This window comes from Streptomyces sp. PA03-6a (assembly GCF_033792765.1).
Classification (GTDB): domain Bacteria; phylum Actinomycetota; class Actinomycetes; order Streptomycetales; family Streptomycetaceae; genus Actinacidiphila.
In genome coordinates this window covers 1-47,934 of the sequence record NZ_JARAVK010000041.1, presented here as the reverse complement: position 1 = coordinate 47,934, position 47,934 = coordinate 1, and the positions used below count along the sequence as shown (strand labels likewise).

Sequence of the window (47,934 nt, the reverse complement as noted above, 5' to 3'; positions counted from 1 at the left end):
CACCATCACCTGCGACGACCGGGGGACGGTCGTCGCAGGTGATGGTGTTGGGCAGCTCCCACGCGCCCAGCCAGGGACCCGTGGTGCCGCCGCCGTCGTTGCCGCCGAGGTCGGTCAGGGAGAACTCGGAGCCGGTGGCGGGGAAGTTGAAGGAGCCGCAGTTGTTGACGCCGACCGCGCCGACGTTGCGGGCGTCGACGTTCTCGAAGGACGCCGAGCCGGCGACCCGGGCGCTGACGACCGAGGTGCCGGTGCCGTCCACCCGGATGTCCTTGAAGTGCACGTTCGTGATCGAGTAGGTGTCCTTCACCGGCCAGTCGGCGACCAGCATGATCGCGTTGTAGGTGCTGTCGAGGAAGTGGTCGCCGGTCACGCGGATGTCGGCGTCGATGTTCCTCTCCAGGGCGTAGAACCAGATCGCGCCGAGGCCGATGTTCCAGTTCAGCTCGTACGTGCCGGCCCGCACCGTGGTGTTGTCGGTGATCCACAGGTGCCCGGTGAACGGCTGGGCGCCGAAGCGGGAGCCCACCTGGAGGGCGCTGCCCTCGCGGATGGGGTCGGCGATCAGGTTGCCGGAGACCGTGGTGTCGGTGCCGCCGTAGATCGCGATGCCGTTGGCGAGCACGGGCGTCTGCACGGTGTTGTGGTCGAAGGTGTTGCGGGCGTTGCCCGTCTTCTCCGACCACATCGCCAGCCCGTCGTCGCCGGAGTTGCGGACGAAGTTGTTGCGGACGACCGAATCCGTCACTCCGGTGTGGAAGTTGAGGCCGTCGGCGATCTGGTCGGTGATGACGTTGCCGGTGATCCGCAGGTTCGACATCGGGCCGTCGAACCACATGCCCACCTTGGTGTGGTGGATGTACAGGCCCTCGATGGTGGAGTCGCTCATCGCCCCGCCGACGCCGTTCACCTGGTCGGTGTCGATGCGTTCGCGGACGTCGCCCTCGATCGCGAAGCCCGACAGGTGGACGTCGCGGCTGCCGCCGTCCGCCGCGTCCTTGCCGTAGAAGCCGACGCCGGTGTGCACGGAGCTGTCCGGCGCCGGGGAGTCGAGCGCGACCTCCTTGCCCTTGATGACCGTGTACCAGCTGCCGGCGCCCTCGATCGTCACGTCGTCCACGACGATGTGCCGGTTGACCTGGTAGGTGCCCGGCGGGATGTAGACCTTCAGGTGGGCGCGGCGGGCGAAGGCGATCGCCTTGTCCAGGGCCTTGGCGGAGTCCCGTCGGCCTGTCGGGTCGGCTCCGAAGGCGAGGACGTTCGCCGCGAGGAGCGCGACGCGGGGCGGGGCGACCAGGTGGGAGTCGAGGAGGTCGACGGTCGTCGGGACGGCCCCGGAGCGTGCCGGGACGGTGAGCCGGATCCTGTCGCCCGCCTTGTACGTCCGGCCCAGCAGGAGGCGCTGCTCGTCGTAGAAGTGGTTCGGCCGGAAGGGCTTGGAGATCACCGGCGCCGGGGTGGTCGCGTTGGGCACGCAGCCGCACTCGGTGATCCACCAGTCGTCGTGGAGCAGCCCGGCCTGCGGGTCGTTGGAGAACGGGTACTGGTTGTAGAGCCAGGCGTACTGCGAGGTCAGGGTCATCGTCGTGCGGGCGCGGCCATTGACCGTCACGTCGAGCGGCGCGGTGATGCCGCCCCCGCCGGGCGCGTCCGGGACGCTGTACCGCACGGTGATCGCGTTGGCGGCGCTCGGCAGCGTGAACTCCACGTACTGGCCGCGCCGCAGGGTCACCGCCTTGCGCCCGGACGCCTCCGCGGGGAGCGTGTAGGCGGTCCGGTCCGGGCCGATGACCTCGCCGTCCGTGACGGCGTTCTCGGCCTCCTGCTCCATGAACCCGAGGTCCGCGCCACGGCCCTTGACCAGCGCCGGGTCCAGTGCCGCCCGCGTCACGACCGGCCGGGCCGCGTCCTTCGCCGTCGCGGTACCGGCCTGGGCCGTGGCGCCGACCGGGCCGATGCCGACGCCGAGGCCGGCCGCCACCGCGACCACCGCCACGGCTCTTCGCCAGGCACTCCTGCTGCTCCGTGTCATCCCCAGCTCTTCTCTCGTAAGGCGCGACCGCCCGGGACGTTCGAGGCGGAGCGGACGTCGTGAGGTGAGGCGACAGTAAGGACCCGTCAGGCCGCTCCACAAGGCTCATGCGTGATGTTTTCGGCCTGATGATGGTCAAGTGCGTTTGTCTGCTTGTTTTTTGCGCTGCTTGCGTCACTCGTTGCGAAAGCGGACAACGTGAAGCGCCCCCGGGCCGCGCGCGGTCAGGGGCTGGTGCGGGCGGCTCACCGGCCCGGCCAGGGCCGGGGCAGAGGGACCCACTCCGGTCCGCGGTGGTGCAGCCACCACTCGCCGATGGTGCGGAACTTCTCCTCGAAGGCGGCGTCCTGGCTCATGAAACCGGTGATGGGCGCCCGCAGGCGGGTGAGGCGGCCGTCCGCCTCGCAGATCACCACCCGCCGTACGCCCATGTTCGACTCGACCCAGATGCCCTGGACGTCCGCCCAGCGGACCGTCCTGCGCCGCAGGTTGTGCACCACCGCGGCCGACGGGGTGAGCGTGACGCCGAACCGCGCGGAACCGAGCAGACCCGCCGGCAGCGCGAGCCACACACCAGTCGGGAACGTGAAACCGGCGCCGGTAGAGACGGGGAAGAACAGCGGTTCGGCGATCGCGAGGGCCGTGACGAGGACGGCGGCGGGCACCATCGGCATCACCCTCTGGTACCAGGTCAGCCGGAAACGGACGTGCTCCATCGAACTCCCCACCCCTTGTCGGCGCATGATCGCCGACGCAGCCTGGCCGAGCGCGGCGCCGCTGTCCACCCCGGCGGGAGGGTCAGCCCGCCGGGGCGGCCGCGGGGGGCGGTCCGGGCGCGTGGCGCAGCCCGTAGGCGATGAGGGGTTCGAGGGCGGCGAGGAGTTCGGTGCCCCGGGCGGAGGGGTGGTAGAGGATCTGCACGGGGGTGCTCGGGATGACCTCGCGGCCGATGAGGCCGAGGTGCTCCATCTCCTTGAGGCGTTGTGAGAGCAGCCGGTCGGAGATGCCCGGCACCATGCGGCGGTAGTCGGTGAAGCGCCGGGCGCCGCGGGCGGCGGCCAGCAGGACGGCGCCGGTCCAGCGGCGGCCGACCTCTTCGAGGACGGCCTGGAAGGCGGTGCAGGCCTCGGCGTCGATGTCGGGCTCGGTGGTCTCGCGGGAAGTCACTTACCCAAGATTAGCGGCTAACCCTCGCTTTTGCCGAAGGTCCCGGCCCCCCGACGCTGAAGCCATGGACACCACCGACCGTGCACAGCGGCTCCGCTTCGGGCTGAGCCTCGACCCGGACGCCGGCCGTCTGCCGGAGACGCTGGAGCTGGCCGCCGCCGCCGACGCCGCGGGGCTGGACCTGCTCGCCCTGCAGGACCACCCGTACCAGCCCGGGCACCTCGACGCGCTCACGCTGTCCGCCCTGGTCGCGGCCCGCACCTCGCGCATCTCCGTCTTCACCGACGTCGCGGACCTGCGGCTGCGGCCCCCGGTCATGCTGGCCAAGACCGCCGCGAGCCTGTCCGCGGCGTCCGGCGGCCGCTTCCAGCTCGGCGTGGGCGGCGGCGGCATACCGGAGGCGATCGGCTCGATGGGGGCGGCGCCGATGCCGCCCCGCGAGGTCGTGGCGTACACGGAGGAGTCGCTGCGGATCATGCGGGCCGCGCTGGACGGCGGGCCCGTGCGGCACCGCGGCGACGTGCTCACGGTGCCCGGCTACCAGGCCGGCCCGGTGCCGCCGCGCCGGGTCGAGCTGTGGCTCGGCGGGCAGCGGCCGCGGATGCTGGCGGTCGCGGGCCGGGCGGCGGACGGCTGGATCTCGCCGCTGAACATCTACGTGCCGCCGCAGGAGGTGCCCGAGCGCCAGCGCGTCGTCGACGAGGCGGCCCGCGCCGCCGGGCGCGATCCCGCGCGCGTCCGCCGCATCTACAACGTGATCGGTGTCATCGGCGGCTCCGGTGCCCCCGGCCTCAACGGGGACGTCGGCCGGTGGGCCGACACCCTCGCCGAGTGGGCGACCGTGCTGCGCTTCGACACCTTCGTCTTCTGGCCCGTCACCGCGCACCGGCAGCAACTGGAGGTCTTCTCCGGCGAGGTCGTGCCGGCCGTCCGCGAGCGGGTGGCCCGATGACGCCCGGCCCCGGCCTCGGCCCTGCCCCGGCCGCCGCCTTCGCGGTGCCCGCCGCCCTGGCGGAGCGGACCGTGCTCCCCGGCGACCCCCGCTACCCGCTGCTGCGCTCCACCTACACCACCGTCGCCCGCCCCGCCGCCGTGGTCCTCGTCCGCGGGCCCGGCGACATCGCCGCCGCCCTCGCCGCGGCCCGTACGCAGGGACTGCCCGTCGCCGTGCGCTCCGGCGGCCACGGGCTGTCCGGCCGGTCGTCCAACGACGGCGGGGTCGTCATCGACCTCTCCGGGCTCGACGAGGTCCGGGTCCTGGACCGGGCGGCCCGTCTGGTGCGGGTCGGTGCGGGCGCCCGCTGGGGCCGGGTGGCGTCCACGCTCGCGGCGCACGGGCTGGCCGTCAGCTCGGGCGACCACGGCAACGTGGCGGCCGGTGGCCTGGCCACCGCGGGCGGCATCGGCTGGCTCGCCCGTACGTACGGGCTGACCGTCGACCGGGTCCGCGCCGTCGAGCTCGTCCTGGCCGACGGGACCGCGCTGCGCGCCGACGCCACACACCACCCGGACCTGTTCTGGGCGGTGCGCGGGGCGGGCGCGGGCGTGGGGATCGTGACCGCCTTCGAGATCGAGGCGATGGACCTGGGGGACATCGGCGTGGCCCAGCTGGTCTTCGAGGCCGACCGCGCGGGCGGCGCCCTCGCGCAGTGGGCGGCCGCGACGGCCGCCGCGCCGCGCACGCTCACCTCCGCCGCCCACCTGCTGTCCAACGGCCCGGCCCTGGCGCTCTCCGTCACCGTCGCCGTGGCCGACGACGACCCCGACCGCGTCCGTGAGGCACTCGGCCCCCTGGTGGCGGGGCGCTACCGCCCGCTCCAGGCCACCGCCCAGCTGGCCCCGTACACCGCGCTGGTCTCCGCCGCCCACCAGCACGCCAACACCGGTCAGCAGCCCGTGGTGAGCACCAACTCGCTGCTGCCCGCGATGACCCGGGACGCCGCACGCGCCGTCATGGCGACCGCGGGCGACCGGCGCCGGCCGGCCTTCGTCCAGCTGCGCTCGCTCGGGGGCGCGATCAACGACGTACCGGCCGACGCCACCGCCTACGCCCACCGCACCCAGCAGGTCCTGGCGCAGGGCAACCTCTTCCCGCCGCACGGGCCGGACGACCTGCACCGCCTGTGGACGCCGGTCCGTGAGCTCGGCACCGGCAGTTACGTGAACTTCGAGAGCGGCACCGGCCCCGGCGTCTTCGACCGGGCCTACCCGGGCGCCACCGGCGCGCGGGTGCGCGAGCTGTGGCGGCGCCACGACCCGGACGGCGTCCTGCGCCCGCTCACCCCCGGCTGACCGGGCCCGGGCCGGACCGGCGGCGCTCCGCGAAGGGCCCGCCCGGGCCGAAGGCCAGCGCCGCGAAGCGCCGGCCCATCCGCCGGTAGCCCGCGGCGTTGGGGTGCAGGTCGTCGGGCAGGTCGGCGACGTCGCCGGGCCCGAAGAGCCGGCGGCCGTCCAGGTAGTGCAGGTTGCGGTCGCCGGAGGCGGCCCGGGCGGCCACGATCCGGGCCAGCTCGGCCCGGATGACGGTGAGCGTGAGCGCGCCGCCGGGGACGTCCGCGGCAGAACCCATGGCCACCACCCGCGGGACGGGGGCCGACAGGTCGGGCGCGGTCGGGCCGGGGGTGGTCTCCACGACCGGGCAGCTGATGGGCGACACGACCAGCAGCGGGGTGTCCGGGTGCCCGTCGCGGACGGTGTCGAGGAAGCCGTGCACCGCCGGGCCGAAGGAGCGCAGCCGGAAGGCGTCCCGGTTCACGATGTTGATGCCCAGCTTGAGGCTGATCAGGTCGGCCGGCAGGTCCCGGATGGTCCGGGCGACGTACGGGTCGAGCATCGCGTTGCCGCCGAGCCCCAGGTTGAGCAGCTCGGCCCCGGCCAGGGCCGCGGCGAGCGCCGGCCAGGTGGCGGTCGGGGACTCCGCCGCGGCGCAGTGGCTGATGGAGCTGCCGTGGTGGATCCAGCGCCGCCGGCCGGTCGGGCGCGGCGGCAGCACCTCGGCGTCCGCCCACAGCCCGACCAGCTCGGTGCGGGTCTGCTGCGGCAGCCACAGCTCGACGTCCTTCTCGCCCCGGGGCAGGTCGTCGAACCGGACCCGCCCCGGCGCCCCCGGCTCGCGCCGGGAGGGCTCGGCGAACAGGTCCGGCTTGTGGAGGACGTCCCCGGGCGGCGCGGGGGCGCTGCCGGCGCGCCTGCCGTCGACGACCAGGTCGACGACCCCGGCGGGCAGCGGCTCCGAGGTCCCCGCCAGCTGCCAGACCGAGGTCAGCAGTTCCAGCTCGACCACCCGGGCGGCGGTCCGGAACGCCAGCCGTACGCCGGAGGGCAGGGCGGTCATCTCGTCCATCAGGACGTCCGGGTACTGCGCCCGCGTCCACGCCGGGAGACGCCGCGGCAGCAGCCCGGCCCTCGTCCGTTCCAGGTCGAGCGCGCCGCGGATCTCCACCGGGCCCCCGGTCAGCGGGACCGCGTGCAGGGCGTGCGTCGCTGTTGTCACGTTTTCTCCCTGCCCGGGACCGGCCGTCGGCACACGGCCGCGCCATCGGATCCGGCATCCGGTGCCGTGCCCGCGCCGATGGGCGCGGGACGTGCAGGGGGGCGCGAGTGGATCCCGGTCCCCGGCGGCCCCTACGGGACCAGGACGACCTTGCCCATCGTGCCGCGGCCTTCCAGGGCCGTGTGCGCCGCGGCGGCCTCGGCGAGCGGGAAGCGCTGCACGGCGGGGGTGAGCCCCCCGGCCACCCACTCGGCGAGGGCCTCCTCCTCCAGCGTCCGCAGGCCGAAGCGCAGCATCGCCGGACCGAGGACGACCTGGGAGGTGATGCCGCGCGCGGCCAGTTCGCCGGGCGCGAACTCCAGCGGGCCGCCGGACGCCCAGCCGTAGACCACGTGCCGTCCGCCCGGGCCCAGCAGGTCCACCGCCCCGCGGCCGAGGTCGCCGCCGACCGCGTCGAGCACGACCGTGCCCGGCCGGCCGCCGAGGGCGGCCAGGGCCGCGCCAGTCCAGCCCTCGGCGGAGTAGTCGACGGCGGCGTCCGCGCCCAGCTCCAGCACGCGCGCGGTCTTGGCCGGCCCGCCCGCGAGCCCGAGGACGACGGCCCCAGCGGTGCGCGCGGCCTGTACCAGCAGGCTGCCCAGCCCGCCCGCCGCCGCGGTGACCAGGACCGTGTCGGCGGGGCCGAGCGGTGTCTGGCGCAGGATGCCCAGGGCCGTGCGGCCGGTGCCGATCATGGCGACGGCCTCGGCGGCGTCCTTGCCGTCGGGCAGCACGTGGAGCTTCTCGACGGCGGTGACGGCGAGTTCGGCGTAGCCGCCCGGCGCCATGCCCAGATGGGCCACGACGCGCCGGCCGAGCCACTCGGGGCCGACGCCCTCCCCGGCGGCCTCCACGGTGCCGGCCACCTCGCGGCCCGGGACCGTGGGCAGTTCGGGCAGCGGGTAGGGGCCCTTGGGGTCGCCGGAGCGGATGGCGGTGTCGATCACGTGGACGCCGGCGGCGGCGACGGCGATGCGCACCTCGCCGGGGCCGGGCTCCGGGTCCACGGTCCTCTCGTAGCTCAGGTTCCCGGCCGGGCCGAACGCGTGGAGACGGATGGCGTGCACGGTGCTTTCCCCCTGGACACGACGACAGTGGGCGGTCGGATGATCCGCACCGCCCACTGTCCGACCTCAACCGCGGTTGAGGTCAAGCGAGGAGCTTCGCCTTCGCCTTGGTGTACTCCTCGTCGGTGATGTGGCCCTGGTTCTTGAGCTCGGCGAGCTTGGACAGCTGGTCGACGTTGCCGCCCGCCGTCCCGCCCTCGCCCGCGGCGGCCTGCCGCACGTACTGCTTGAAGGCCGCGTCCATTTCCTTCGCCTGCTTCTGGTCCCGCTCGGCCATGCCCTTGCCCCGGGCGATGACGTAGATCAGCACGCCGATGAAGGGCAGGAAGATCAGCAGGATGATCCAGCCGGCCTTGGCCCAGCCGCCGACCGTGTGGTCGCGGAAGAGGTCACCGATGATCCTGAAGAGCAGGAAGAACCACAGCACCCAGCAGAAGATCAGGAGCATCGTCCAGAAGAGGTTCAGCAGAGGGTAGTCGTCCATGCCCCAAGTGGACGGCGGCCGAACGGGTCCCGCACCTGGGATTGCGCCGTTCGGGCTACAGGCGCGGGAAACGCGCCGCCAGGTCCCAGATCACGGGGTTGGCGTCCAGGCCGTCGTGCATGTCCGTCAGGTCGGCGACCAGGTCGTGCAGGAAGTCGCGGGCCTCGCGGCGCAGCTCGGCGTGGGGGAAGGAGAGCGGCCGGTCGTCCGGCGCCCAGTCGGCGCCGACGTCGACGAAGCCGAAGCGGCGCTGGAAACGGAGCCGGTCGGTGGACTCGGTGAAGTCCAGCTCGGCGTACTGGGGGCGGGCCGCACGGCTGCCGAGCGGGTCGCGGTCCAGCTGCTCGACGATGTCGCACAGCGCCCACGCGAAGTCGAGGACCGGCACCCATCCCCAGGCTGTGGACAGTTCGCGGTCGGCCGTCACGTCCGCCAGGTAGACGTCCCCGCAGAACAGGTCGTGGCGCAGCGCCCGTGCGTCGGCGGTGCGGTAGTCGGTCTGCGGGGGGTCGGGGAAGCGGCGGGAGAGCGAGTAGCCGAGGTCGATCACCCGCCGATGGTACGCGGCGGCCCCGGCGGCAGGTCCTTGTGGAGGACGGAGCACGGGCGGCCCATCTGCCGGTCCTCGCGGTGGTCGATCACCCGGTAGCCGAGCGTCCGCCAGAACGCCAGCGCGCCGGGGTTGCTGTCGAGCACCGCAAGGCGCACGCCGTCCCGTCCCCGCGCGCGCAGCCGTTCCTCGACCAGCCCGGCGAGTTCGCGTCCCAGCCCCGAGCGGTGCCGGCCGCCGTGCACCATCAGCAGGCCGATCCAGGGGTAGGGGTCGAGAGGATCCGGGTGCTCGGCGAGGGTGACGGCGAGGCCTGCCAGGCTCCCGTCATCGTCGTCGTGGGCGAGCAGCACTTCCGTGGCCGGGTGGGCCAGTTCGGCGTTGACACTGCCCGCGACCTGCTCCGCCGTGACGGACCCGGGGTCGGGGAAGTCACCGGTGGCGCGGTGGAAGGCGGGGTTGGAGGCGTACAGCTCCGTCAGCCCGGCGAGGACGCCGGGCGGGAGGGAGCCGTCCACCGGTACGAGGGGTTCGAGCACCAGCATGCCCCGCACGCTAGTCGCGTGCGGGGCACCGGGCGCCGCATTAAGTGAGGCTCGTGGGACCCGACGGGTGTCAGAGGCCGACGCCGAAGTCGGTGGCGATGCCGGCGAGGCCGGAGGCGTAGCCCTGGCCGACCGCGCGGAACTTCCACTCGGCACCGTTGCGGTAGAGCTCGCCGAAGACCATGGCGGTCTCGGTGGCGGCGTCCTCGCTGAGGTCGTAGCGGGCGATCTCGGCGCCGCCGGCCTGGTTGACGATGCGGATGTAGGCGTTGCGGACCTGGCCGAAGTTCTGGCTGCGGGTCTCGGCGTCGTAGATCGAGACGGGGAAGACGATGCGCTCGATGTCGGCGGGCAGCCCCGCCAGGTTGACGTTGATCGCCTCGTCGTCGCCCGCGCCCTCGCCGGTGCGGTTGTCGCCGGTGTGGACGATGCTCTGGTCCGGCGTCTGCTTGTTGTTGAAGAAGACGAAGTAGGCGTCCGCGTAGACCTTGCCGCTCGGGTTGAGCGCGATGGCGCTCGCGTCGAGGTCGAAGTCGGTGCCGGTGGTGGTGCGCACGTCCCAGCCAAGACCCACCGTGATGGCCGCCAGGCCCGGTGCTTCCTTGGTGAGCGAGACGTTGCCGCCCTTCGACAGGCTTACAGCCATGGGAGTCCCCTCCGTGATGTCGGTCATTCGTGCCGACGACGACGCTACCTTCACAGGGGGGAACGTCGTGAGAGGCCGGCATGGTTCCTTTACGGCGAAAAACGCCTCCCGGGCCATGTCCCGGAAAATCCTGTGACTGCGGCGGCCGTCGGCGGGATCATGGGGGACATGTCCGGGCCGCCCCCTCTCGTCGTCCGCGGCTCGGTCTCCGTTCCGGAGGCCGAGCTGATGTGGCGTTTCTCCCGGTCGTCCGGACCGGGCGGCCAGCACGTGAACACCTCCGACAGCCAGGTCGAGCTGCGATTCGATCTCGCCAATTCCGAGTCGTTGCCCCCGGTGTGGAAGAAGCGTGCCCTGGAGCGGCTCGCCTCCCGCCTGGTGGGTGGCGTCCTGGTCGTACGGGCCTCCGAGCACCGCTCGCAGTGGCGCAACCGGGAGGCGGCGATGACGCGCCTGGCGGCGCTGCTCGCCGAGGCGACGGCGCCGCCGCCGAAGGTGCGCAGGCCCACGAAGATCCCGCGCGGCATCAACGAGCGGCGGCTGCGGGAGAAGAAGCGCCGTGGCGACACCAAGCGCGGCCGGGACCCGCGGGGCTGGTCCTGAGCCCTGGCGGCGTCCTGCGTGCCCGGCCCGGCCGGGCTCCTCAGCCGAGGTGCCGGTAGCGGCCCCGGAAGTACATCAGCGGCGCGCCGTCGGCGCTGGGGGTGCGCGCGGTCAGCACGCGGGCGATCACCAGGGTGTGGTCACCCGCCGGGACGCGCTGTTCGGTCTCGCACTCCAGCACGGCCAGGCCGCCGCCGAGTATCGGAGCCCCCGAGACCTCGCCGCGGTAGTAGGCGACGTCCTCGAAGAGCAGCCGGTCGCTGATGCGGCCGCGCATGGCGAAGCGGCCCGCGATGTGCCGCTGGCTCTCGCTCAGCACGGACACCGCCCAGCGCCGCCGGCGCTCCAGCAGTTCGTCCATGCGGGACCCCTCGCGCAGGCTCACGAGCACCATGGGCGGCTCCAGGGAGACCGAGACGAAGGCGGTAGCGGTCATGCCGACGTCCTCGCCCCGCGGACCGTCCTCGGGGTCGTGGGCGGTCACCAGGACCACCCCCGCGGCGAGGCGGCTCATGGCGGCGCGGAAGGCATCGCTGTCCACGCCCGTCAGGGGTGGCTCGGAACCGTCGGGCACGGTCCCAGGATGCGGGATGCGGGGCGCGGAGGTGATTGACTGTGACACGCCCCGACGCTAGCCGGACTGCCGCACCACCCGCATCGGACTTCGGATCGAGCCAGGTCCTAGGACCTCCCGGCCACCCCCGCTTCCGGTCGTACGACCCCCGCTCACCTGCTCGATTGTGTTCAATGGGTGAAGGCGGAACACCGGCCTGCTCTACGCTGCGTGATCGGAACACGACAATCGGATGTGACTTGAGTCACAAGGGGCATGAATTGTTGACCCTGTGTACCGGTCGAACTGCTCGCTGTGATTCAGTTGCGGTGGGAATTGGACCACAACGGACCACAAGCAGTCTCAGGAGTTGTCGTCGAGGGCCCGGGGAGAGCGCATGGACACCGAGTCGGAGCCGTATGTCCGTCTCGCGACCCTGCGCCAGGTGCACCAGGTCGTGGCCGACCTCAACTGCGCGCGCAGCCTCGCCGACACCCTGCAGGCCGTGGCCGACGGCGTCGTCAAGGGCCTCGGCTTCGAACTGGCCGTGGTCAACCTCGTCCGCCCCGACGGTGACCTGGTCGTCGCCGCCGTCGCCGGGAGTGCCGCCGCGGAGGCCCTGATGGCCGGCCGGGTCGGCTCACGCGCCTCCTGGGAGCGCCGGCTCACCATGGGGGAGCGCTGGGGCACCCTGCGCTTCATACCCCACCACGAGGGCTGGGTCCTGGACGGCGACGACGTCCCCAGCTGGCCCGGTGACGGCCCGCCGCCCCGCTTCCCCGACGAGTGGCACCCCGAGGACCGCCTCCTCGCCCCCATGTACGCCAACCCGGCCGGCGGGGGCGAGCTGATCGGTGTCATCTCCGTCGACCGTCCCGTGGGCGGCCGCCGGCCCGGCCCCTGGGGCCGCGAGGCGTTGCAGATGTACGCCTTCCAGTCCGCCATCGCCATCAGCAACGCGCGTCTACGTGCAAATATGCAACGTGCCCTGGTCCGTCTGGAGCGCGAGCAGCAGGCGTTGCGGGCCAGCGAGGAGAGCTTCCGGCAGGCCTTCGAGTACGCGCCCAGCGGCATGGCCATCGCCGAGATGGGCGGAGACCAGCACGGCAAGCTGGTCCGCACCAACGACGCGCTGTGCCGGCTGCTCGGCCGCCCGGCCGCGGTGCTGCGCCGCCACTCCTTCTCCGACCTCGTCCACCCCGAGGACGTCGGCGTCCTGCTGCGCACCAGCGCCGAGGGCGGCCGCGCCGAACTGCGGCTGCAGCGCCGCGACGGCAGTTACGTGTGGGTCAACCTGCGCAACTCCGTCGTCGCCGACACCGCCGACGGGCCGCGCTTCCTGCTCACCCACGTCGAGGACATCGAGGAGCGCAAGGGCCGCGAGATCGCCCTCGCCCACCGCGCCAGCCACGACTCGCTCACCGGCCTGCCCAACAGCGCCGAACTGCGCGCCCGGCTGTCCGGCAGGATCTGCGCCCGTCCGCAGGCCCCGGACGCCGACGGACACACCGCCGCCCACGCGGGCACCGACGAGTTCGCCTACACCTACGACTACGACCCGATCGAAAGCGCCGCCCGGCTGTCCGGCTTCGACCACCACACCCACACCGTCGCGCCCTCCGACGACGCGGACGGCGGCAAGGGCCTGGCCGTGCTCTTCTGCGACCTGGACGGCTTCAAGTCGATCAACGACCGCTTCGGCCACCACACCGGCGACGCCGTGCTCATCGAGGTCGCCCGCCGCCTCACCAGCGCGGTACGGGACGGCGACACCGTGGCCCGGCTGGGCGGCGACGAGTTCGTCGTGCTCGCCGACGGCCTCGGCCGGGAGGACGCCGAGGACCTCGCCGTCCGCCTGCGCAACGCGATCATCCCGCCGATCCGCTTCGAGGGCCGCGCGGTCCGGGTCGGGGCGAGCTTCGGCATCGGCTGGGCCGGCTGCGGCATGACCGCGGACGAGGTGCTGCAATCCGCGGACCAGCGCATGTACATCGAGAAGCGCTCCCGCAACGGCACCCGCAGCCACCGCCGCGCCGCGGGCTGACCGCACGGGGGACGCACCCCTGGTGGCCCGGTGGCCTCATCCCCGGCGGAGGGCACGCGTCCACCCTGGGGAGTACCCCGGATCGCTCCTCCGGTTGACTCCCGCACGCATCCGGGATGCCTACGCTGGGTTACGTGCAGCGCCTCTACGATTTCCTCCGCAGGCACCCGACCTGGGTCGACGGCTTCTGGGCCCTCGTCCTGCTCGGGTTCTCCTCCCTGTGGATCGTCGCCGACGAGCTGCACGCGCACTCCCGGGTCGCCGCCGTGCCGCTGGCGCTCGCGCTGTCCGCCGTGGTCGCGTTGCGCCGCCGCATGCCGGAGAAGATGCTGCTGCTCGCCGTCCTCGTCGGGGCGCTCCAGCTGCTGCTGGACGTCCAGGTCAACCCCGGCGACTTCGCCATGCTGGTGATCATCTACACCGTCGCGGCCAACGGCGCCCGCTGGGCGTCCCGGCTCGCCCTCGCCGGCGGCCTGGTCGCCTCCACCATCTCCACGCTGCGCTGGCCCAACGAGACCGAAGGCCAATGGGCCGACGCCGTCTCCGCCGTCTTCCTCGCCGTCCCCTTCCTGCTCGCCTGGGTGATCGGCGACAGCCTCCGCACCCGCCGCGCCTACTACGCCGAGCTGGAGGAGCGCGCCGCCCGCCTGCAGCGCGAGCGCGAGGCCCAGTCCAAGGCCGCGGTCGCCGCCGAACGCGCCCGGATCGCGCGCGAACTGCACGACGTCGTCGCCCACAACGTCTCCGTCATGGTCGTCCAGGCCGACGGCGCGGCCTATGTGCTGGACGCCTCCCCGGAGCAGGCCAAGCAGGCCCTGGAGACCATCTCCACGACCGGCCGCCAGGCGCTCACCGAGATGCGCCGCCTGCTCGGGGTGCTGCGCGCCGGCGACGACGGGGGCGGCGAGTACGTGCCGCAGCCCGGCGTCGACCAGCTGACCGACCTCATAGAGCAGGTCCGGGGCGCCGGCCTGCCGGTCGCCTTCGAGGTCGAGGGGGAGTCCCGGCCGCTCGCCAGCGGCGTCGAGCTCACCGCGTACCGCATCGTGCAGGAGGCGCTCACCAACACCCGCAAGCACGGCGGGCCCGAGGCGCGCGCCAAGGTCCGGCTCACCTTCGGCGACGGCGACCTCAGCCTCCTCATCGAGGACGACGGCCGCGGCGCCCAGCAGGAGCTCTACGAAGGCGGCGGCGAGGACGGCCAGGGGCAGGGCCTCATCGGCATGCGCGAACGCGTCGGCATGGTCAGCGGCACCCTGGACGCCGGGCCGCGCCCCGGCGGAGGCTTCCGGATCAGCGCGGTGCTCCCGGTGAAGGCTTCCCGCTAGCGGGAAGCGAAGACCACACAAGAGGGAAAGAGGACCGGACCCATGGCGATCCGCGTGATGCTCGTCGACGACCAGGTGCTGCTGCGCACCGGCTTCCGCATGGTGCTGCAGGCCCAGCCCGACATGGAGGTCGTCGCCGAGGCCGGGGACGGCGCGGAAGCCGTCGCGACCCTGCGCACCACCCCGGTGGACGTGGTCCTCATGGACGTCCGCATGCCCCGCCTGGACGGCGTCGAGGCCACCCGCCAGATCTGCGGCGCCCCCGACCGCACCCCCGACGACGGCGGGCCCCGCGTGCTCATCCTGACCACCTTCGACCTCGACGAGTACGCCTTCTCCGCGCTCAAGGCCGGCGCGAGCGGCTTCATGCTCAAGGACGTGCCCCCGGACGAGCTGCTCACGGCGATCCGCGCCGTCCACAGCGGCGACGCGGTCGTCGCCCCCAGCACCACGCGGCGCCTGCTCGACCGCTTCACGCCGCTGCTGCCGAGCACGAGTCAGCCGACGCACAAGGAGGTGGACCGGCTGACGGACCGCGAGCGGGAGGTGCTGCTGCTGGTCGCCCAGGGGCTGTCCAACGGGGAGATCGCGGCGAAGCTGGTGCTCAGCGAGGCGACGGTGAAGACGCACGTCGGGCGCATCCTCACGAAGCTGGATCTGCGGGACCGAGTGCAGGCGGTCGTCCTCGCGTACGAGACGGGGCTCGTCCGCGCGGGCAGCGGCAGCGGCGGCGCCGCCTGACCCGTGACCCTCGTGTGCGGGTTGTTTGCGCCTGCGGCGGGTGGACGCCCGCCGCAGGCACAACGCACCCGCACACAAAAACCCGGGTAGCCCGGCGTAGCCGGTCAGGCGGTGCCGCGGGCGACGTCCACAAGACGGAGGAAGTCCGCGACGGCGTCCCCCACGGCGGCGGGGTCCCACTCGAGCGCGGACGCGCCCACCGTGACCTCCGTCATGGCGACCCCCGGCACTTCCGCCTCCGCCCAGCGGCCGAAGAGCGCCGTCTTGGTCTCCTCGGCCTGCCGCACCGCGGCCTCGTTGAGGACGTCCGCGGACTCCGCGAGCCACACCTGGAACTGGTGCGTGTGCGGCACTTCCGGGTGCACCCGGACCCAGCCCGCCCCCGCCGCGAGTGCGTCCCGCAGGGCCGCCGCGACGACCTTCGCGTGCGCCACGTACTCCGGAAGGCGCGGCAGTTCGTGGTCGAGCCCGTCGAGCGCCGCCAGCACCGCCGGCCACTGCTGGAAGACCAGCCCGCCGTAGCGGTGCCGCCAGGTGCGCGCCTCGGCGGCGAGGTCGGCGGGGCCGGCCAAGGCGGCGCCGGAGATGCCGCCGAGGGACTTGTAGAAGGAGACGTACACGCTGTCGGCGAGCCCCGCGATCTCGTCCAGGGGCTGCCCGAAGTGCGGCGGGCACTCCCACAGGCGGGCGCCGTCGAAGTGGACGACGGCGTCGCGCTCGCGTGCCGCGGCCACGGTGGCGGTGAGTTCGTCCCAGGTGGGGAGGACGAAGCCGGCGTCCCGGAGCGGCAGCTCCAGCATGAGCGTGCCGAAGGGCTCGTCCATGCCGCGGACCTCGTCCGCGTCCGGTATGCGGCGGGCCGTGGTGGGGTGGACGGTCCGCAGCCCGCTCAGCGCGGACAGCGCGCCGCGCTCGTGCACCTCGGGGTGGGCCAGCGGGTGCAGGGCGACGACCGGGTTGCCGGTGCGTCCCGCCCAGCAGCGCAGGGCGACCTGCTGGGCCATCGTCCCGGTGGGGAACCAGACGGCCTCCTCCGTGCCGAGCAAGCCGGCCACCCGGTGCTCCAGTTCGGCGACGATCCCGTCGCCGTACATGTCCACGGGGCGCTCCAGGCCGTCCCGTCCGGCCAGTGCGGCCAGCCGTTCCCGCATCGTGGCGGGCTTCCCGTGGGACAGCACGCGGTCGCAGGCGCGTACGGCGGCGATGCGCCGCGCCTTCTCGTCATCGGCAGAGGTCATGGACCGATCCTGCCGCCCCGGAGGGCGCCGGGAAACATTCGCGTAGCATTGACGAGAACGTCCGGTACCCCCGTGAGGACTGGAACGGAAGGCCAGCGCAGCGTGAACGCATCGCACACCCCGGGGCCCCTGCCCCCCGACGTGGAGGCCCGCCCCGCGCGGCTCACGGTCGGCGTCGTCGGCGCGGGGCGGGTCGGTACCGCGCTCGCGGCCGCGCTGAAGCTCGCCGGGCACCACCCGGTCGCGGCGTCGGGTGTGTCCGACGCCTCACGCCGCCGTGCCGCCGCCCTGCTGCCCGACGTGCCGCTCGTGGAGCCGGCCGAGGTGCTGGCCCGCTCCGAACTCGTCCTGCTGACCGTGCCGGACGACGCGCTGCCGGAGCTGGTGGCCGGCCTCGCCGAGACCGGGGCCGTACGGCCGGGCCAGCTGCTGGTGCACACCTCGGGCCGGTACGGCACCGGCGTGCTGCAGCCGGCGCTGCGCGCGGGCGCGCTGCCGCTGGCCCTGCACCCGGCGATGACCTTCACCGGCACCTCCGTCGACGTGCAGCGGCTGGCCGGCTGCTCCTTCGGCGTCACGGCACCGGCGGAGCTGCGGATGGCGGCCGAGGCCCTGGTGATCGAGATGGGCGGCGAACCCGAGTGGATCGAGGAGTCGGCGCGCCCGCTCTACCACGCGGGCCTGGCGATGGGCGCGAACCACCTGGTCACCCTGGTCGCCCAGTCCATGGAGCTGCTGCGCGCCTCCGGCGTCGCCGAACCCGGCCGCATGCTGGGCCCGCTGCTCGGCGCGGCCCTGGACAACGCCCTGCGCTCCGGTGACGCCGCCCTCACCGGCCCGGTCGCCCGCGGTGACGCGGGCACGGTCGCGGCGCACCTGGCGGAGCTGCGCCGGCACGCGCCGGAGATGGTCGCCCCGTACGTCGCGATGGCCCGCGCCACGGCGGACCGCGCCCTGGCGGGCGGGATGCTGAAGCCGGAGTTCGCGGAGGCGCTGCTGGGCGTCCTGGCGGACGGCGCCGAAGGGGGAAAGCGATGACCGGGCTGGTGCACACCGCGCGCGAGCTGCGGGCGGCCGTCGAGGGCCGGCCCGGCGAGGTCGGGGTCGTCATGACCATGGGCGCGCTGCACGAGGGGCACGCGACCCTCGTGCGCACCGCCCGCGAGCGGGTGGGGGACGGCACCGTCGTCGTCACCGTCTTCGTCAACCCGCTGCAGTTCGGGCCGGGCGAGGACTTCGACCGCTACCCGCGCACCCTCGACGCCGACGTCGAGACCGCCGGGCGGGCCGGCGCCGACCTCGTCTTCGCGCCCGCCGCCGACGAGGTCTACCCCGGCGGGCCGCCGCAGGTGCGGATCAGCGCCGGGCCGATGGGCGAGGGCTACGAGGGCGCCGTGCGCCCCGGCCACTTCGACGGCATGCTGACCGTCGTCGCCAAGCTGCTCCACCTGACCCGGCCGGACGTCGCCTTCTACGGCCAGAAGGACGCCCAGCAACTGGCCCTCATCCGCCGCATGGTGACGGACCTGAACTTCCCGGCCGAGATCGTCGGCGTGCCCACGGTCCGCGAGCCGGACGGCCTGGCCCTGTCCAGCCGCAACCGGTACCTCTCCGACGGCGACCGCGGGACCGCCCTCACCCTCTCCCGCGCCCTGTTCGCCGGGCGCGACGCGCTGGACGACGGGCCGGAGGCCGTACGGGCCGCGGCGCGGACGGTGCTGGAGAAGGGCGACGGCCTCGCGGTGGACTACCTCGCCCTGATCGACCCGCGCGACTTCACCGAGGCCGCCCCCGGCCACACCGGGCCGGCGGTGCTCGCGGTCGCCGCCAGGGTCGGCACGACCCGGCTGATCGACAACATCCCCCTGGAGTTCGGAGCCCGCCGATGAGCGGCACAGGTACAGGCATACGGCTGCACTCCCCGGCACCCGGTTGGGCGCACGAGGCGGACGTGGTGGTGGTCGGCTCAGGCGTCGCCGGGCTGACGGTGGCGCTGCGCTGCGCCGCGCAGGGCGCCAAGGTCACCGTCGTCACCAAGGCCCGGCTCGACGACGGCTCCACGCGCTGGGCGCAAGGCGGCATCGCCGCCGCCCTCGGCGAGGGCGACACCCCGGAGCAGCACCTGGACGACACCCTTGTGGCGGGCGCAGGCCTGTGCGACGAGGAGGCGGTGCGCACCCTGGTCACCGAGGGCCCCGACGCCGTCCGCCGGCTGATCGCGACGGGCGCGCACTTCGACACCAGTGAGGCCACCGGCGAGATCCTGCTGACCCGGGAGGGCGGTCACCACCGCCGCCGGATCGCCCACGCGGGCGGCGACGCGACGGGCCTGGAGATTTCCCGGGCGCTGATCGAGGCCGTGCGCGAGGCCAGGATCGAGTTCATCGAGAACGCGCTCGTGCTCGACCTGCTGACCGACGCCGAGGGCCGTACCGCGGGCGTCACCCTGCACGTCATGGGCGAGGGGCAGCGTGACGGCGTCGGCGCCGTGCGGGCCCGCGCCGTGGTGCTGGCCACCGGCGGCATGGGGCAGGTCTTCTCGGCCACGACCAACCCGGCGGTGTCCACGGGCGACGGGGTGGCGCTCGCGCTGCGCGCCGGCGCGGAGGTCTCGGACCTGGAGTTCGTGCAGTTCCACCCGACGGTGCTCTTCCTCGGCTCGGACGCGGAGGGCCAGCAGCCGCTGGTCTCCGAGGCCGTGCGCGGGGAGGGCGCGTACCTCGTGGACGCCGACGGGGTGCGCTTCATGCAGGGGCAGCACGAGCTTGCCGAGCTGGCGCCGCGCGACATCGTCGCCAAGGGCATCATGCGCCGCATGCAGGAGACCGGCACCGAGCACATGTACCTCGACGGCCGGCACTTCGGCGCGCGGATGTGGGAGCAGCGGTTCCCGACGATCCTGGCCGCCTGCCGCGCCAACGGCATCGACCCGGTCACCACGCCGATCCCGGTGGCGCCCGCCGCGCACTACGCCTCCGGCGGCGTCCGCACCGACCTGCACGGCCGCACCACGGTGCCCGGCCTGTACGCGTGCGGCGAGGTCGCCTGCACGGGCGTGCACGGCGCCAACCGGCTGGCGTCCAACTCCCTCCTGGAGGGGCTGGTCTTCGCCGAACGCATCGCCGCCGACATCGCCGAGCACCCCGCGGCCCCCGGCGCCCCGGTTGTCCCCGAGCCCGGCCGCTCCCCGCTGCTGCCCTCCGAGGCCCGCTTCGCGATCCAGCGGATCATGACGCGCGGCGCGGGAGTGCTCCGCAGCGCGGACAGCCTGGAGGGCGCGGCGGCCGCGCTGAGCCGGATGTACGCCGACGCCGAGGAACTGCTGGAGCGCGACGGCAAGACGGCCGAGCCCTGCGTGGAGACCTGGGAGGCGACCAACCTCTGCCTGGTCGCGCGGGTCCTGGTCGAGGCGGCCCGCCGCCGTGAGGAGACCCGCGGCTGCCACTGGCGCGAGGACCGGCCCGGCCGCGACGACGAGAACTGGCGCCGGCACATCGTCGTCCGGCTCCCCGCCGGTGGTGCGGGGCTGCCCGCGGCACCCACTAGTCTCACCATCCGCACCACCCCCACAGCGGACTTCCCCTCGACCCGTCCTGGAACGGAGCACCTGCGATGAGCACGCCCGACCTCCCCCTCCTGCAGATCGGCGGCGCCGGCGGCGGTGGCTGCGGCGACGGCTGCGGCTGCGGTTCCGGCGACGAGTACGCGCACGACCCGAGCGAGTGCGGTCTCGACCCCGACCTCGCGCAGCTGCTCGTCGACGCCGGGCTGGACCCGGTGCTGGTCGAGGACGTCGCGCACATGGCCATCGAGGAGGACCTGGACGGCGGGGTGGACGTCACCACCGTGGCCACCATCCCCGAGGACGTCCTGGCCACCGGTGACTTCACCGCGCGCGAGGCCGGCGTGGTCGCCGGGCTGCGGGTCGCCGAGGCGGTCCTGTCCATCGTGTGCACCGACGAGTTCGAGGTCGAGCGGCACGTCGAGGACGGCGACCGGGTCGAGGCGGGTCAAGTGCTGCTCTCCGTGCGCACCCGTACGAGGGACCTGCTGACCGCCGAGCGCAGCGCGCTCAACCTGATGTGCCGGCTGTCCGGGATCGCCACCACCACGCGCCGCTGGGCCGACGCGCTGGAGGGCACCAAGGCGCAGGTCCGCGACACCCGGAAGACGACCCCGGGCCTGCGCGCGCTGGAGAAGTACGCGGTCCGCTGCGGGGGCGGCGTCAACCACCGCATGTCGCTGTCGGACGCGGCCCTGGTCAAGGACAACCACGTGGTCGCGGCGGGCGGCGTGGCGGCCGCCTTCAAGGCCGTCCGCGAGGAGTTCCCCGAGCTGGCGATCGAGGTCGAGGTCGACACCCTGCACCAGGTCCGCGAGGTCCTGGAGGCGGGCGCGGACCTGATCCTGCTGGACAACTTCACCCCCTCCGAGACGGAGGAGGCGGTCGCCATCGTCGCGGGCCGCGCCCTGCTGGAGTCCTCCGGCCGGCTCTCCCTGGACAATGCCCGGGCCTACGCCGCGACCGGCGTCGACTACCTCGCCGTGGGCGCCCTGACGCACTCCTCGCCGATCCTCGACATCGGGCTGGACCTGCGGTCCGAGGGGTCGGAGCGGGACTGATGCTTCTCACCATCGACGTCGGCAACACCCACACCGTCCTGGGGCTGTTCGACGGGGACGAGATCGTCGAGCACTGGCGGGTCTCCACCGACGCGCGCCGCACGGCGGACGAGATGGCCGTCCTGATGCAGGGCCTGATGGGCATGCACCCGCTGCTCGGCGAGGAGCTGGGCGACAACATCCACGGGATCGCCATCTGCTCCACCGTCCCCTCGGTGCTGCACGAGCTGCGCGAGGTGACGCGCCGTTACTACGGCGACGTGCCCGCGGTCCTCGTCGAGCCCGGCGTCAAGACCGGCGTCCCGGTGCTCACCGACAACCCCAAGGAAGTCGGCTCCGACCGGATCATCAACTCCCTCGCCGCCGTCCACCTCTACGGCGGGCCGTGCATCGTGGTGGACTTCGGGACGGCCACCACCTTCGACGCGGTCACGACGCGCGGCGAGTACGCCGGCGGCGCCATCGCCCCCGGCATCGAGATCTCCGTGGACGCCCTGGGCGCCCGCGGCGCCCAGTTGCGCAAGGTGGAGCTGACCCGCCCGCGCAGCGTCATCGGCAAGAACACCATCGAGGCCATGCAGTCCGGCATCCTGTACGGCTTCGCCGGCCAGGTGGACGGCGTGGCCGAGCGGATGGCACGGGAGCTCGCCGACGACCCGGACGACGTCACGGTCATCGCCACCGGCGGGCTGGCGCCGCTGGTGCTGGGCGAGTCGGCGGTCATCGACGTCCACGAGCCCTGGCTGACCCTGATAGGCCTCCGGCTGGTCTACGAGCGGAACGTATCGACGACCTGACGACCTGACGGTCCGGCAGGCGACGGTCCGGCAGGCGACGGTCCGGCAGGCGCACGGGGGAGGCACGCGGCGCGCCCGGCCATATCTGGTTACGCGTATTTTGTTCGCTTAGTACGTAAAGTCAGACCATGCCCACGCCACACGGGTCCCGAGGCGGAATGGCGTTCAGCGCGGATGAACTGCGCGTGCTCCGGCGCGCCCTCTCAGCGGCCCTCCAGTCCAGCACCATGATCCCCACCCCCGACGAGGTCAGGGACTATCTGCGCCTCGCCGAGGACATCGACGAGGCGGCCCGCGAGGGCGGGCGGCTGCGGACCTTCCAGCTCGCGGAGCTCGCCCGGTACCGGGCGGCGCTGCCGGGCAGCGCCGCCGGCTACCTCGAGCGGCTGACGGGCGCGCTCGACACCGGTTACGTGCCCCTGCCGGACGACCTCGCCGCGCTGCGCCGCCTGCACGACGCGCCGTGCACGGACGCCGAGGCGCACCGCAGGCGGGCCGTGCTGCGCCGCTGCGAGCACCTGGCGGAGCTCGACGTGCGCGCCCGCCTGGAGGCGCGCATCCCCGCTCCCTCGCAGCCCTGCGGCACGCCCTCCACCGGCAGGGCCCGGCTGCGCGCGCTGCCCGGCGGGCGGGCCGCCTCCGACGATCCCAAGCCGGGCCCCAAGCCCGAGCCGAAGACGCCCCCCGCCGAGCCGGCCGCGCCGGACCCCGGTGAGGAGAAGCGCAAGGTGCCCACGCCGGCCGAGATCTTCCCGCCGCGCCGCCGCACGCCACCGCCCCCCGAGGAGCGGGCCACGGGTTGACGCCGAGTCACCGCACAACCTTCCGGAGACGTCACGGGTCCTTCCCGTGACGTCTCCCGTGCGTTCACGGGTGCGCCACCTGACCGTCGACTTCCTCAGGGGGAACCCGGCATGAGACTCACCCGGCTCGCGGTGTGCACCGCGGCCGTCGTCATGACCGCGACGGCGGGATCCGCCGTCATCGCGGGCGCGGCATCGGCCGCGCCCCTCAGAGCCGAACTGCACCTGACCGCACCCGGCGACGTCGGGGTGGCGGCGACGAGCACCGCGTACAAGACGTTCGAGATCACCGCCCTGGTCCAGCGCTTCGACGACGGGCAGGTGCCGGAGCCCGCCCACGAGGTCGTCGTCACCATGGACCTCGCCGCCCTGGCCGGCGTCGTGGACGTGGCGCTCCCCGCGAACCTGTGCGCCACCTCCGGCACCACGGCCACCTGCTCCCTGGGCACGGTCGACCACACCGGCACCGCGATACCCGTGAGGATGCGGGCCGCCTCCGGCTCTAGGACCGACGACGCCGCGACGCTGCGCTATTCGGTGAGCGCCAAGGACGCCAGGCCGGATCCCGACAGCATGACCGCCACCCGGATCACGGTCGGCAGCGGCCCGGACCTCGTCGTGCCGAAGTCGTCCACCGTCTCCGACGTACGGCCCGGCGACACCCTCGACCTGCCGGTCGTCATCGCCAACGTCGGTGACCGGCCCACCCGCGGCGGCGTCTCCGTCCTGGTGCGGACCAACCTCACCAGCTCCTTCGGCACGGGCCTGGTGATGGCGGACGACTTCGGCAACTGCCGCCACGCCCCGGTGGGCCAGCCGGAGGACGCCTTCGTCTGCCACTTCGCCACCGACATCGCCCCGGGCGAGGTGTGGGAACTCGCGAAGCCGCTGAAGATCGAGGTCGAGTCCGGCGCCACCGACGGCAGGGTGGGCTACCAGGCCGACCTGATCGGCGGAAACCTCGACGACGACGCACAGCTCGGCACCCCCGGCACCGGGGCCCCGCTCACCCTCGTCCGCAAGACGTCCGCCCCGGCGGCGAAGGACGTGCGCGGCCCCGGGACGGCGGCCCGGAAGCCCGCCACGCAGGAGGGCTGGGACGTCGACTACACCGACAACCTCGGCGGCCTGAACATCACGATGTACGACCCCGAGGGCCCGGCCCCCGGCCACCGCGGGGCGGACCTGGTCGCGATCGGGGACACGGTCAGGGCGACGGTCGGCGACCGGGCGAAGGCCGTCGTGGGCCTGCGCAACGAGGGCGACGAGGCCGCGCGGGCACGCGGCACCAGCGAGACCGGGCCGGCCACCTGGGTCGCGGTGGAGATCCCCCGCGGGGTGCGGGTCACGGCGCGCGACGGTGCCTGCAAGCCGACCACGAACGCGGACTGGGACGACTACCCGGGCGGCGTCACCTTCGGCGACGACCCGCAGGACGTCGCGCCCGTGCCGACCGGGACGATCTACTACTGCTACACCCGGCACTCGATCGAGCCCGGCACCTCCCAGACCTTCTCCTTCACCCTGGTCGCGGACCAGGCTCTGGACGAGGCCACCGGTCTGGTCTTCGCGGCCTCGGACTACGGCGTCGACCGCAAGGGCCAGAAGAACAACGCGGGCGTCCTCACGGTCACGGCCAAGGCGTCGTCCGGCTCCGGCGGGAGCACCTCCGGCGGTTCCGGCGTGGTTCCGGCCGGCGGGACGGGCTCCCTCGCCGCCACCGGCGCGGGGCCCGTACGTCCCCTGGTGGCCGGCTCTGCGGCCTGCGCCGTCCTGGGTGCCCTCCTGGTGGTCGCGGTGCGCCGCAGGCCGCGTACGGGCGCGTAGCCGCCCTTCGGTGACGAAGCCGTGGCCCCGGCCCGCGACGACGCGGACCGGGGCCACGGCTTCGCCCGACCGGGGGAAGCGTCCCCCGGTGGTGGTCCGCCGCGGGGCGCGCCAGGGGGCGTGGCTACCCTGGTGCCATGGACTACGTCTCCGCGCTCGTGCCCCCCACCGTGATGGCCATCGCGTTCACCTTCCTCATCCGGACGCTGATCAGGAGCCAGGGCGGGGTCAACAAGGCCAAGGAGGACGCGGTGGTCGACGCCGCGCTGTCCGGCGCGCAGCCCCCGGCCCAGCGGTCGGGCGGCGTCGAGAAGCCCCGGGTGTGACCTCGGAATTTCCGGCATTCCGGGCATTGTGCCCGTAAGCAACTAGTATTCGGGTGTGCCCCGTCCATTGGGAGACCTCGAAGACGCCGTGATGAGCCGGGTGTGGCGCTGGAACCGCCCGGTGACGGTGCGCGAGGTGCTGGAGGATCTCCGCCGGGAGCGCTCGATCGCGTACACGACGGTCATGACCGTAATGGACAACCTTCATCAGAAGGGCTGGCTCCGGCGGGAAGCCGAAGGACGCGCCTATCGCTATGAGGCGGTTTCCACTCGGGCCGCTTACTCGGCGGCACTCATGCACGAGGCGTGGGCCGCCAGCGACAACCCCGCGGCGGCCCTTGTCGCCTTCTTCGGCATGATGTCGGCGGAACAGCGAGAAGCCCTCCGTGACGCAATGCGGGTGGTGCAATCCGCTGATCCGGGTGACCCCGGGGAGACGGGCGGATCGGACGGGCGATAGCGTCCGCACATGCGCGCCGCATCAAATGACGTCACCATCCGCCGGGCCAGGACGGCCGACGTGCCGGCTGTCCGGCGCTTGCTCGACGCCTATGTCCGCGACCGCATCCTGCTCGACAAGCCGACGGTGACGCTTTACGAGGACATCCAGGAGTTCTGGGTGGCCGAACACGACCAGGACGCAGAGGTGGTGGCCTGCGGCGCATTGCACGTGATGTGGGAGGACCTCGCCGAGGTGCGCACCCTCGCGGTCGATCCGGCGCAGCACGGCAAGGGCGTCGGGCATCTCGTGCTGGAGAAGCTGCTGCAGACCGCGCGGTGGCTGGGAGTGCGGCGAATTTTCTGCCTCACCTTCGAAGTGGACTTCTTCGCGAAGCACGGCTTCGTGGAGATCGGCGAGACGCCGGTCGACGGTGATGTCTTCGGTGAGCTGCTGCGGTCAAAGGACGAGGGCGTGGCCGAGTTCCTCGACCTCGAACGAGTGAAACCGAACACCTTGGGCAACAGCCGGATGCTGTTGCATCTGTGAGGCTGCCCACGGCGTCCGTCCGGCACAACAGTATGTCCGAAACGTTCCCGCGGAAGACCGCGGGGATGGTGGCCGGCCGGGAGCAGTTCGGGCAAGGGGTTTGAGTTTTCCGGGAAAAGGCGGTTTGCTTTTACCGGTTATCCGTATTCGATGAAAGGGAAGCCGGTGGCACAGAAGGTTCAGGTCCTTCTTGTTGACGACCTCGACGGCGGCGAGGCGGATGAGACCGTGACGTTCGCACTCGACGGAGTGACGTACGAGATCGACCTCACCACCGACAACGCCGACAAGCTGCGTGGTCTCCTCGGCCCGTACGTGGACAACGGCCGCCGTACCGGTGGCCGCGCCGGCCGCGGCCGCGCCGCGAAGGGCGCCTCCCGCGGGGGCGCCGCGAGCCAGGACACCGCGAAGATCCGCGCGTGGGCCAAGGAAGAGGGTTACGAGGTCAACGACCGCGGCCGTGTCCCCGCGCAGATCCGCGAGGCGTACGAGAAGGCGCACGGCTGATCGGTCCGGGCGACACGCAGCCGGACCCGGTGGCAGGCGGTCGCGAGCGCGGAGACCAGGGCCGTCAGGCCCACGGTCCCTCCGGAGCGTCCGTCCGCCGCGGGGTTGGGCTGCGTGCCGAGCGTCATGGCGGGCAGGGAGAACGGCGCGCCGGCGTGGCGCCCGCCGTCCGGAACGGGCGGCCGGAGCCAGGCCTGCGCGCCGTCGTCGTAGGCGGCCTCCCGCCCGCACAGCGGTACGAGGTCGAGCGGGATGCCGCTCCACTCCAGCCAGTCCAGCAGGCCGGGCAGTTCCTCGGCGCTGCCCGGGGCGACGAAGAAGCGCATCCGGTACCCCGCCAGGGCGACCGGTCCCGTACGGGGCGCCGGGAAGCGGCCGAGCACCTCGTGCCCCGCCTCCGCGGGGACGTCGAGGGCGTCCGCGTGTTCCAGGGTCGCCGGGACCCGTGAGGCCTGCATGCCCTGCGCAACGCTCCCCGGGGGTCCCGGGTTACGAGGCGGGTCACCGGGAGTGCCCGGCCGGCCGGTTCCCGTCACCCTCCGTGAATCCCCGGGACGCAAGTCTGTTCGCCTATAGCAGACAGCGGGCGTGCTCCCGGCATGGACTGTCCGTGCGGGCGGGTAAGAAATACCTAGTGGGAACGGACGACGGCCATGTCGGACAGGCGGGGCGTTCGCCCTCGGCGTACTGGATAAAGGGCTATCCGCCTGGCCTGCGGGAACATCGTCTCGCACCATCGGGTTGAGGCTGTTGTCGACGGCGCGGGGGTTAACGACCTCGCAAGGTGTCGACGGTTGAAGTGAGCTGCCCCGCTGTGCGGGACTAGCATGCGGAAGGACAGGGAGGGGACACGCCCCTAACTGCCCGACCGCTCTGAGGAGCGATTAACGATGTTCGAGAGGTTCACCGACCGCGCGCGGCGGGTTGTCGTCCTGGCTCAGGAAGAAGCCCGGATGCTCAACCACAACTACATCGGCACCGAGCACATCCTCCTGGGCCTTATCCACGAGGGTGAGGGTGTCGCCGCTAAGGCCCTGGAGAGCCTCGGGATTTCGCTCGAGGCGGTCCGCCAGCAGGTTGAGGAGATCATCGGACAGGGGCAGCAGGCCCCGTCCGGCCACATCCCCTTCACCCCCCGGGCCAAGAAGGTCCTGGAGCTGTCGCTCCGCGAGGCCCTCCAGCTCGGCCACAACTACATCGGCACCGAGCACATCCTGCTCGGCCTGATCCGCGAGGGCGAGGGCGTCGCCGCCCAGGTCCTCGTGAAGCTGGGCGCCGATCTCAACCGGGTGCGGCAGCAGGTCATCCAGCTGCTCTCCGGCTACCAGGGCAAGGAGGCCGCCACCGCCGGCGGTCCGGCCGAGGGCACCCCCTCGACCTCGCTCGTCCTGGACCAGTTCGGCCGCAACCTCACGCAGGCCGCTCGTGAGACCAAGCTCGACCCCGTCATCGGGCGCGAGAAGGAGATCGAGCGCGTGATGCAGGTGCTGTCGCGCCGCACCAAGAACAACCCCGTCCTCATCGGCGAGCCCGGCGTCGGCAAGACCGCCGTCGTCGAGGGCCTGGCCCAGGCCATCGTCAAGGGCGAGGTCCCGGAGACGCTGAAGGACAAGCAGCTCTACACCCTGGACCTCGGCGCCCTGGTGGCCGGCTCCCGGTACCGCGGTGACTTCGAGGAGCGCCTGAAGAAGGTGCTCAAGGAGATCCGCACCCGCGGCGACATCATCCTGTTCATCGACGAGCTCCACACCCTGGTGGGTGCGGGCGCCGCCGAGGGCGCGATCGACGCCGCCTCGATCCTCAAGCCGATGCTCGCCCGCGGTGAGCTGCAGACCATCGGCGCCACCACGCTCGACGAGTACCGCAAGCACCTGGAGAAGGACGCGGCCCTGGAGCGCCGCTTCCAGCCCATCCAGGTCGCGGAGCCGTCGCTGCCGCACACCATCGAGATCCTCAAGGGCCTGCGGGACCGCTACGAGGCCCACCACCGCGTGTCCATCACGGACGCCGCCCTGGTGGCCGCGGCGACCCTCGCCGACCGCTACATCTCGGACCGCTTCCTGCCGGACAAGGCGATCGACCTGATCGACGAGGCCGGTTCCCGGATGCGCATCCGCCGGATGACCGCTCCGCCGGACCTGCGCGAGTTCGACGAGAAGATCGCCGACGTGCGCCGGGAGAAGGAGTCCGCGATCGACTCGCAGGACTTCGAGAAGGCCGCTTCCCTCCGCGACAAGGAGAAGCAGCTGCTCTCCGCGAAGACCAAGCGGGAGAAGGAGTGGAAGGCCGGCGACATGGACGTCGTCGCCGAGGTCGACGAGGAGCTGATCGCCGAGGTCCTGGCCACCGCCACGGGCATCCCGGTCTTCAAGCTCACCGAGGAGGAGTCCTCGCGTCTGCTGCGCATGGAGGACGAGCTGCACAAGCGCGTCATCGGCCAGAAGGACGCGATCAAGGCCCTCTCGCAGGCCATCCGCCGTACGCGGGCCGGTCTGAAGGACCCCAAGCGCCCCGGTGGCTCGTTCATCTTCGCCGGCCCGTCCGGTGTGGGTAAGACCGAGCTCTCCAAGACGCTCGCCGAGTTCCTCTTCGGCGACGAGGACGCGCTGATCCAGCTCGACATGTCGGAGTTCAGCGAGAAGCACACCGTCTCGCGGCTGTTCGGCTCCCCGCCCGGATACGTCGGCTACGAGGAGGGCGGCCAGCTCACCGAGAAGGTGCGCCGCAAGCCGTTCTCGGTCGTCCTCTTCGACGAGGTCGAGAAGGCCCACCCGGACATCTTCAACAGCCTGCTGCAGATCCTGGAGGACGGTCGCCTGACCGACTCCCAGGGCCGGGTCGTGGACTTCAAGAACACGGTCATCATCATGACCACCAACCTCGGCACCCGGGACATCTCCAAGGGCTTCAACCTCGGCTTCGCGGCCGCGGGTGACGTCAAGACCGGGTACGAGCGGATGAAGGCCAAGGTCGGCGAGGAGCTCAAGCAGCACTTCCGTCCCGAGTTCCTGAACCGTGTCGACGACATCGTGGTCTTCCACCAGCTCAGCGAGGAAGACATCATCCAGATCGTCGACCTCATGATCGCCCGGGTGGACGAGCGCCTCAGGGACAAGGACATGGGCATCGAGCTCAGCCCCGAGGCCAAGTCGCTGCTCGCCAAGCGCGGCTACGACCCCGTGCTGGGTGCCCGGCCGCTGCGCCGGACGATCCAGCGCGAGATCGAGGACGTGCTCTCCGAGAAGATCCTCTTCGGCGAGCTGCGCACCGGTCACATCGTGGTCGTGGGCACCGAGGGCGAGGGCGAGAACATCAAGTTCACCTTCCGGGGTGAGGAGAAGGTCGCCGTCGCCGACGCGCCTCCGGTCGAGGCGGCCGGCGGGCCGAACCTCAGCAAGGAAGCGTAACCGCAAGTAATCGCACAGCGATCCGACCCCGTCCGCACATTAGTGCGGGCGGGGTCGTCGTGTTTTGTGTTCCCCATGAACCCACCCTTGTTGCGCCGGTTGCATTTGTGGAAAGGTGAGCGATGTTCAGCACGGACCCCTCCTTCTCCGTGCTCCGGCCGGTGTCGTGCCGTCATTCCGGCAGGCATTCGAAAAGATCAGCCGAGAGTGAGGAGAGGCCACCTTGCCCCTTCACCGGCGCCCCGGCCTCACCTCCCCCCACGTAGCTGCGTCCCGCGCCGGCGCATTGGTTCGTACTTTTCCCGGCGGGGCGAACGCGGAAGGAAACTCTCGTTGAAGGAATCCCCGCATCCGAATTCCGCGCACCCCGGCCGACTGTTCGGCGTACCGGACGAGGCGTTGTCCGGAGAGATCGGAAAGTCCCTGGGAAAGGAAGGCGCGCACCAGCCGTTCGAGGAGTTGCTGGCCCGCCATTGGCGGCCGGTCTCCGAGTACGCGGAGTTGTGCACGGTCTCCGGACACGCCGCCGGTATCCTCGCGGCGGCCGCGTTCACCCGGGTCTTCGTCGACACCCTGAGGCTGACCGGGCCCTCGGCGGCCTGGCGCCCCGAACTCCTGATCACCGTCCACAAGATCGCCGAGGAGTGGGCCGTCGACCGCCGTCGCGCCTGGCTCCACCGGCGGCTGCGGCCCCGCCCCGACCAGACCGACACCCGCCTGGCGGTACCGGAGAACCGCCGGCTGGCGAACCGGGCCTTCATGCGGCTGCCCGAGCCCGCCCGCTGCCTGCTCTGGCACGCCGAGGTCGACGCCGAACCGCTCGACGTGCCGGCCGGGCTGCTGGGCATCGACCCGGAGCGGGCGGCGGCCCAGCTGGAGCTCGCCCGTACCCGCTTCCGCGAGGCCTGCGTCCAGGCGCACCGGGACCTCGCGCCGTACGAGGCCTGCCTGCAGTTCAGCCGTCTGCTGGACATCTCCATCCACCGCGGGGGCGCCGGTCTCGTCCCCGACCTGCAGCGGCACATCGCCCGGTGCGACCACTGCCGGTACGCGGCCGATCAGCTCGACCACTCCGGGGACCGGCTGGGCGTGCTGATCGCCGAGGCGGTGCTGGTCTGGGAGGCGCGGGGCTACTTCGACTCCCGCCCCACCCGTCGGGCGGCCCGTGACAACGATGCCGGGAAGGGCTCCGGCGGTTCTCCCGGGCGGCGCCACGGCGGCCGCAGGCGCCGCGCCGCGAGCGGCGGCCGCCGGGGGCTCGCCGCGACCCTGCTGGGCATCGGCGGCTGCGCCCTGGTGACCGCCCTGGTGGTCGGCCTCACCACCGGCGACGGCGGCAGCGACGACCGTGCCTCCGGTACGGCGCCCACCGCGGCCACGGCGTCCCCCACCGCCTCGGCATCGGTCACCACCTCGGACACCGCGCCGGGCACGGTCACCGCCGACCCCGCCCCCACCGACGGGCTCCGCGGCCGGCTCCGGAACAACGGCGACGACCTGTGCATCGACCTGTCCGGCCGCCGCACCGTGATCGGCACCGGGGCGGCCACCGCGCGCTGCGACTCCGGTGCCACGCAGTTCTGGTCGTACGAGCCGGACGGGCTCATGCGGAGCGTCGCCCAGCCCGCGTACTGCCTCAACTCCCACCGCGGCCCCGCGCTGGAACTGGGTCTGTGCACGGCGTCCTTCGTCACCGGCGCCGAGGACGTGCGCTACGACCTCACCCTGACCGGGGACCTCATCCCCCGCTGGAACCAGCAGCTCGCGGTCGCCCCCGAGGGCCGCGAGCCGGGTGCGCGGGTCGTCCTGCGGCCCCGCGACGGCCGGCCCGTCCAGCGCTGGACCTTCGACACCTCCGTCGCCCCGCCCCGCTTCCAGTCGGTGGCCTACACCACCGGCTCGCAGTTGCTCGCCGGCTCCACCCGGGTGGCCGCGCTGCCCTCGGCGCCGCCGAGCCAGACGCCCACGGCCGCCGCTTCCCCGCCCCCCGGCGGGGAGCCCTGCGAGGGGGACTGCGACGGGGACGGCGACGGCTGGGGCCACGGCGGCTGGGACGGCTGGGGGGACCGGGACGGCGGCTACCGTCCCTGACCCGGTCCTGCGACGACGGTCACGTGCGCGGGCAGCCGGTCGGCCCCGGCGAGACGGTCGGCCGGCAGCGGGATGCGCACGGTCAGCGGCCCGGGGTGGGCCGCGAGCGGTGACAGGTCGAACCGGCCGTCGGCCGGGGCGGCCAACTCCAGCTCCCGCAGTGCGGGCAGCCCGCCGATCGACCCCCAGTCGGCGGGCGTGCCCGGACCGAGCAGCGCGAGCCTGCGCAGGCCCCGCTGGCCCGCCAGGAAGCGCAGGTCGGGCAGCGCGCAGTCCTTCAGCCTGACCTCGGTGAGGGCGAGCCCGGCCACGTACCCGGTCAGCTCGTCCACGGGCAGGTCGCCCCGCAGGTCGAGGCGGGTGGGCCGCAGAGCGAGCGCGCGCAGTTCGCGCAGCTGGTCGGCGGAGCGGACGGTGAAGTCCAGGCCGTCCGGGTCGAGCCGGGCGACGACCTCCTGCGCGTACACGGCGCAGTCGAAGCGGTGCCAGGACCACATCAGCTGGGCGCGGACGCGCACGGACGGGTGCGCGGCGAAGCGGCCCAGATAGCCGGCGGCCCGGTCCGAGGGCAGGTGGCAGGCCGTGACCACGACGTGGAGGGCGTCCTCGTCGCAGAGCCCGTCGGGGCCGGGGAGCAGGTCCAGGACGAGCGGTCCGGCCTCCGCCAGGGCGCGGGCCTCGGCCGCGTCGGCGGGCGGGACGAGCGCGGCGGCGCGCCGTTCCACGGCCGCGCGCACGGCCGGGTCGAGGGCGGTGGCGTGCTCCAGGCAGGCGGCGGCGAGCAGATGGAGCCGTGCACGGGTGCGCCGGTCCGCGGCGAGGTCACCGCGGTCGAGGAGGTCCTGGAGGATCGCGACCCTCTCGCCCGGGCGGGCGAGCGCGACGGCCATGCGCAGGACGTCCTCCCACCGGTCGTCGGCGGCGTGGGCGGCGAGCAGGCCGAAGTCGCCCTCCTCGACGGCGGCGCGGGCGCCCAGGTAGTCCTGGAAGGTGCGGTGCACGAAGTCGACCGTGCCGGGTGCGGGCCGGCGCAGCACGCCGCCCCGGTCGAGGAGGTGGGTGAGGACGGCGGCGGCGTCGCCGAGCGCGGCGGCCTCGGGTACGGCGGGCAGCGCCCGCGCGACGACGGCTTCGGCCCGGTCGAGGTCCATCTCGGTGCGGCCGTTGCGGACCAGCCAGTGCGCCAGCCGCTGCAGCAGCTCGATCTGCGCCTCCTCGCGCAGCGGCACGACCGCCGCCTCCCGTTCGCGGTCCCGGCGGACCAGCAGCATCGACAGGGCGGCGGCGTACAGGTCCTTCCTCGCCCGCGGGAGGTAGCCGCGGCGGTCGTGGTGCAGGGCGCAGATCAGGCCGCACATCAGGGGGTTGGTGGCGAGCCGGCCGAGGTCCGGCTCTGCCCGCACGGCGCTCAGCAGGCCGTCGGCGTACCCGGCCGCCTCCGGCCCGGCGGCGGCGTGCCAGCGGCGGACGAAGGCGGTGACGTCGGCGGGGCCCATGGGGGTCAGGGCCAGCTCGGTGAAGCCCTCCCCGGCCAGCCAGTCCTCCCGAACGGCGGAGGGGCGGGAGGTGACCAGCCAGCGGTTGCCGGGATGGGCGTCGAGCAGGTCGCGGAGCCAGGCCCGGGCGCGGCGGCGTTCGGCGTCCGGGATCTCGTCGATGCCGTCGACCAGCAGCAGCCCGCGGCCCTCGGTCAGGACCCGGGTTTCCCAGCCCGCGGGCTGCGTCCCGGCGAGAGGGCAGCCGGCGGCGGCGAGGAAGCCGGGGGGCGCGGGCAGGCGTTCGCCGTGGCGGGTGAGGGTGCGCAGCGGGAGGACGAACGGGATCCGGTCCTCCAGGTACGCCATGCCCTCGTCCGGGTCCTGGCGCGCGCAGGCGATCGCCAGCCACTGCACGAGCGTGGTCTTCCCCGACCCGGCCTCGCCGCGCAGCAGGACCCGCTCGTGCGCGGCGAGCGCGCGGTCGGCGGCGCGGGGTCCCCCGGGCCCCTCCGTCGCACCCTGCGGAGGCCCCCCGTGCGGAGGCCCGCCGGCCGGGGGCCCGGCGGACGGTGCCGCCTCCAGGCTGAGGTAGGCGGTGTCCAGCGGCCAGCGGTCCGGGGTGTCCGCCAGGTCGAGGCCGTGGATCGTGAGCCGCCCGTGCTTCTTCGCGACGTACGCCAGGTAGCGCCGCTCGAAGGCCGCGTCCTCGCCGCCCGGCAGCGGGGTGCGGGCGATGAGCTCGTCGACGCGGGCGGTCAGGTCGCCCAGCGTCCGGCTCTGCTCGACCAGGGTGGCGGCGACGAAGGTCGAGCGCTGGGTGAAGAAGTGCAGGATGTGCAGGCAGGCCGTGTCGAGCAGCCGTTCGTGGAAGTGCGCCCCGTCGGCGCTGAGCTCCCGCTCCGGGGACCCGGCCGCGCGGCGCAGGGCGCGGGCGAACGCGGTGTGCCCGAGGCCCACGGCCTGCAGGTCGGTGAGGTCGAGGTCACCCAGGGCCCGCAGGGAGGCCGCGAGGGCGTCCGCGACGGCGGTCTCCTCGTCGGCGCCGACGGGGCGTTCCCCGGTGCGCAGGGCCTGGCGCACCAGCTTGGCGGCCAGGGCGCGCAGGTCCGCGTCGGTGAGGGTGCGCTTCTCGCCCCTGAAGGAGACGCGGGAGGAGATGCGCACCGGCCGGTCCACGAGCCCCGCGCCGGGGCCCTCGGCCACGAAGAGCCTCTTGACCAGTGGCCCCGCGACGGCCGACGCCAGCCGTACGCCCACGGCAGAAGGATCCACGTTCCCGCCCCCCGTCGCGCGGTTCGCGCGGTTTTCCCTTTCCGCGCTCCGCGTGCTCCCGGATTTCCCATTCCGTGTGACCCGGGCCACGGGACCTAGGTCCCGAAGGGCAATTCCCTTTGGTCCCGGGGCCGGTGACGTGACCCACGTGACCTGGGCCACGTACGAAACACCATAGGGGACAGCACCCTTGCGGCAGGCGGGGAAGCGGGGCGCGGGCGGTGAAACCTACGAAAGACGGTAGTAATCGGGGGGGTTTGTGTGGGGCCGGAATGTCGGGTTACCAAGGGATCGCGGCGAACACGTCGCAATGTACTTGTCCGGCTATTTCCGCGAGGTAATTCCGAATGCGTATGCCCAAGATCTCGAACTCCGTCTTCCGCGGCCGTCGCACCGTCGTCACCGCCGGCGTCTGCGCCTCGCTGGCACTCGGTGCGGCAGGGACGGCCGTGGCGGAGACGCAGGACGGGAGCCTGCTGGGCCTCGGCGCGGCCGGGAAGCTGGCGGACGTCACCCGGGCGCAGGCCGACGTGCAGCAGCGTGCCGCCCAGGCCGTGAAGGCCGACCGCCACGCGCACGCCAAGCTGCACTGGAAGCACCAGAACCACGTGGCGCAGTCCGCCAAGAGCGCCCCGCAGCAGCAGAGCCGCAGCAACAGCGGCTGGTCGGTCCCGGTCAAGAAGTACGCGCTGTCCGCCGGTTACATGCAGAACGGCGCCCGCTGGGCGCACAAGCACTCCGGCCAGGACTTCGCCGTGCCGATCGGCACCAACGTCCACGCCGTGAGCGCCGGCACCGTGGTCGAGGCGGGCTGGGGCGGCGCCTACGGCAACAACATCGTGATCCGTCACGCCAACGGCATGTACTCGCAGTACGGCCACCTGTCGAAGATGCAGGTGCGCATCGGCCAGCACGTCGGCCAGGGCCAGCAGATCGCGCTGTCCGGCAACACCGGCAACAGCACCGGCCCCCACCTGCACTTCGAGATCCGCAAGACCCCGTACTACGGCTCGTCGGTGAACCCGCTGCCCTACCTGCGGGCTCACGGCGTGTCGGTCTGACCCCGGTAGGTCTGGGCGATCAGCTCCTGGGCGACCTCGAGGACGGCGGCACGCTTCTCCTCGGGGTCGCCCTCGAGGTTCTGCATGGCGAACATCCCCGCGTGCATCGCGAAGACCGCGGTGATCGAGCGCACCTGGTCGGTCAGCGGCGCGTCCGGGTCCTTGAGCAGGGAGTGGACGGCGAGCAGCTTGGTCTTGAAGGTCTCGCCGATGCTCAGGTCGCGGACGGTGGCCTGGTTCTCCTGGATGAAGCGGAACAGCGGTCCGGCGCTCCACAGCGCGTCCGCGTAGCGGCGCAGCACCTCGCACTTGGTCTCCAGGGTGCGCGGCTGCTCCGTGGCCCAGGCGATCAGCTCGTCGACCGGTGAGGCGAGGTCCTCGACGATGCTGTTGAGGATGTCCTCCTTGGTCCTGAAGTGGTAGTACAACGCCGCTTTGGTCACGTCCAGGTGCTCGGCGATCTCGCGCAGGGACGTCTTCTCGTATCCCTGCTCGGCGAAGAGTTCCAGCGCGACGTCCTGGATGCGGCGTCGCGTATCGCCTCTGCGTGCGTGGGGCGTTGCCATGGGGCGAACTTTAACTTACTTGACGCCCGGCTAGTAAGCCGCATACTGTCAGGGTGCCCCAGGCAACTAGCCGGGCGGCAGGTAAGCAACCGAAGACAAGCAAGAAACAAGTAGGGGAGCTTGTGATGGCGGACACCGCCGACACCCCGCAGCGCAGCGTGCGCGTGGTGTTGTTCGGGCTCATGATCGCGATGTTGCTCGCGATGCTGGACAACATGATCATCGGCACCGCGATGCCCACCATCGTGGGCGAGCTGGGCGGCCTGGAGCACCTGTCCTGGGTGGTCACCGCGTACACGCTGGCCACCGCCGCATCGACGCCCGTCTGGGGCAAGCTCGGCGACCTGTACGGCCGCAAGGGCATCTTCATGTCGTCGATCGTGATCTTCCTGATCGGATCGGCGCTGTCCGGCATGGCGCAGGACATGGGCCAGCTGATCGCCTTCCGCGCCGTGCAGGGCCTGGGCGCCGGCGGCCTGATCGTCGGTGTGATGGCGATCATCGGTGACCTGATCCCGCCGCGCGAGCGCGGCAAGTACCAGGGCATGATGGCCGGCGTCATGGCGGTCGCCATGATCGGCGGACCGCTCGTCGGTGGCAGCATCACCGACAACTGGGGCTGGCGTTGGAGCTTCTACATCAACCTCCCCCTCGGCGTGGTCGCCCTGTTCATGATCTCGGCGGTGCTGCACCTGCCGAAGAAGCAGATCAAGACCAGCATCGACTACCTCGGCACGGTGCTGCTCACCGTCAGCATCACCTCGCTGGTCCTGCTCACCACCTGGGGCGGCAACCAGTACGCGTGGGGCTCGCCGCAGATCCTGGGCCTGCTGGTGCTCGGCCTGGCCGCGCTGGCCGCCTTCCTCTTCGTGGAGAACCGCGTCGCGGAGCCGGTCATCCCGCTGCACATCTTCCACAGCCGCAACTTCTCGCTGATCTCGGTGATCGGCTTCCTGGTCGGCTTCGTGATGTTCGGCGCGATGACCTTCCTGCCGCTGTACCAGCAGACCGTGCAGGGCGCCTCCGCGACCAACTCCGGCCTCCTGCTGCTGCCGCTGCTGCTGGCGATGATGGTCGTCTCGCTGATCGCCGGCCGGATCACCACCCAGACCGGCAAGTACAAGATCTTCCCGATCGTCGGCGGCGGCCTGATGACCGTCGGCCTCTACCTGCTGTCCACGATGGACACCGGCACCACCCGCTTCGTCTCCGGCGTGTGGATGGCCGTGCTCGGCGCGGGCATGGGCTTCCTGATGCAGATCACGATGCTGATAGCGCAGAACAGCGTCGAGATGAAGGACATGGGCGTCGGCTCCTCGTCCTCCACGCTCTTCCGGACGATCGGTGGCTCCTTCGGCGTCGCCCTCTTCGGCGCGATCTTCACCCACCAGGTGCAGAACACCATGACGGACCGCCTCGGCGGCGCCGCCGAGGGCGCCGCGTCCGGCTCCGCCCAGCTGGACCCGGCGGGCCTGGCCAAGCTGCCCCCGGCCGTCAAGGACGCCTACCTGCACGCCGTCGCCGGCGGCACGCACCACGTCTTCCTGTGGGGCGCGGCGGTCAGCGTCATCGGCTTCCTGCTGGCCTTCTTCGTCAAGGAGATCCCGCTGCGCTCGGCGCCGACCGCGCCCAGCACCGAGGAAGCGGTCGCCGCGGTCGAGGTCGTCTGAGCCTGCGGCCCACCCCGCCCCACCCGCTGCCGATGCTCGCACGGGGGTCGTCGTCCGACCCACGTGCGCGCATCGTCCGTTCGGCGGGGAACCTGCGGCCCGCGGCGTGGGACCGCTGCGTCGGATCCGCCGTCACTCGCGGGGCAGCAGCAAGCGGGCGACCGCGCCGCCGCCCTCCTCCTCGGGCACGTTGCGGAAGGTGAGACGGGCGCCGAGGACGCGGGTCTGACCGGTGGCGATGGTGAGCCCCAGACCGTGGCCGCTGCCGGCCCGGTCGCTGCTGCCCGTGCGGAAGCGGCTCGGGCCGTCGCGGAGCAGGTCGCGGGGGAAGCCCGGGCCGTGGTCGCGGACCTCCACGTACGGGCCGTCGACGGTGACCTCGACGGGCGGCCGGCCGTGCCGCCCGGCGTTCGCCAGCAGGTTGCCCAGGACGCGCTCCAGCCGGCGCGGGTCGGTGCGGACCACTGCGTCGTCGCGGACGGTCACGGTCGCCTCGGGAGCCGCGGCCGCGACCCTGCGCCGTACGAAGTCGCCGAGCGCCACGTCCTGGAGGTCGGCCTGCTCGGCGGCGCCGTCCAGCCGGGCGACCTCCAGGACGTCCTCGACGAGCGTGCGCAGCGCCTGCGAGCGGTCCCTGACCAGCTCGGAGGGGCGGCCCGGCGGCAGCAGCTCGGCCGCGGTGACCAGCCCCGTCACCGGGGTGCGCAGCTCGTGGGCGATGTCCGCGGTGACCCGGCGCTCCGCCTCCAGCCGGCCGGCCAGGACGTCCGCCATGGCGTCCACCGCGCGCGCCAGCTCGTCCGTCTCGTCCCGGACCCGGCCGCCGATCGCGTCGCGCACCCGTACGTTCGTCTCCCCGTCGGCCACCCGGCCGGCCGCCTCGGCCGCCTTGCGCAGCCGCCGGGACAGCTGCCCGCCGATGAGCACGCCCAGCGCCGTGCCGCCCACGACGACCGCCGACGAGCCGATGACCAGCGCCTGGTCCAGGTCCTCCAGGACCGAGAAGCGGTCGGTGAACGCCGAATTGAGGGACAGGACCTTGCCGTCCGCCAGCGGGGTCTCCGCCCACACCACGGGCGCGCCGCCGGTGTCGGAGACGTAGGTGGCCCGTTTGCCCTCCCGGGCCAGCCGCTTCAGCGGCGCGGGCAGGTCCGGGTCGTCCAGCCGGGCGTCGAAGGTGAGCCGGCCGGTGGACTCGTAGATCCGCTGGGCGAACTGCACCCGCTCGTTCTGCACGTCACGGGAGTTGTCGATCATGCTGGCCCGGGCCGCGTTGTGCACCACCAGGCTCAGCACCAGCGCGACCAGCGCCGACACCACGGCGATCGCCACGCAGACCTTCCAGCGCAGCCCGATCTTCGGCAGCGGACGGGCCCTCCTCGCCACGGGGCCCCCGGGACGCGCGGTCACCGCGTCAACCCCTGAGCTTGTAGCCGAAGCCGCGCACCGTCTCGATGCGCTCCTGCCCGATCTTCGCCCGCAGTCGCTGCACATGGACGTCCACCACCCGGGTGTCGCCGCCCCACTCGTAGTCCCAGACCCGCTCCAGCAGCCGGTCCCGGGACAGCACCGTCCCCGGCGCCGCCGAGAACTCCAGCAGCAGCCGCATCTCCGTGGGCGTCAGCGCCAGGCGGTCGCCGGCGCGCCGCACCTCCATCCCCTCTGGGTCCACCTCCAGGTCCCCGAAGGTCAGCGCCCCGGTCCCGGCCGGGGGCTCGTCCGCCGCGGCCACCCGGAAGCGCCGCAGCACCGCCCGCATGCGGGCGGTCAGCACGGCCCCGTCGAAGGGCTTGGTGACGTAGTCGTCGGCACCCGCCTCCAGGCCCAGGACGACGTCGATCGCGTCGGCCCGCGCCGAGAGCATGATCACCGGCACCGTCGACTCGTCCCGGATGCGCCGACACAGGCTCACCCCGTCCAGGCCCGGCACCATGACGTCCAGCAGCGCCAGGTCGGGCTGCCGGGCCCGGAACGCCTCCAGCCCGGCCAGGCCGTCCGGTACGGCGGTCACGTCGAAGCCGTCGCGCTCCAGCGCCAGGGTCGTCGCCTCGCGGATGACGTCGTCGTCCTCGACGAACAGGACGTGGGTGTCAGCCATGCGGACCGCTCCCGGTGCCGTCGTCCGTCTCGTAGTCGCGGTGGGAGAACGAGACCTCCTCGAAGCGGGAGCCGTTCCACCGGTACGTGGTCACGTCCTCGCCCGAGGGGTTGGAGACCGCGTCCTGCGGCTCGTACACCTGGTGGGTCACCTTCAAGGTGCCGTCGCCGATCTCGGCGAAGACGGGGGGCTGCTCGTCGGCGAAGACGTTGACGTACGCGCCGTCCACCCGGCGGTAGACGTAGCTCCCGATGCCCACGCTGTCCGCGCAGGTCGAGACGTTGACCACCAGGTCCGTGCCGTCCCCGCCGGTCAGTCGGCCCGAGCGGCGGTCCACCGGGTACGGCTGCTCCGCGGTCTTCGGGCGGGTCCCCACACCCGTGGACGGCGCGGCGCAGGCCACCAGGCTGTCCCGGATGTCCCGGGCCACCTTCGGGTCGTGCTTCACCAGGCGCACCACGTCCGCGGCGGCCTTGGCGTCCACCGCCCGCGGGTCCGCCGACCGCCCGCCGTCCAGCGTGCGGGCGTCCGGGACCGGTGCCGACACCGAGGGGGACGGCAGGGCCGGGGAGGCGACCGCGGCGGTGCCCTCCTCGCGCACCCCGCCGGCGTCGCGGCAGCTGGTCACGGCGACGAGTGCCCCGCACACCGCGACGGCGGCGGCAGCGGTACCCACCGGGACTACGCTGCGGCGCACACGCCCTCCGTCCTGCCCGTGGCGGGCTCCACGGGCCTTCCGTATCCGTTGCTCTGCCGCTCGAGCTCGGCGCGCAGCCGCGCCAGCGCCCGGTGCAGCGTGCTCTTCACGGTACCCACCGACATGCCCAGCGCGTGCGCCGTCTCCTCCGTGCTGAGCTGCCGGTAGTGGCGCAGCAGCACCACCTGGCGCTGCTTGGGGGCCAGCATGCCGAGCGCGTCCAGCAGCATCGCCCGGTCGGCCCGCTGGTCGGCGCCGTCGTCCACGGAACCCTCCGGCAGCTCGGGGGTCGGCACCTCCTCCAGCCGGCGGGCGCGCCACCACTCGGTACGGGTGTTGATCATCACCCGGCGCATGTACGCGTCGGCCAGGTTCTTGTCGGCGATGTCGCCCCAGCGCGGGTAGGTGCGGGCCAGCGCCGTCTGCACCAGGTCCTGGGCGTCGATCGGGTCGGGGACGAGCCGGCGCGCGCTGCGCAGCAGGGCCTCCTGCCGGTTCCGCACGTACTCCTCGAAGTCCATGACCTGGGCTGTCCCCTGGGCGTTCGCCGCCATGGCGTCCCTCCGTCCGGCGCGCTTGATTACGACCAGGTCGACGCTACGGAGCGGATGTACGGCTTTCGCGACCACCGCCGCACAGCGGACCCACAGCCACCCATCGGTTGTGTAACGACAGGGCCGTCCGGAGTGTGCGGAGCTCAGCCGGGCAGCCGGTACAGACCGTCCGCGAGGGGTTCCACCAGGCCGTCGGCGGCCAGGCCGTCCAGGGCCCGGGCGCGCTGGACGGGCTCGTGCCACATGGCGTCCAGCTCGGCCTGCGCCACCGGCTCCGTGGCCTCGCGCAGCACGGCCAGCAGCCTGCCCCGGACCTGGCGGTCGGTACCGGCGTAGGTCTGGCCGCGGCGGGGCGGTCCCTCGTGCGCGGGGGAGCCGGCCAGCCGCCAGGCGCACTGCCCGGCGATCGGGCAGCGCACGCACTCGGGGCCGCGGGCAGTGCAGATCAGGGCGCCCAGTTCCATCGTGGCCGCGGCCCAGCGGGCGGCGGTGGCCTCGTCGGCGGGGAGCATCCGGTGGGCGATCCGGCGCTCGGCGGCGGTCGTCGCGTTCGGCGGGTACTCCACACCGGTCACGGCGCGCGCGAAGACCCGGCGCACATTGGTGTCCAGCACCGCGTGCCGCTGCCCGTACGCGAAGGAGGCCACCGCGGCGGCCGTGTACTCGCCGACCCCCGGGAGGGCCAGCAACTCGGCGTGCTCCGTGGGCACTTCGCCGGCGTGCAGCTGGGCGATCGCGGTCGCCGCGGCGTGCAGTCGCAGTGCCCGGCGCGGATAGCCGAGCCGGCCCCAGGCGCGGACCGCCTCGCCGGCGGGCTCCGCCGCGAGGGCGCCCGGCGTGGGCCAGCGCTCCAGCCACGTCCCGTACACCGGCAGGACCCGGCTGACCGGGGTCTGCTGCAGCATGAACTCGCTGACCATGACGCCCCAGGCGCCCGCTTCGGGACGGCGCCACGGCAGGTCCCGGGCGTTGTCGTCGAACCAGTCGATCACGGGGGAGTGCAGCTGCTGGTGGTCGCGGTCGTCGTTCATAGCGCCTCCGATCCTACGTCCCCGGGGCCGCCGTGGCGGGCAGCGCGAACGGCTGGGGGAGCTCCCCGGAACGGAAGGGAGATCTGCTGATCAATCACACAAGTTGCCAGCGTGCCGCGCGTGCCTTGGTCCGATTCAAGGGAAACCGCATAAGGTTTGCGCGTGGGCTCAATGCGCAATCCCGTGGGACCTCTCCCGTCCTCCATCTACTGGCGGCGACGGGCGGTTGTGCTGCTCCTGGTCGGGCTGCTCACCGTCCTGGTCGTATGGGCCGTCAACTCCCGTGACGGCGGGGGGAACAGCGCCAACGGGCCGGACGGCCGTTCACCCGCGCCGTCCATCACTCCCGGCCCGTCCGCGAGCGGTCCGCTCAACAGCTCCCGCCCGGGCGGCTCGGTCGGCGGTGGTTCCGGCGGCGACGACGGCGGTGACGCCACGGACGGCGGCACCGGCGACTCCGGTGCCACGGACGGCAGTTCGCAGGGCGCCGACTCCGGTGGCGGCGACGGAGGCACGGACGCCGGTGCCTCGGGCGCCGCGGACGCGGGTGGTTCCGGCGGCAGTGGCGGTGGGAGCGGCAGCGGCGGTGCGCAGTTGCCCGCGGGCTCCTCGCTGCCGAACTGCGGGCCGGGCGTCTCGCTGAGCGTGCGCAGCACCGACAACGCCTACGAGCCCGGCGAGCGGCCCCGGTTCACGCTGACCGCGACCAACCCCTCCGCCACCGCCTGCAAGCTGGACTTCGGCCCGGACTCGGCGGTCTTCTCCATCAGCGACGTCAACGACCACCACGTGTGGGCCAGCGACGACTGCCCCAAGAGCCGTGCCCCGTACCTGCTGCAGGTCCCGGCGGGCGGCTCGACCTCGTACGACGTCGAGTGGGACCGCCGGACGAGCTCCCCGCGGTGCGCCACGCCCAAGGGCGGGGCGGCCCCGTACGGCACCTACCTGCTCGAGGTGAAGCTCCCGGGCCGTTCCGCGAAGCAGACGTCCTTCGTCCTGAAGAACGTCTAGGACGTCCGGGGCGGCCAGGACGCCCGGACGTCCGGCGCGGGGCGGGACCCCCGGGACCCCCGGCCCTCAGACGTAGCGTTCCAGGATGGAGGACTCCGCGAGGCGCGACAGCCCCTCGCGGACGGAGCGGGCCCGGGCCTCACCGACGCCGTCGACCGTCTGCAGGTCGTCCACGCTCGCGGCGAGCAGCTTCTGCAGCCCGCCGAAGTGCTCGACCAGCCGCTCCACGATCGTGTTCGGCAGCCGGGGCACCTTCGCCAGCAGCCGGTAACCGCGCGGCGAGACCGCGGAGTCCAGCGCCTCGGGGGAGCCGGCATAGCCCAGCGCCCTCGCCACGGTGGGGAGTTCGAGCAGCTCGCCCTGGGGCAGCGAGTCCAGTTCGGTGAGCGCCTCGGCGACCGTGCGGCTGCGCTTGGCGGTCGGCTCCGGCACGTAGTCGCGGACGACCAGCTCGCGCTCGGGCTCGACGCCCGCGATCAGCTCGTCCAGCTGCAGGGAGAGCAGCCGGCCGTCGGTGCCCAGCTCGACCACGTACTCCGCGATCTCCGTGGCGATCCTGCGCACCATCTCCAGGCGCTGCGCGACCGCCGTGACGTCCCGGACGGTGACCAGGTCCTCGATCTCCAGGGCGGAGAGGGTGCCCGCGACCTCGTCCAGGCGCAGCTTGTAGCGCTCCAGGGTGGCCAGCGCCTGGTTGGCGCGGGAGAGGATGGCCGCCGAGTCCTCCAGGACGCGGCGCTGACCGGCCACGTACAGGGCGATCAGCCGCATCGACTGGCTGACGGAGACGACCGGGAAGCCGGTCTGGATGGAGACCCGCTGGGCGGTGCGGTGCCGGGTGCCGGTCTCCTCGGTGGGGATCGACGCGTCCGGCACCAGCTGGACCCCGGCCCGCACGATCTTGGTGATGTCCCGGTCGAGGATGAGGGCGCCGTCGAGCTTGCACAGCTCGCGCAGCCTGGTGGCGCTGAACTCGACGTCCAGCACGAAACCGCCGGTGCACAGTGATTCGACGGTCTTGTCCATGCCCAGCACGATGAGGCCGCCGGTGTTGCCGCGCAGGACCCGCTCGAGGCCGTCCCGAAGGCCCGTGCCGGGGGCCACGGCGCTCAGGGAGGCGCGCATCAGACCCTCACCGCCCGAGCCCTCGCGACTCCAGGCCTTGCCGGGAGCTGACGCCCGGTCGTTGGCTGCCACTGCTCTCCTCCGGTCGTACGGATGCCCGGATGGGCGAGACCAGGGCAAAGTTTACCGTCGGAAGGGTCAGGGACGTGGGGCCCTCTTGGGCAGGACGCGCAAGGCGTCCCCTATGTCCGCCACCTCCGTCACCTTCATCCCCGACGGGATCTTCCCCGGGTCCGGCGGCACAAGGGCGTGGGTGAAGCCCAGCCGGGCCGCCTCGGCGAGCCTGCGCTGCACCCCGGTGACCCTCCTGACCTCGCCCGCCAGGCCCACCTCACCCACCGCGACCAGGTTCTTCGGCAGCGGCGTGTCGATCGCGGCGCTGGCCAGGGCGAGCGCCACCGCCAGGTCGGCGGCAGGCTCCCCGAGCTTCACGCCGCCGACGGTCGCCGTGTAGATGTCCTGCTTGCCGATCGACTTGATCCGGCCGCGCTGCTCCAGCACCGCCAGCATCATCGACACCCGGGAGTTCTCCAGGCCGGAGGTCGTACGGCGCGGGGAGGGGATCTGGGTGTCGACGGTCAGCGCCTGCACCTCGGCGACCAGCGGGCGCTTGCCCTCCAGGGTGACGGTCAGGCACGTGCCGGGGACCGGTTCGTCGCGCCGGGTCAGGAAGAGGCCGGACGGGTCGGCCAGGCCCGTGATGCCCTCGTCGTGCAGCTCGAAGCAGCCGACCTCGTCGGTGGCGCCGTAGCGGTTCTTGATGCCCCGGATCAGCCGCAGGCGGGCGTGGCGGTCGCCCTCGAAGGACAGCACCACGTCCACCAGGTGCTCCAGCAGCCGGGGGCCCGCGATCGCGCCGTCCTTGGTGACGTGGCCGACGAGCAGCGTCGACATGCCGCGCTCCTTCGAGGCGCGGATGAGCGCGCCCGCCACCTCACGGACCTGGGCCATGCCGCCGGGGGCTCCGTCGATCTCGGGGGAGGCGACCGTCTGCACCGAGTCCAGGATCAGCAGCGAGGGCTTGACGTCGTCCAGATGCCCCAGCACCGCCGACAGGTCGGTCTCGGCGGCGAGGTAGAGGTGGTCGGACAGGGCGCCGATGCGGTCGGCCCGCAGCCGTACCTGCGACGCGGACTCCTCACCGGTCACGTAGAGCGTGCGCGCCTGGGGCCCGGCCGCCTTCGCGGCGACGTCCAGCAGCAGCGTCGACTTGCCGACGCCCGGCTCCCCCGCGAGCAGCACCACGGCCCCGGGCACCAGCCCGCCGCCCAGGACCCGGTCCAGCTCCGGCACGCCCGTGCCGCGCGCGGTGGCCTGGCGGCCGTCCACCTGCCCGATCGGCTTGGCCGGCGTCGTCACCCGGCCGGCCGCGGTCGTGCGCACCGGCGACGCGCCGCCGTACTCCTCGACCGTGCCCCACGCCTGGCACTCGCCGCAGCGGCCGAGCCACTTCACGGTCGTCCAGCCGCACTCCGTGCAGCGGTACGACGGACGGTCCTTGGAAGCGGGGCGGGTGCGGGCAGCCATGCGCCGCACGCTATCGGGTGCCACCGACAACGCCGCACCGCCCGCGGCGCGGGTCCCTGCCGTCCCGCTCCGGAAAAGGCTCGCGCACGTGGCCGGAGGGTCACCCGACGGGGTGAGCGGCGTGTGCTCTTTCGGGCGGGATCACCACCCATTTGGATTAAAGCCCGCCGTGATGCCTGAGGGTGTACGGGTCGTGGTCCTACCGTCACGGAGTGATGAGCAGCAGGTCTGACACACCCTCCCAGACAACCGGCGCGCACCGCCGACACCGCGCGCCGGTCCAGCGTGGCCGCACCGCGCCGGGGACCACGGGGTCCCCGGCGCGGCGGCGGCCACGCCCGCAGGGGACCCTGCCCGCACAGCCCCCGGCGCACTACGAGCCGTACCTGGACGGGCTGTTCACCTACTGCCTCTCCGTGCTGTGCGAGCACGACTCCGCCGCCGCCGCCCTCGGCGACGTGCTGGCCGTGGCCGAGCGCCAGCGCGCCCGGCTGCGCGACCCCGAGCTGCGCAGGCCCTGGCTGTACGCGCTGGCCCGCTGGGCCTGCCTGCGCACCCTGGCCGAGGGGCGGCCGGTATCGGTACAGGCCTCGGCGGACGTGGCCGCCCGCAGACGCGGCGAACTGGCGGCGCTGGCCTGGCCCGAGGCGGCCGGCACCACCCCCGAGCAGCGCGAGGCGCTGGAGCTCGCCGTCCGCCACCAGCTGGCGCCGCACGAGGTGGCCCTGGTCGTCGGGCGGGAGCCGGACGCGACGCGCGCGCTGCTCGCCCAGGCGGCCTGCGAGGTGGAGCGCACCCGGGCGGCGCTCGCCGTGGTCGAGCTCGGCAACTGCGCGGCGGTCGCCCGCCTCGCCGGTGACGCCCGGGTGCTGCTGGGCTCGGCGCTCCGCCGCGAGCTGGTGACCCACGTCGACGTGTGCGCGCACTGCCGGGTCACGGCCGAGCGCGCCGTGGCGACGGGACCCTGGCCGGGCCTGGCCACCACCGCCGCGACGGCCGTGCTGTCGACGGTCGAGGCGCCCCGCTCCGCCGCGTACGCCGCCTTGCTGCACGCCATGCGGGGCGGCGTCGGGCGCGCCCGCCAGGGCACCCCGCGCTTCGACCGGCACGGCTTCCCGATGGACCTGAAGGAGCGGATGGCGCGGCGGGCCCGGATGCGGCACCGCGCGGTGACCTCCACGGTGGTCGCGGCCGTCGTCGCGGCACCGGTGCTGGCGCTGTGGGCGGCGTACCACGGGGCGCCGCTGGCGCCCGAGCACAAGGGGGAAGGTTCCTTCAGCGCCGGCGAGGGCCTCGACGGCGTGCAGTACGAGAAGGCCGGTGTCGCGGGCGCGGCCGACGCGCGCGGGCGTTCCACGCGCGGGGGCCCGGGCCGTCTGTCGGTCTCCGTCGTGTCCGCCGCCCCCTCGGCGTCCGCCGCCGCCTCCGCCTCGGCCGGTGCCCGGGGCTCCGCCTCGCCGCCGGGCGACGCCACGGACGGCGACGACCGCTCGGTGCCCCGCCCGGGCCGGCTGCTCGTCGAGGCCCGCTCGCGCGGTCACGTCACCGTCGTCACCCTCACCGCCGAGGGCGCGGCGCCGGTCCGCTGGCGGGCGGCCACCTCCGAGCCGTGGCTGCGGCTGAGCCGGAGCCACGGCAGGCTGCGGCCCGGGGAGAGCATGACGCTGACGGTCTCCGTGGACCGCTCGCGGGAGCCCGTGGGGCCGTGGACGGCACGGATCTGGTTCGACCCGTCGGGCGCGGTCGTCACGATCGAGGGAAGGGGGAGGCCGTCGCCTTCCCCCGACCGGGTCCCCCCCGCCCCACGCTGCCGACCCGGCCCCTCCGCTCCACCCGCCCACGAGCTCCGACGGAGAGATGACCGAGACCGCTAGAACAAATGCACCACCGTGCCCCCGCCGACCACGGCGAGCGCGTGACACGTATCACAGTAAAACATAGAGGC

Annotated in this window: 44 protein-coding genes; 23 read left to right on the top strand and 21 right to left on the bottom strand. The window is 73.2% G+C overall.

The features are described 5' to 3' along the window. The 3 genes from PV350_RS13135 to PV350_RS13125 all read right to left on the bottom strand — a co-directional run. Positions 1-2,032 (bottom strand): glycosyl hydrolase family 28-related protein (locus PV350_RS13135; RefSeq protein ID WP_500333836.1); only part of this gene is annotated, 2,032 nt, incomplete at its 3' end. A gap of 245 nt (positions 2,033-2,277) precedes the next feature. Further along, positions 2,278-2,748 carry a hypothetical protein gene (locus PV350_RS13130; RefSeq protein WP_500333834.1) on the bottom strand — a complete coding sequence of 157 codons (471 nt, stop codon included), beginning with the start codon at positions 2,746-2,748 and terminating at the stop codon, positions 2,278-2,280. 82 nt (positions 2,749-2,830) lie between these two features. Then, positions 2,831-3,199, bottom strand: a complete 369-nt coding sequence (locus PV350_RS13125) for a winged helix-turn-helix transcriptional regulator (RefSeq protein ID WP_499513202.1) — start codon at positions 3,197-3,199, stop codon at positions 2,831-2,833. 64 nt (positions 3,200-3,263) lie between these two features. On the opposite strand from PV350_RS13125, the gene PV350_RS13120 reads away from it, so the two are divergent. Both PV350_RS13120 and PV350_RS13115 read left to right on the top strand, forming a co-directional pair. Continuing rightward, positions 3,264-4,151 carry an LLM class flavin-dependent oxidoreductase gene (locus tag PV350_RS13120; protein WP_500333832.1) on the top strand — a complete coding sequence of 296 codons (888 nt, stop codon included), beginning with the start codon at positions 3,264-3,266 and terminating at the stop codon, positions 4,149-4,151. Continuing rightward, entirely contained in the window at positions 4,148-5,491 is a 1,344-nt protein-coding gene (locus PV350_RS13115) for an FAD-binding oxidoreductase (RefSeq protein ID WP_499513204.1), read from the top strand. The genes PV350_RS13120 and PV350_RS13115 overlap by 4 nt, the downstream gene beginning before the upstream one ends. On the opposite strand, the gene PV350_RS13110 is transcribed toward PV350_RS13115, so the two are convergent. From PV350_RS13110 to PV350_RS13085, 6 genes are all read right to left on the bottom strand, one after another. Then, the gene (locus tag PV350_RS13110; RefSeq protein ID WP_499513205.1) at positions 5,478-6,692 is read right to left on the bottom strand and encodes a GDSL-type esterase/lipase family protein; all 1,215 of its coding nucleotides are present in this window, start codon (positions 6,690-6,692) and stop codon (positions 5,478-5,480) included. The genes PV350_RS13115 and PV350_RS13110 overlap by 14 nt on opposite strands. A 131-nt stretch (positions 6,693-6,823) precedes the next feature. Beyond that, positions 6,824-7,798, bottom strand: coding sequence for a zinc-binding dehydrogenase (locus PV350_RS13105; RefSeq protein WP_500333829.1), 975 nt, complete (start codon positions 7,796-7,798; stop codon positions 6,824-6,826). 82 nt (positions 7,799-7,880) lie between these two features. Then, on the bottom strand, positions 7,881-8,282 hold the full coding sequence (locus PV350_RS13100) for an SHOCT domain-containing protein (RefSeq protein ID WP_499513207.1): 402 nt from the start codon (positions 8,280-8,282) through the stop codon (positions 7,881-7,883). A 55-nt stretch (positions 8,283-8,337) separates the two neighbouring features. After that, positions 8,338-8,832 carry a hypothetical protein gene (locus tag PV350_RS13095; protein WP_499513208.1) on the bottom strand — a complete coding sequence of 165 codons (495 nt, stop codon included), beginning with the start codon at positions 8,830-8,832 and terminating at the stop codon, positions 8,338-8,340. Beyond that, positions 8,829-9,377, bottom strand: a complete 549-nt coding sequence (locus PV350_RS13090; RefSeq protein WP_500333827.1) for a GNAT family N-acetyltransferase — start codon at positions 9,375-9,377, stop codon at positions 8,829-8,831. The genes PV350_RS13095 and PV350_RS13090 overlap by 4 nt, the downstream gene beginning before the upstream one ends. Positions 9,378-9,447: 70 nt before the next feature. Then, the gene (locus PV350_RS13085) at positions 9,448-10,023 is read right to left on the bottom strand and encodes a TerD family protein (protein ID WP_499513210.1); all 576 of its coding nucleotides are present in this window, start codon (positions 10,021-10,023) and stop codon (positions 9,448-9,450) included. 159 nt (positions 10,024-10,182) lie between these two features. On the opposite strand from PV350_RS13085, the gene arfB reads away from it, so the two are divergent. After that, complete coding sequence (gene arfB, locus PV350_RS13080; RefSeq protein ID WP_499516901.1) at positions 10,183-10,626, top strand: alternative ribosome rescue aminoacyl-tRNA hydrolase ArfB; 444 nt, start codon at positions 10,183-10,185, stop codon at positions 10,624-10,626. A 40-nt stretch (positions 10,627-10,666) separates the two neighbouring features. On the opposite strand, the gene PV350_RS13075 is transcribed toward arfB, so the two are convergent. Next, positions 10,667-11,140, bottom strand: a complete 474-nt coding sequence (locus tag PV350_RS13075) for a flavin reductase family protein (protein ID WP_500333838.1) — start codon at positions 11,138-11,140, stop codon at positions 10,667-10,669. Positions 11,141-11,576: 436 nt separating this feature from the next. Between PV350_RS13075 and cdgB the strand changes: the two genes are divergently transcribed. The 3 genes from cdgB to PV350_RS13060 all read left to right on the top strand — a co-directional run bounded on the left by cdgB (position 11,577) and on the right by PV350_RS13060 (position 15,292). Further along, positions 11,577-13,223: a diguanylate cyclase CdgB gene (gene cdgB / locus PV350_RS13070; RefSeq protein ID WP_499513211.1), complete on the top strand. Its 1,647-nt coding sequence runs from the start codon at positions 11,577-11,579 to the stop codon at positions 13,221-13,223. 134 nt (positions 13,224-13,357) lie between these two features. After that, positions 13,358-14,551, top strand: coding sequence for a sensor histidine kinase (locus tag PV350_RS13065; protein WP_499513212.1), 1,194 nt, complete (start codon positions 13,358-13,360; stop codon positions 14,549-14,551). A 42-nt stretch (positions 14,552-14,593) separates the two neighbouring features. After that, positions 14,594-15,292 carry a response regulator gene (locus tag PV350_RS13060; RefSeq protein ID WP_499513213.1) on the top strand — a complete coding sequence of 233 codons (699 nt, stop codon included), beginning with the start codon at positions 14,594-14,596 and terminating at the stop codon, positions 15,290-15,292. A gap of 104 nt (positions 15,293-15,396) precedes the next feature. On the opposite strand, the gene PV350_RS13055 is transcribed toward PV350_RS13060, so the two are convergent. Next, complete coding sequence (locus tag PV350_RS13055; protein ID WP_500333825.1) at positions 15,397-16,530, bottom strand: threonine aldolase family protein; 1,134 nt, start codon at positions 16,528-16,530, stop codon at positions 15,397-15,399. A gap of 102 nt (positions 16,531-16,632) precedes the next feature. On the opposite strand from PV350_RS13055, the gene PV350_RS13050 reads away from it, so the two are divergent. The 11 genes from PV350_RS13050 (at position 16,633) to PV350_RS13000 (ending at position 26,401) form a co-directional block, all read left to right on the top strand. Beyond that, the gene (locus tag PV350_RS13050; RefSeq protein ID WP_500333823.1) at positions 16,633-17,568 is read left to right on the top strand and encodes a Rossmann-like and DUF2520 domain-containing protein; all 936 of its coding nucleotides are present in this window, start codon (positions 16,633-16,635) and stop codon (positions 17,566-17,568) included. Next, the gene (gene panC, locus PV350_RS13045) at positions 17,565-18,419 is read left to right on the top strand and encodes a pantoate--beta-alanine ligase (protein ID WP_499513216.1); all 855 of its coding nucleotides are present in this window, start codon (positions 17,565-17,567) and stop codon (positions 18,417-18,419) included. The genes PV350_RS13050 and panC overlap by 4 nt, the downstream gene beginning before the upstream one ends. Next, positions 18,416-20,146, top strand: a complete 1,731-nt coding sequence (locus PV350_RS13040; RefSeq protein ID WP_499513217.1) for an L-aspartate oxidase — start codon at positions 18,416-18,418, stop codon at positions 20,144-20,146. The genes panC and PV350_RS13040 overlap by 4 nt, the downstream gene beginning before the upstream one ends. Further along, a complete protein-coding gene (gene nadC / locus PV350_RS13035; RefSeq protein ID WP_500333820.1) occupies positions 20,143-21,153 on the top strand; it encodes a carboxylating nicotinate-nucleotide diphosphorylase in 1,011 nt (336 codons plus the stop codon). Before PV350_RS13040 ends, nadC begins: the two co-directional genes overlap by 4 nt. Further along, positions 21,153-21,950: a type III pantothenate kinase gene (locus PV350_RS13030; RefSeq protein ID WP_499513219.1), complete on the top strand. Its 798-nt coding sequence runs from the start codon at positions 21,153-21,155 to the stop codon at positions 21,948-21,950. Before nadC ends, PV350_RS13030 begins: the two co-directional genes overlap by 1 nt. Before the next feature lie 128 nt (positions 21,951-22,078). Next, the gene (locus PV350_RS13025) at positions 22,079-22,753 is read left to right on the top strand and encodes a hypothetical protein (RefSeq protein ID WP_499513220.1); all 675 of its coding nucleotides are present in this window, start codon (positions 22,079-22,081) and stop codon (positions 22,751-22,753) included. Positions 22,754-22,864: 111 nt separating this feature from the next. Continuing rightward, a complete protein-coding gene (locus tag PV350_RS13020; protein WP_500333819.1) occupies positions 22,865-24,580 on the top strand; it encodes a hypothetical protein in 1,716 nt (571 codons plus the stop codon). Positions 24,581-24,717: 137 nt separating this feature from the next. After that, on the top strand, positions 24,718-24,906 hold the full coding sequence (locus tag PV350_RS13015; protein WP_499513222.1) for a hypothetical protein: 189 nt from the start codon (positions 24,718-24,720) through the stop codon (positions 24,904-24,906). A gap of 55 nt (positions 24,907-24,961) precedes the next feature. After that, positions 24,962-25,366 (top strand): BlaI/MecI/CopY family transcriptional regulator, encoded by a 405-nt coding sequence (locus PV350_RS13010; protein WP_499513223.1) that lies wholly within the window; start codon positions 24,962-24,964, stop codon positions 25,364-25,366. Between the two features lie 9 nt (positions 25,367-25,375). Next, positions 25,376-25,894: an amino-acid N-acetyltransferase gene (locus PV350_RS13005; RefSeq protein ID WP_431962047.1), complete on the top strand. Its 519-nt coding sequence runs from the start codon at positions 25,376-25,378 to the stop codon at positions 25,892-25,894. Between the two features lie 165 nt (positions 25,895-26,059). Beyond that, a complete protein-coding gene (locus tag PV350_RS13000) occupies positions 26,060-26,401 on the top strand; it encodes a histone-like nucleoid-structuring protein Lsr2 (RefSeq protein ID WP_499513224.1) in 342 nt (113 codons plus the stop codon). Here the strand turns inward: PV350_RS13000 and PV350_RS12995 are convergent. Next, positions 26,332-26,859: an SCO3374 family protein gene (locus tag PV350_RS12995; RefSeq protein WP_499513225.1), complete on the bottom strand. Its 528-nt coding sequence runs from the start codon at positions 26,857-26,859 to the stop codon at positions 26,332-26,334. The two genes, PV350_RS13000 and PV350_RS12995, sit on opposite strands and share 70 nt — an antisense overlap. Before the next feature lie 432 nt (positions 26,860-27,291). On the opposite strand from PV350_RS12995, the gene PV350_RS12990 reads away from it, so the two are divergent. Then, positions 27,292-29,808 carry an ATP-dependent Clp protease ATP-binding subunit gene (locus tag PV350_RS12990; RefSeq protein ID WP_499513226.1) on the top strand — a complete coding sequence of 839 codons (2,517 nt, stop codon included), beginning with the start codon at positions 27,292-27,294 and terminating at the stop codon, positions 29,806-29,808. 333 nt (positions 29,809-30,141) lie between these two features. Continuing rightward, entirely contained in the window at positions 30,142-31,899 is a 1,758-nt protein-coding gene (locus tag PV350_RS12985; RefSeq protein ID WP_500333816.1) for a ricin-type beta-trefoil lectin domain protein, read from the top strand. On the opposite strand, the gene PV350_RS12980 is transcribed toward PV350_RS12985, so the two are convergent. After that, positions 31,887-34,649, bottom strand: a complete 2,763-nt coding sequence (locus PV350_RS12980) for an NACHT domain-containing protein (RefSeq protein WP_499513228.1) — start codon at positions 34,647-34,649, stop codon at positions 31,887-31,889. The two genes, PV350_RS12985 and PV350_RS12980, sit on opposite strands and share 13 nt — an antisense overlap. Positions 34,650-34,996: 347 nt before the next feature. On the opposite strand from PV350_RS12980, the gene PV350_RS12975 reads away from it, so the two are divergent. Further along, complete coding sequence (locus tag PV350_RS12975; RefSeq protein ID WP_499513229.1) at positions 34,997-35,710, top strand: M23 family metallopeptidase; 714 nt, start codon at positions 34,997-34,999, stop codon at positions 35,708-35,710. Here the strand turns inward: PV350_RS12975 and PV350_RS12970 are convergent. Next, positions 35,692-36,276 (bottom strand): TetR/AcrR family transcriptional regulator, encoded by a 585-nt coding sequence (locus PV350_RS12970; protein ID WP_499513230.1) that lies wholly within the window; start codon positions 36,274-36,276, stop codon positions 35,692-35,694. The two genes, PV350_RS12975 and PV350_RS12970, sit on opposite strands and share 19 nt — an antisense overlap. 125 nt (positions 36,277-36,401) lie before the next feature. Here PV350_RS12970 and PV350_RS12965 point away from each other — a divergent pair, with 125 nt between their 5' ends. Continuing rightward, a complete protein-coding gene (locus PV350_RS12965) occupies positions 36,402-37,946 on the top strand; it encodes an MDR family MFS transporter (protein ID WP_499513231.1) in 1,545 nt (514 codons plus the stop codon). Between the two features lie 132 nt (positions 37,947-38,078). Here the strand turns inward: PV350_RS12965 and PV350_RS12960 are convergent, their stop codons facing one another. The 5 genes from PV350_RS12960 to PV350_RS12940 form a co-directional block, all read right to left on the bottom strand. Continuing rightward, the gene (locus PV350_RS12960; protein WP_499513232.1) at positions 38,079-39,440 is read right to left on the bottom strand and encodes a sensor histidine kinase; all 1,362 of its coding nucleotides are present in this window, start codon (positions 39,438-39,440) and stop codon (positions 38,079-38,081) included. Next, positions 39,361-40,044: a two-component system response regulator CseB gene (gene cseB, locus PV350_RS12955; protein ID WP_499513233.1), complete on the bottom strand. Its 684-nt coding sequence runs from the start codon at positions 40,042-40,044 to the stop codon at positions 39,361-39,363. The genes PV350_RS12960 and cseB overlap by 80 nt, the downstream gene beginning before the upstream one ends. Next, positions 40,037-40,720, bottom strand: a complete 684-nt coding sequence (locus PV350_RS12950; protein ID WP_500333812.1) for a hypothetical protein — start codon at positions 40,718-40,720, stop codon at positions 40,037-40,039. Before PV350_RS12950 ends, cseB begins: the two co-directional genes overlap by 8 nt. 5 nt (positions 40,721-40,725) lie before the next feature. Further along, on the bottom strand, positions 40,726-41,295 hold the full coding sequence (locus PV350_RS12945; protein ID WP_499513235.1) for a SigE family RNA polymerase sigma factor: 570 nt from the start codon (positions 41,293-41,295) through the stop codon (positions 40,726-40,728). Between the two features lie 143 nt (positions 41,296-41,438). After that, a complete protein-coding gene (locus tag PV350_RS12940) occupies positions 41,439-42,326 on the bottom strand; it encodes an HhH-GPD family protein (protein ID WP_500333810.1) in 888 nt (295 codons plus the stop codon). Positions 42,327-42,497: 171 nt separating this feature from the next. On the opposite strand from PV350_RS12940, the gene PV350_RS12935 reads away from it, so the two are divergent. Then, positions 42,498-43,337 (top strand): hypothetical protein, encoded by an 840-nt coding sequence (locus tag PV350_RS12935; RefSeq protein WP_500333808.1) that lies wholly within the window; start codon positions 42,498-42,500, stop codon positions 43,335-43,337. Between the two features lie 66 nt (positions 43,338-43,403). Here the strand turns inward: PV350_RS12935 and disA are convergent, their stop codons facing one another. Together disA and radA are read right to left on the bottom strand one after the other, a co-directional pair. Then, the gene (gene disA / locus PV350_RS12930; protein ID WP_499513238.1) at positions 43,404-44,534 is read right to left on the bottom strand and encodes a DNA integrity scanning diadenylate cyclase DisA; all 1,131 of its coding nucleotides are present in this window, start codon (positions 44,532-44,534) and stop codon (positions 43,404-43,406) included. 66 nt (positions 44,535-44,600) lie between these two features. Next, positions 44,601-45,989, bottom strand: a complete 1,389-nt coding sequence (gene radA, locus PV350_RS12925; RefSeq protein WP_499513239.1) for a DNA repair protein RadA — start codon at positions 45,987-45,989, stop codon at positions 44,601-44,603. A gap of 215 nt (positions 45,990-46,204) precedes the next feature. On the opposite strand from radA, the gene PV350_RS12920 reads away from it, so the two are divergent. After that, the gene (locus PV350_RS12920) at positions 46,205-47,863 is read left to right on the top strand and encodes a BACON domain-containing protein (RefSeq protein ID WP_500333805.1); all 1,659 of its coding nucleotides are present in this window, start codon (positions 46,205-46,207) and stop codon (positions 47,861-47,863) included. Positions 47,864-47,934: the final 71 nt, after the last annotated feature.

Bases quoted from the DNA above. Each gene is read 5' to 3' on its own strand.
- PV350_RS13130 (WP_500333834.1), bottom strand. From the start codon at position 2,748: ATGGAGCACGTCCGTTTCCGGCTGACCTGGTACCAGAGGGTGATGCCG.
- PV350_RS13120 (WP_500333832.1), top strand. From the start codon at position 3,264: ATGGACACCACCGACCGTGCACAGCGGCTCCGCTTCGGGCTGAGCCTC.
- PV350_RS13115 (WP_499513204.1), top strand. From the start codon at position 4,148: ATGACGCCCGGCCCCGGCCTCGGCCCTGCCCCGGCCGCCGCCTTCGCG.
- PV350_RS13100 (WP_499513207.1), bottom strand. From the start codon at position 8,282: ATGGACGACTACCCTCTGCTGAACCTCTTCTGGACGATGCTCCTGATC.
- PV350_RS13090 (WP_500333827.1), bottom strand. From the start codon at position 9,377: ATGCTGGTGCTCGAACCCCTCGTACCGGTGGACGGCTCCCTCCCGCCC.
- PV350_RS13085 (WP_499513210.1), bottom strand. From the start codon at position 10,023: ATGGCTGTAAGCCTGTCGAAGGGCGGCAACGTCTCGCTCACCAAGGAA.
- arfB (WP_499516901.1), top strand. From the start codon at position 10,183: ATGGGGGACATGTCCGGGCCGCCCCCTCTCGTCGTCCGCGGCTCGGTC.
- PV350_RS13075 (WP_500333838.1), bottom strand. From the start codon at position 11,140: ATGAGCCGCCTCGCCGCGGGGGTGGTCCTGGTGACCGCCCACGACCCC.
- cdgB (WP_499513211.1), top strand. From the start codon at position 11,577: ATGGACACCGAGTCGGAGCCGTATGTCCGTCTCGCGACCCTGCGCCAG.
- PV350_RS13060 (WP_499513213.1), top strand. From the start codon at position 14,594: ATGGCGATCCGCGTGATGCTCGTCGACGACCAGGTGCTGCTGCGCACC.
- PV350_RS13055 (WP_500333825.1), bottom strand. From the start codon at position 16,530: ATGACCTCTGCCGATGACGAGAAGGCGCGGCGCATCGCCGCCGTACGC.
- panC (WP_499513216.1), top strand. From the start codon at position 17,565: ATGACCGGGCTGGTGCACACCGCGCGCGAGCTGCGGGCGGCCGTCGAG.
- PV350_RS13040 (WP_499513217.1), top strand. From the start codon at position 18,416: ATGAGCGGCACAGGTACAGGCATACGGCTGCACTCCCCGGCACCCGGT.
- nadC (WP_500333820.1), top strand. From the start codon at position 20,143: ATGAGCACGCCCGACCTCCCCCTCCTGCAGATCGGCGGCGCCGGCGGC.
- PV350_RS13030 (WP_499513219.1), top strand. From the start codon at position 21,153: ATGCTTCTCACCATCGACGTCGGCAACACCCACACCGTCCTGGGGCTG.
- PV350_RS13025 (WP_499513220.1), top strand. From the start codon at position 22,079: ATGCCCACGCCACACGGGTCCCGAGGCGGAATGGCGTTCAGCGCGGAT.
- PV350_RS13020 (WP_500333819.1), top strand. From the start codon at position 22,865: ATGAGACTCACCCGGCTCGCGGTGTGCACCGCGGCCGTCGTCATGACC.
- PV350_RS13015 (WP_499513222.1), top strand. From the start codon at position 24,718: ATGGACTACGTCTCCGCGCTCGTGCCCCCCACCGTGATGGCCATCGCG.
- PV350_RS13005 (WP_431962047.1), top strand. From the start codon at position 25,376: ATGCGCGCCGCATCAAATGACGTCACCATCCGCCGGGCCAGGACGGCC.
- PV350_RS12995 (WP_499513225.1), bottom strand. From the start codon at position 26,859: ATGCAGGCCTCACGGGTCCCGGCGACCCTGGAACACGCGGACGCCCTC.
- PV350_RS12990 (WP_499513226.1), top strand. From the start codon at position 27,292: ATGTTCGAGAGGTTCACCGACCGCGCGCGGCGGGTTGTCGTCCTGGCT.
- PV350_RS12975 (WP_499513229.1), top strand. From the start codon at position 34,997: ATGCGTATGCCCAAGATCTCGAACTCCGTCTTCCGCGGCCGTCGCACC.
- PV350_RS12970 (WP_499513230.1), bottom strand. From the start codon at position 36,276: ATGGCAACGCCCCACGCACGCAGAGGCGATACGCGACGCCGCATCCAG.
- PV350_RS12965 (WP_499513231.1), top strand. From the start codon at position 36,402: ATGGCGGACACCGCCGACACCCCGCAGCGCAGCGTGCGCGTGGTGTTG.
- PV350_RS12960 (WP_499513232.1), bottom strand. From the start codon at position 39,440: ATGTGCAGCGACTGCGGGCGAAGATCGGGCAGGAGCGCATCGAGACGG.
- cseB (WP_499513233.1), bottom strand. From the start codon at position 40,044: ATGGCTGACACCCACGTCCTGTTCGTCGAGGACGACGACGTCATCCGC.
- PV350_RS12945 (WP_499513235.1), bottom strand. From the start codon at position 41,295: ATGGCGGCGAACGCCCAGGGGACAGCCCAGGTCATGGACTTCGAGGAG.
- PV350_RS12940 (WP_500333810.1), bottom strand. From the start codon at position 42,326: ATGAACGACGACCGCGACCACCAGCAGCTGCACTCCCCCGTGATCGAC.
- PV350_RS12935 (WP_500333808.1), top strand. From the start codon at position 42,498: ATGCGCAATCCCGTGGGACCTCTCCCGTCCTCCATCTACTGGCGGCGA.
- radA (WP_499513239.1), bottom strand. From the start codon at position 45,989: ATGGCTGCCCGCACCCGCCCCGCTTCCAAGGACCGTCCGTCGTACCGC.
- PV350_RS12920 (WP_500333805.1), top strand. From the start codon at position 46,205: ATGAGCAGCAGGTCTGACACACCCTCCCAGACAACCGGCGCGCACCGC.